Annotated in this window: 63 protein-coding genes (1 of these 63 running past the window's edge); 62 read left to right on the top strand and 1 reads right to left on the bottom strand. The window is 65.4% G+C overall.

Translation table 11 applies throughout. The annotated features are described in order from the left end of the window. The 62 genes from ACEN2M_RS06730 to map form a co-directional block, all read left to right on the top strand. On the top strand, positions 1–2,469 hold the 3' portion of the coding sequence (locus ACEN2M_RS06730) for a transglutaminase domain-containing protein (RefSeq protein WP_441647335.1). Its footprint begins 87 nt before the window's first position; only the last 2,469 of its 2,556 coding nucleotides appear in the window; its start codon lies beyond the left edge, outside the window; its stop codon occupies positions 2,467–2,469. Beyond that, a complete protein-coding gene (locus tag ACEN2M_RS06725) occupies positions 2,470–3,768 on the top strand; it encodes a DUF5684 domain-containing protein (RefSeq protein WP_441647334.1) in 1,299 nt (432 codons plus the stop codon). Beyond that, a complete protein-coding gene (locus ACEN2M_RS06720) occupies positions 3,765–4,640 on the top strand; it encodes a PP2C family protein-serine/threonine phosphatase (protein WP_441647333.1) in 876 nt (291 codons plus the stop codon). Before ACEN2M_RS06725 ends, ACEN2M_RS06720 begins: the two co-directional genes overlap by 4 nt. Further along, positions 4,630–5,238, top strand: coding sequence for a hypothetical protein (locus tag ACEN2M_RS06715; RefSeq protein ID WP_441647332.1), 609 nt, complete (start codon positions 4,630–4,632; stop codon positions 5,236–5,238). Before ACEN2M_RS06720 ends, ACEN2M_RS06715 begins: the two co-directional genes overlap by 11 nt. A 47-nt stretch (positions 5,239–5,285) precedes the next feature. Continuing rightward, entirely contained in the window at positions 5,286–5,978 is a 693-nt protein-coding gene (locus tag ACEN2M_RS06710) for a hypothetical protein (protein ID WP_441647331.1), read from the top strand. 75 nt (positions 5,979–6,053) lie between these two features. After that, the gene (locus ACEN2M_RS06705; protein ID WP_441647330.1) at positions 6,054–6,734 is read left to right on the top strand and encodes a hypothetical protein; all 681 of its coding nucleotides are present in this window, start codon (positions 6,054–6,056) and stop codon (positions 6,732–6,734) included. Between the two features lie 252 nt (positions 6,735–6,986). After that, entirely contained in the window at positions 6,987–8,663 is a 1,677-nt protein-coding gene (locus ACEN2M_RS06700) for a GspE/PulE family protein (RefSeq protein ID WP_441647329.1), read from the top strand. Positions 8,664–8,680: 17 nt separating this feature from the next. Continuing rightward, positions 8,681–10,186: a type IV pilus twitching motility protein PilT gene (locus tag ACEN2M_RS06695; RefSeq protein WP_441647328.1), complete on the top strand. Its 1,506-nt coding sequence runs from the start codon at positions 8,681–8,683 to the stop codon at positions 10,184–10,186. Continuing rightward, positions 10,186–11,415 (top strand): type II secretion system F family protein, encoded by a 1,230-nt coding sequence (locus tag ACEN2M_RS06690; RefSeq protein ID WP_441647327.1) that lies wholly within the window; start codon positions 10,186–10,188, stop codon positions 11,413–11,415. The genes ACEN2M_RS06695 and ACEN2M_RS06690 overlap by 1 nt, the downstream gene beginning before the upstream one ends. A gap of 134 nt (positions 11,416–11,549) precedes the next feature. Further along, positions 11,550–11,981, top strand: a complete 432-nt coding sequence (locus tag ACEN2M_RS06685; RefSeq protein WP_441647326.1) for a type IV pilin protein — start codon at positions 11,550–11,552, stop codon at positions 11,979–11,981. A gap of 84 nt (positions 11,982–12,065) precedes the next feature. Next, positions 12,066–12,509, top strand: a complete 444-nt coding sequence (locus ACEN2M_RS06680) for a type IV pilus modification PilV family protein (protein WP_441647409.1) — start codon at positions 12,066–12,068, stop codon at positions 12,507–12,509. Next, a complete protein-coding gene (locus ACEN2M_RS06675; RefSeq protein WP_441647325.1) occupies positions 12,506–13,099 on the top strand; it encodes a PilW family protein in 594 nt (197 codons plus the stop codon). Before ACEN2M_RS06680 ends, ACEN2M_RS06675 begins: the two co-directional genes overlap by 4 nt. 740 nt (positions 13,100–13,839) lie before the next feature. Next, a complete protein-coding gene (locus ACEN2M_RS06670; RefSeq protein ID WP_441647324.1) occupies positions 13,840–14,709 on the top strand; it encodes a hypothetical protein in 870 nt (289 codons plus the stop codon). Further along, a complete protein-coding gene (locus ACEN2M_RS06665; protein ID WP_441647408.1) occupies positions 14,702–15,538 on the top strand; it encodes a prepilin peptidase in 837 nt (278 codons plus the stop codon). The genes ACEN2M_RS06670 and ACEN2M_RS06665 overlap by 8 nt, the downstream gene beginning before the upstream one ends. 25 nt (positions 15,539–15,563) lie before the next feature. Beyond that, positions 15,564–16,616 (top strand): type IV pilus assembly protein PilM, encoded by a 1,053-nt coding sequence (gene pilM / locus ACEN2M_RS06660; RefSeq protein ID WP_441647323.1) that lies wholly within the window; start codon positions 15,564–15,566, stop codon positions 16,614–16,616. Then, positions 16,613–17,281 (top strand): hypothetical protein, encoded by a 669-nt coding sequence (locus ACEN2M_RS06655; protein ID WP_441647322.1) that lies wholly within the window; start codon positions 16,613–16,615, stop codon positions 17,279–17,281. The genes pilM and ACEN2M_RS06655 overlap by 4 nt, the downstream gene beginning before the upstream one ends. A 44-nt stretch (positions 17,282–17,325) precedes the next feature. Next, positions 17,326–18,036 carry a hypothetical protein gene (locus ACEN2M_RS06650; RefSeq protein ID WP_441647321.1) on the top strand — a complete coding sequence of 237 codons (711 nt, stop codon included), beginning with the start codon at positions 17,326–17,328 and terminating at the stop codon, positions 18,034–18,036. A gap of 94 nt (positions 18,037–18,130) precedes the next feature. Further along, entirely contained in the window at positions 18,131–19,126 is a 996-nt protein-coding gene (locus ACEN2M_RS06645; protein ID WP_441647320.1) for a hypothetical protein, read from the top strand. A gap of 30 nt (positions 19,127–19,156) precedes the next feature. Further along, entirely contained in the window at positions 19,157–19,645 is a 489-nt protein-coding gene (locus ACEN2M_RS06640; protein ID WP_441647319.1) for a DUF6121 family protein, read from the top strand. Positions 19,646–19,726: 81 nt separating this feature from the next. Next, positions 19,727–24,202, top strand: coding sequence for an FtsK/SpoIIIE domain-containing protein (locus tag ACEN2M_RS06635; protein WP_441647318.1), 4,476 nt, complete (start codon positions 19,727–19,729; stop codon positions 24,200–24,202). Positions 24,203–24,349: 147 nt separating this feature from the next. Further along, positions 24,350–24,664, top strand: coding sequence for a hypothetical protein (locus tag ACEN2M_RS06630; RefSeq protein WP_441647317.1), 315 nt, complete (start codon positions 24,350–24,352; stop codon positions 24,662–24,664). Positions 24,665–24,716: 52 nt separating this feature from the next. Next, a complete protein-coding gene (locus tag ACEN2M_RS06625) occupies positions 24,717–26,051 on the top strand; it encodes a putative T7SS-secreted protein (protein ID WP_441647316.1) in 1,335 nt (444 codons plus the stop codon). 4 nt (positions 26,052–26,055) lie between these two features. After that, a complete protein-coding gene (locus ACEN2M_RS06620; RefSeq protein WP_441647315.1) occupies positions 26,056–26,697 on the top strand; it encodes a hypothetical protein in 642 nt (213 codons plus the stop codon). Beyond that, a complete protein-coding gene (locus ACEN2M_RS06615; RefSeq protein WP_441647314.1) occupies positions 26,694–27,284 on the top strand; it encodes a hypothetical protein in 591 nt (196 codons plus the stop codon). The genes ACEN2M_RS06620 and ACEN2M_RS06615 overlap by 4 nt, the downstream gene beginning before the upstream one ends. Further along, a complete protein-coding gene (locus ACEN2M_RS06610; RefSeq protein WP_441647313.1) occupies positions 27,281–28,156 on the top strand; it encodes a hypothetical protein in 876 nt (291 codons plus the stop codon). Before ACEN2M_RS06615 ends, ACEN2M_RS06610 begins: the two co-directional genes overlap by 4 nt. A gap of 165 nt (positions 28,157–28,321) precedes the next feature. After that, positions 28,322–28,870: a hypothetical protein gene (locus tag ACEN2M_RS06605; protein ID WP_441647312.1), complete on the top strand. Its 549-nt coding sequence runs from the start codon at positions 28,322–28,324 to the stop codon at positions 28,868–28,870. A 186-nt stretch (positions 28,871–29,056) separates the two neighbouring features. Further along, complete coding sequence (locus ACEN2M_RS06600) at positions 29,057–29,353, top strand: WXG100 family type VII secretion target (RefSeq protein WP_441647311.1); 297 nt, start codon at positions 29,057–29,059, stop codon at positions 29,351–29,353. Between the two features lie 88 nt (positions 29,354–29,441). Beyond that, positions 29,442–29,930 carry a hypothetical protein gene (locus ACEN2M_RS06595; protein WP_441647310.1) on the top strand — a complete coding sequence of 163 codons (489 nt, stop codon included), beginning with the start codon at positions 29,442–29,444 and terminating at the stop codon, positions 29,928–29,930. A gap of 2 nt (positions 29,931–29,932) precedes the next feature. Further along, complete coding sequence (locus tag ACEN2M_RS06590) at positions 29,933–30,901, top strand: hypothetical protein (RefSeq protein ID WP_441647309.1); 969 nt, start codon at positions 29,933–29,935, stop codon at positions 30,899–30,901. Then, complete coding sequence (locus ACEN2M_RS06585; RefSeq protein WP_441647308.1) at positions 30,894–32,615, top strand: hypothetical protein; 1,722 nt, start codon at positions 30,894–30,896, stop codon at positions 32,613–32,615. The genes ACEN2M_RS06590 and ACEN2M_RS06585 overlap by 8 nt, the downstream gene beginning before the upstream one ends. After that, positions 32,612–33,142 (top strand): hypothetical protein, encoded by a 531-nt coding sequence (locus ACEN2M_RS06580; RefSeq protein ID WP_441647307.1) that lies wholly within the window; start codon positions 32,612–32,614, stop codon positions 33,140–33,142. Before ACEN2M_RS06585 ends, ACEN2M_RS06580 begins: the two co-directional genes overlap by 4 nt. Before the next feature lie 60 nt (positions 33,143–33,202). Further along, on the top strand, positions 33,203–33,844 hold the full coding sequence (locus ACEN2M_RS06575; RefSeq protein WP_441647306.1) for a YitT family protein: 642 nt from the start codon (positions 33,203–33,205) through the stop codon (positions 33,842–33,844). A gap of 73 nt (positions 33,845–33,917) precedes the next feature. Continuing rightward, positions 33,918–34,559 carry a spermidine/putrescine ABC transporter substrate-binding protein gene (locus ACEN2M_RS06570; RefSeq protein ID WP_441647305.1) on the top strand — a complete coding sequence of 214 codons (642 nt, stop codon included), beginning with the start codon at positions 33,918–33,920 and terminating at the stop codon, positions 34,557–34,559. A gap of 216 nt (positions 34,560–34,775) precedes the next feature. Continuing rightward, the gene (locus ACEN2M_RS06565; protein WP_441647304.1) at positions 34,776–35,624 is read left to right on the top strand and encodes an endonuclease domain-containing protein; all 849 of its coding nucleotides are present in this window, start codon (positions 34,776–34,778) and stop codon (positions 35,622–35,624) included. 404 nt (positions 35,625–36,028) lie between these two features. Beyond that, positions 36,029–36,403: a 30S ribosomal protein S12 gene (gene rpsL, locus ACEN2M_RS06560; protein ID WP_055811472.1), complete on the top strand. Its 375-nt coding sequence runs from the start codon at positions 36,029–36,031 to the stop codon at positions 36,401–36,403. After that, positions 36,403–36,873: a 30S ribosomal protein S7 gene (gene rpsG, locus ACEN2M_RS06555; protein ID WP_066597688.1), complete on the top strand. Its 471-nt coding sequence runs from the start codon at positions 36,403–36,405 to the stop codon at positions 36,871–36,873. Before rpsL ends, rpsG begins: the two co-directional genes overlap by 1 nt. Positions 36,874–36,993: 120 nt before the next feature. After that, positions 36,994–39,108: an elongation factor G gene (gene fusA, locus ACEN2M_RS06550; protein ID WP_441647303.1), complete on the top strand. Its 2,115-nt coding sequence runs from the start codon at positions 36,994–36,996 to the stop codon at positions 39,106–39,108. Between the two features lie 126 nt (positions 39,109–39,234). Beyond that, a complete protein-coding gene (gene tuf, locus ACEN2M_RS06545; RefSeq protein ID WP_134455197.1) occupies positions 39,235–40,428 on the top strand; it encodes an elongation factor Tu in 1,194 nt (397 codons plus the stop codon). 210 nt (positions 40,429–40,638) lie between these two features. Further along, on the top strand, positions 40,639–40,860 hold the full coding sequence (locus ACEN2M_RS06540) for an antitoxin (protein ID WP_441647302.1): 222 nt from the start codon (positions 40,639–40,641) through the stop codon (positions 40,858–40,860). 517 nt (positions 40,861–41,377) lie between these two features. After that, a complete protein-coding gene (gene rpsJ / locus ACEN2M_RS06535; protein ID WP_035834607.1) occupies positions 41,378–41,686 on the top strand; it encodes a 30S ribosomal protein S10 in 309 nt (102 codons plus the stop codon). Positions 41,687–41,694: 8 nt separating this feature from the next. Next, a complete protein-coding gene (gene rplC, locus ACEN2M_RS06530) occupies positions 41,695–42,354 on the top strand; it encodes a 50S ribosomal protein L3 (protein WP_088457178.1) in 660 nt (219 codons plus the stop codon). A 5-nt stretch (positions 42,355–42,359) separates the two neighbouring features. After that, complete coding sequence (gene rplD, locus ACEN2M_RS06525; protein WP_441647301.1) at positions 42,360–43,010, top strand: 50S ribosomal protein L4; 651 nt, start codon at positions 42,360–42,362, stop codon at positions 43,008–43,010. Then, positions 43,010–43,312 carry a 50S ribosomal protein L23 gene (gene rplW, locus ACEN2M_RS06520; RefSeq protein ID WP_088457176.1) on the top strand — a complete coding sequence of 101 codons (303 nt, stop codon included), beginning with the start codon at positions 43,010–43,012 and terminating at the stop codon, positions 43,310–43,312. Before rplD ends, rplW begins: the two co-directional genes overlap by 1 nt. Positions 43,313–43,337: 25 nt before the next feature. Beyond that, positions 43,338–44,177 carry a 50S ribosomal protein L2 gene (gene rplB / locus ACEN2M_RS06515; RefSeq protein WP_110128309.1) on the top strand — a complete coding sequence of 280 codons (840 nt, stop codon included), beginning with the start codon at positions 43,338–43,340 and terminating at the stop codon, positions 44,175–44,177. A 9-nt stretch (positions 44,178–44,186) separates the two neighbouring features. After that, positions 44,187–44,468: a 30S ribosomal protein S19 gene (gene rpsS / locus ACEN2M_RS06510; protein WP_066597628.1), complete on the top strand. Its 282-nt coding sequence runs from the start codon at positions 44,187–44,189 to the stop codon at positions 44,466–44,468. Positions 44,469–44,491: 23 nt separating this feature from the next. Beyond that, on the top strand, positions 44,492–44,857 hold the full coding sequence (gene rplV / locus ACEN2M_RS06505) for a 50S ribosomal protein L22 (RefSeq protein WP_066597626.1): 366 nt from the start codon (positions 44,492–44,494) through the stop codon (positions 44,855–44,857). After that, on the top strand, positions 44,857–45,621 hold the full coding sequence (gene rpsC / locus ACEN2M_RS06500) for a 30S ribosomal protein S3 (protein WP_066597624.1): 765 nt from the start codon (positions 44,857–44,859) through the stop codon (positions 45,619–45,621). Before rplV ends, rpsC begins: the two co-directional genes overlap by 1 nt. Beyond that, on the top strand, positions 45,621–46,040 hold the full coding sequence (rplP, locus tag ACEN2M_RS06495) for a 50S ribosomal protein L16 (RefSeq protein ID WP_066597622.1): 420 nt from the start codon (positions 45,621–45,623) through the stop codon (positions 46,038–46,040). The genes rpsC and rplP overlap by 1 nt, the downstream gene beginning before the upstream one ends. Further along, entirely contained in the window at positions 46,040–46,378 is a 339-nt protein-coding gene (gene rpmC, locus ACEN2M_RS06490) for a 50S ribosomal protein L29 (RefSeq protein WP_066597620.1), read from the top strand. The genes rplP and rpmC overlap by 1 nt, the downstream gene beginning before the upstream one ends. Positions 46,379–46,380: 2 nt before the next feature. Next, positions 46,381–46,674, top strand: a complete 294-nt coding sequence (gene rpsQ, locus ACEN2M_RS06485; protein ID WP_134455236.1) for a 30S ribosomal protein S17 — start codon at positions 46,381–46,383, stop codon at positions 46,672–46,674. Between the two features lie 34 nt (positions 46,675–46,708). Beyond that, the gene (gene rplN / locus ACEN2M_RS06480) at positions 46,709–47,077 is read left to right on the top strand and encodes a 50S ribosomal protein L14 (protein ID WP_066597616.1); all 369 of its coding nucleotides are present in this window, start codon (positions 46,709–46,711) and stop codon (positions 47,075–47,077) included. A gap of 3 nt (positions 47,078–47,080) precedes the next feature. Then, entirely contained in the window at positions 47,081–47,440 is a 360-nt protein-coding gene (gene rplX / locus ACEN2M_RS06475) for a 50S ribosomal protein L24 (protein WP_441647300.1), read from the top strand. Then, a complete protein-coding gene (gene rplE, locus ACEN2M_RS06470) occupies positions 47,440–48,030 on the top strand; it encodes a 50S ribosomal protein L5 (RefSeq protein ID WP_441647299.1) in 591 nt (196 codons plus the stop codon). Before rplX ends, rplE begins: the two co-directional genes overlap by 1 nt. A gap of 106 nt (positions 48,031–48,136) precedes the next feature. Continuing rightward, a complete protein-coding gene (gene rpsH, locus ACEN2M_RS06465) occupies positions 48,137–48,535 on the top strand; it encodes a 30S ribosomal protein S8 (protein WP_066597609.1) in 399 nt (132 codons plus the stop codon). A 6-nt stretch (positions 48,536–48,541) separates the two neighbouring features. Continuing rightward, complete coding sequence (rplF, locus tag ACEN2M_RS06460; RefSeq protein WP_134640282.1) at positions 48,542–49,078, top strand: 50S ribosomal protein L6; 537 nt, start codon at positions 48,542–48,544, stop codon at positions 49,076–49,078. A 2-nt stretch (positions 49,079–49,080) separates the two neighbouring features. Further along, positions 49,081–49,452: a 50S ribosomal protein L18 gene (gene rplR, locus ACEN2M_RS06455; RefSeq protein ID WP_088457171.1), complete on the top strand. Its 372-nt coding sequence runs from the start codon at positions 49,081–49,083 to the stop codon at positions 49,450–49,452. Beyond that, on the top strand, positions 49,449–50,162 hold the full coding sequence (rpsE, locus tag ACEN2M_RS06450; protein ID WP_084021204.1) for a 30S ribosomal protein S5: 714 nt from the start codon (positions 49,449–49,451) through the stop codon (positions 50,160–50,162). The genes rplR and rpsE overlap by 4 nt, the downstream gene beginning before the upstream one ends. Then, complete coding sequence (rpmD, locus tag ACEN2M_RS06445) at positions 50,162–50,344, top strand: 50S ribosomal protein L30 (protein WP_066597599.1); 183 nt, start codon at positions 50,162–50,164, stop codon at positions 50,342–50,344. The genes rpsE and rpmD overlap by 1 nt, the downstream gene beginning before the upstream one ends. Then, the gene (gene rplO, locus ACEN2M_RS06440) at positions 50,344–50,946 is read left to right on the top strand and encodes a 50S ribosomal protein L15 (protein ID WP_441647298.1); all 603 of its coding nucleotides are present in this window, start codon (positions 50,344–50,346) and stop codon (positions 50,944–50,946) included. The genes rpmD and rplO overlap by 1 nt, the downstream gene beginning before the upstream one ends. A gap of 101 nt (positions 50,947–51,047) precedes the next feature. After that, positions 51,048–52,370 (top strand): preprotein translocase subunit SecY, encoded by a 1,323-nt coding sequence (gene secY, locus ACEN2M_RS06435; protein ID WP_130176628.1) that lies wholly within the window; start codon positions 51,048–51,050, stop codon positions 52,368–52,370. Further along, positions 52,367–52,981 carry an adenylate kinase gene (locus tag ACEN2M_RS06430; RefSeq protein WP_441647297.1) on the top strand — a complete coding sequence of 205 codons (615 nt, stop codon included), beginning with the start codon at positions 52,367–52,369 and terminating at the stop codon, positions 52,979–52,981. The genes secY and ACEN2M_RS06430 overlap by 4 nt, the downstream gene beginning before the upstream one ends. 68 nt (positions 52,982–53,049) lie before the next feature. Next, on the top strand, positions 53,050–53,886 hold the full coding sequence (gene map, locus ACEN2M_RS06425) for a type I methionyl aminopeptidase (protein ID WP_441647296.1): 837 nt from the start codon (positions 53,050–53,052) through the stop codon (positions 53,884–53,886). A 377-nt stretch (positions 53,887–54,263) separates the two neighbouring features. Here map and ACEN2M_RS06420 read toward each other — a convergent pair whose 3' ends face one another. Then, entirely contained in the window at positions 54,264–56,195 is a 1,932-nt protein-coding gene (locus tag ACEN2M_RS06420; protein WP_441647295.1) for a BglG family transcription antiterminator, read from the bottom strand. Positions 56,196–56,338: the final 143 nt, after the last annotated feature.

Here is a 56,338-nt window from a genome sequence, read left to right as displayed (position 1 = left end):
GCCGTCGCGGCCTGGCCGATCTACCAATCGGGCGCCTTCGTCGTCATGGTGGCGGGGGCCCTGGGCGCCGCTTTCGTGATCGCGGCCATCGGTCTGGTGCGGGGCTGGTCCTGGTTCGCCCTGGTCCTCGCCACCCTGGCGGCGTACCTGATCCTCGGCGTGCCGCTGGCGATCCCGTCCGCGCTCGGCAGCCTGCCCGCCGCCGCGGCCGGGTGGCTGGACCTGGTGACCGCGACGGTCTTCAGTTGGAAGGAACTGATCACCATCCAGATTCCGGTGGGGCAGTACCAGAGCCTGCTGGTGCCGCCGTTCATCCTCTTCCTCGGCGGCACGACCGCGGCCCTCACCCTGGCCGCCCGGGCCCGCCGGCTCTACGTTCTCGCCGTGCCGGTGCTGTTCCTCCTGCAGCTCTTCGGACTGGTCTTCGGATCGACCGCGGTCAGCTCGACAGTCTCCATCGGTGGTGTGGCCCTGCCCGCTCCCAGGGAAAGTGCAATCGGTCTGGCCGGCTTTCTGCTCGGGTTCGGGTTTCTGGCCTGGCGCACCCGACAGGCCCGCAGCCTTGCGTTGAGCATGGCCTCCACATCGTCCGGCGTGCGGCCCGGCTCCGGCGTCGTGCTCCGACGGGCCCGGCGCGCCGCCCTCGCCGTCGGTGTGCTCCTGCTGGCTCTGGTTGCCGCCGTTCCCACCGCTATCGCCGCGAATCCGGCCGAGCGGGAGGTGCTGCGCAGCGCCATCGATCCCGGGCTCGAACTGCACCAGTACGTCAGCCCGCTCAGTCAATACCGCAGCTACTTCGACGCCGACCACTACGACAGCACGCTGTTCGAGGTAACGGGGCCAGGTGCCGCATCGGCGGCATCCCGGGTGCGGTTGGCCGTGCTCAGCTACTACGACGGTCAGGTCTTCCGCGTCGTCGACCCCGCCACCGGCACAGCCAACCAGGCCACCGCATTCGCGCGCCTGCCATCGACCGCGGATCCGGCTGATTCCGAGTCCCTGACGATCACCATCGACGCCTACCGCGGACCGTGGCTGCCTGGCGCGACCGCCCTCACCGGCGTCGCTTTCACCGGCGAGCGCAGTCAGGCCCTCACCGACGGGTTCTTCTACAGCGCCACAGCCGAGGCCGGGGTGGAACTGAACGGCGTCACAACGGGAGACAGCTACACCGTGAGCTTCGACCCGGCAGCGGAACCGGAAGCCGCGACGCAGACCCTCACGGCGCCGGCCTCTCCGGCCGGTCTGACCGATCCGGACCTCCTCCCGGCGAGCCTGACCACCTGGGTGCAGGCGCAACAGGTGGGCTCGGACGGCGCCGGGCTGGTGGAGCTGGTGACCCGGCTGCGCGAACGCGGCTATCTCAGTCACGGGATCACCGCGCCGAGCGAAGCGGGACCGACCAACTGGGCCGGCGGCCTGGGCGATTACGTGTTCGAACCCAGCCTGGCCGGCCACTCGTCGGACCGGATCGACGCTCTCTTCTCCGCCCTGCTCGACAAACAGAACAGCACCCAGAGCACCGACAACTCTCAACTGGTCGCCGGGGTCGGTGACGATGAGCAGTTCGCGGTTGCCGCGGCGCTGCTCGCGCAGACCCTCGGCTTCCCGTCCCGGGTGGTGCTCGGCTTCGCGCTGGCCGACTCGTCGGCCGGCGCAGCGGCGATTCCGGCATGCGCCGACGGCGTGTGCCGGGGAGGCAACCTGTCGTCCTGGATCGAGGTGCAGGGGGCAGACGGGGCGTGGACGACCATCGAGACCACCCCGCAGCACACCGATCCGTTGTCTCCGCTGAACGACTCCACCCGCGACCCCGAGATCGCCACGGAGGTTGTGCAGCAGCCGGCCACCGAACAGTTGCCGCCGGCGGCCAATCCGGCCAGCGGCGACGACCAGGCGCCGGCCGACGAGGCTGAGGGTCCCGACCTGCGCTGGTTGACCAACCTCCTCAAGGTGGTCGGAACCGTGCTGCTGGTTCTTCTGGTGCTCGCCACGCCGTTCCTCGCCGTGCTCGGCGCCAAGATCTCCCGGCGTCGGGAACGTCGGCGCACCGTCGACCTGGCCGGGCGTTTCGCCGGCGGCTGGGACGAGTACGTGGACGCCGCGGTGGACCGCGGGTTCGGCGGCGAGGGTAGCCAGACGCGGTCGGAGACGGCCGCGCAGTTCGGCAGCGCCGGCGGCGCCCGGCTGGCGACGCTGGCCGACCAAGCCGTCTTCGGGCCGGTACCGCCGGCGGCCGAAGACAGCGAGGCGTACTGGGCGCTCGTGGATCTGGAACGGGCCGAGCTGCTCAAAGACGCCGACCTGCGCCACAGGATGCGCGCGGCTCTGTCCATGCGTTCATTCGCCCGCCACCTGGGCCCCGCGCGAACACGCGGGACTGGCATGATCGATCACGGCTGGCGTCTGCTCCGACGCACCGACCACAGAATGGAGGAGCGCCCGCCGACCAGCAGGCGCGCACACTAAATGGACGCTAATTCGGGAGCGACCGCGGGGATCATCCTCGCCGTCGCGGCGGTGCTCGGCATCGGCTGCTACGTGTGGGTGTCGTTGGCCCTGGCGCGAGTCTTCGAGAAACTCGGTGAGCAGGGCTGGAAGGCCTGGGTGCCGGTCTTCAACATCATCACCCTGCTGAAAGAGGGCGGCTATTCCCCGTTGTGGGTGATCGCCTTCTTCGTGCCCGTGGTGAATGTGGCCGGGGCGGTCATCGCCGTGCTCGCGATGCATGGCATCAACCGCCGCCTGGGCAAGGGCACCGGATTCACCGTTCTGGCCGCCCTGGCCTACCCGGTCTGGGTGAGCATTCTCGGGTTCGACAAGAGCGCAACAACCGGGTTGGAGCCGCTGGCCGCCGTGCTCGGCGCATCCCAGGCCTCTGTTCAGTCGCTCCTCCCACCGGCCACCGCCGGCGACGGCGCCTGGTTCCCACCGCCTGCTGCCGCGCAGGCCGCGCCGATCCGCGAATCGGTGTTCTCGGCCCCGCCGCCTCCCGCACCCCCTTTTCCGGCAGCCTCAGCGCCCCCAGTTCCGGCAGCCTCGGCGCCCCCGGTGTCGTCTCCGCCCTTCGCCACGCCGAACCCGTTCGTGGCGCCTCAATCGCCAGTCGTCGACCACCCGCCCGCGCGCCCGACGGCGCCGGAGGTGGCCCCGAGCCCCTGGGCGCCACCGCCCGCCGTGGCCCTGGCGGCCCCGCCCGCTACGGCCCCGCCCGCCGCGGCGTTCATCGGGCTCCCTCCGCAGTCGGTGCCTCCGGTCGGGGTGCCGCCCGTGGGGCCGCCGCCGGTCGGGGTGCCGACCGTTGCGAGCGCCCCACCGATGGCGCCCGCACCCCCGATGCCTGACTTCGGCGTCGGCGTGACCCCCGACACCGATGACACCTTCTACGCCGACGAGGACGTGGAAAAAACCATGATCTCCAGCCGCAGGCTGAAGCCCTGGATTCTGCAGACCGAGGACGGACAGCGGGTGCAGCTCAGCGCCCCCGTCGTGCTGGTGGGCAGAAACCCGTCTCCAAGTCGCACGCATCCGGAAGCCCAGCTGGTCTCGGTGACCGACCCGGGCAAGACGGTGTCGAAGCTGCACGCCCGGCTGGAACTCGCCGACGGCGCCTGGACCATCGTCGACCTGAACTCCACCAACGGTGTGGTCTTGATCGACGAAGCCGGCACCGAGAACGAACTCACTGAGGGGATCAGCACTCCGCTGACCGAACGATTCCTCCTGGGCGAACTGCCCTGTCAGATCCAGCTGGAAGCCTCACGATGACGCAGGGCACTGCGGTGGTGGACGCCGGGGCTGAGGTGAGCCTCCGTTTCGGATCCCGCACCGATGTCGGCCGCAAGCGTGCCGTCAACGAGGATTCGATCCTCGCGGACTCGCCGGTCTTCATCGTTGCCGACGGCATGGGCGGACACGAAGCGGGCGACCGTGCCAGTGCTGCCGTTGTCGCGGAGTTCGTTCTGCTCGCCGGACGGTCTGAGCTTCGGCCGGAGGACGTGGCCGCCGCCGTGGAACGTGCACACGTCGCGGTGCGCACCGTCGCCGACGGCACCACCAAGGGAGCAGGCAGCACCCTGACCGGGGTCGTGCTCGTGCACCATCTCGACCGGCCGCACTGGCTGGTGCTCAACGTGGGTGATTCGCGGGTATACCGAATGCTCAACAGTGAAATGAGCCAACTCACCGTTGATCATTCCATTGCCCAGGAACTCATCGACAACGGCACCATGCAACAGTCCGAGGTGGCGACCTTCGCACGGCGCAATGTGATCACCCGGGCGGTGGGCGCCGCCGACAGCCCAGCGGACTACTGGCTGTTGCCGGTGCTCACCGGGGAGCGCCTGCTGGTCTGCTCCGATGGCCTGACCGGGGAGCTCAGCGACGAAACCATCAGGGCGGGCCTGACCTTGAACGGTGAGACCCAGCAGACGGCCGACATTCTGCTCGGTCAGGCGCTGACCCGCGGCGGACGGGACAACATCTCGGTGATCGTGGTCGACGTTGTGGCCGGCGGCACCACGGTGAGCGAGGACCCGTCGACGTCATCGCGCGTTGACACCAGCGACGACACGGTGGATGTGCGGTGTGACGAAACCGCGGAGGTTCCGGGCCGAAAGGGGCGCGCCGATGACCGATGACAACACCCGGTCGGAGCGGCCAGACGACGACGATGACGAGGTGTCCGACGACGCCGATGAGAAGACCCGAGTCGTCGACCGGAACTCGGACGACGACCACACCCGCATCGTGTCCAGGGCGCAGGCAGAGGAGCGCACCCGCGTCGTGGAGCGGAAGTCGCCTGCCGCGCCTGTCGCAGCCGCGCATGCCAGCGCTGCCGCTGCCGCTGCCGCTGCCGACGACGCCGATGACGCTGCCGAGGACATCGACGAAACCCGGATCGCTGCGAGCCCCGCCCGCCGCACAGATTCCGGCCGCAACGCCGGTACCCCCGCGGAGTCCGGCATGCCGGGCCGGTTCCAGCCGCCGAAGGTGCAGAGCGGAGCGACGGAGTCGTACGGAATCCGCCACGTTCCGCCGGCCGCCGCACCATCGAGTCGGCCTGGGCTGACTCCAGTGCCCACTGTGACGCTGCCGGCCAGCCCGGCCGAGCTCCGTGAGGCCGCGGCGGCCCGCCGGCGTCGCCGCCGCTGGCGCACCCTGGCTGTGGCTGTCGCGAGCACGCTTCTGGTGGCCGCCGCAGCCATCCTGGGCATCGTTGTCCTGATCGGTGTGTAGCCGGTCGGCCACTAGGCTGGGGGAAATTCTCTGAGGGGGTCTCCGCCATGGGTGCTGCAACGTCGCCGACAGGTTCACCGTCCCGCCGTCCACTCTGGTTCGCTCTCGGCGCCGTCGGCGTTGTCCTGGTCGTGGCCCTGATTGTGGTGCTCGTCGTCTGGCGCGGGGGAGCGGGCACCCCCACAAGCTCCGACACCCTGCCTGGCACCCGACCCACCCCATCCTCGACCGCCGAACCGCTGGCCGTGGCCACCCCCGCCCCCGCGGCGGCGGCCGGTCCGCGTCCCACCACCTGTGACGCCATCTACAGCCCGACCATGCTGGCCACGCTCACCGATACGAGCGCCCTGAACCCCGACTGGACCGAGTCCGACCCCTCAGGTGTGCTGTTCGGCACCAGTGACGCCGAGCTCACCACTCTCATCGAGAGTGTGGAGCACCTCACCTGTGTGTGGGCGGATCCCAATGGCGGCTCCGGCAGCGGCCTCACCTCCAACGTGGTCTTCGTCTCCGCCGACCAGTTGGAGGCGGCGCACCAGCGCCTGCTCGGCCTCGGCGAGAACTGCTACGAGGAGCTCGGCGGCATCCGTTGCGTGGCCGAGACGCCTCAGGGCGATGAAGGCATCGCCGGCGAATCGCACTTCCTGCGCGACGGCATCTGGTTGGCCACCCGCTACGTGAACGCGGGTCCGGATGGCTACACCCACGACATGGTGGCCACCATCTGGGCTGGCGCCTAAGCAGCACCCTCCTCGCCCGGTCCGGGCTATGCTGGGCGCAAAATCCTCCGGGAGGACCGCGCTCAGGGAGGTCGCATGCCCGCTCACGGAACACAAACGATCACGACGGGTCGTCAATGGGTGCTGCTGATCCTGGGCGGCATCGTGACGGTGGTCGTGGTCCTGGCCGCAGTGTGGGTCATCTTCACGCCCCGGCCCGCCAACACTCCCGAGGAGAACGCGGGCGGGCGGCCGGCGCCCGCCGCGGCACCGTCACCCGTGCCGGTCACCGCGCCCACCGCGGTGGTCGCCCCTGGCACGCCCAAACCCGCATCCTGTAACGAGATCTACAGCCCCGACATGGTCGCCGCATTCGGTGACCTGGTGTTGAATCCAGCCTGGACAACCGAACCCGGCGCCGATGTGCGCGTCGGCGCCGACGACCCGGAGCTGCGCGCCATAATCAACGCCAGCGAGCACCTCAGCTGCCGGTGGGTCAGCCCGGCCGGGGCGTCCGGCAGCGGCGTCTCCACCAGCGTCGTCTGGGTGACCGCGGAGCAGACCGCGGCTGTCGAGGCCCGGCTGCGCGCGCTGGGCATGGAGTGCTACGAAGAGCTCGGGGGGCTCCGGTGCATCACCGAAACCTCAGCGGGCGCCGACAGCATCGGGCAGTCGCACTTTCTGCGCGGCGGCATCTGGCTGGCCACCCAATACGTGAACGCCGGTCCGGATGGCTACACCCACGACATGGTCAACAGCATCTGGGCAGGGGCCTGAACCGAGCAATTGCCCGCGTGCGACTCCCGCACGCCTCCAGCGGTGGAACCACCCGATAGGGTACAGATAAAGCATCGACTTGACTGGACCAAACCAGATCAGCCGAGCCAATTCCCAGGCCCCTGAACGTGGGACTCACCGTCTCATCAGGCCTGGGGCACTCCGCAATTCGTCATCTTATTCGGGCGCTGGTTTGCCAGCTGCGTGCGCTCCGTCTCCCAGCAGCCACGGCCCGTAGGGGGATGTTCTCTCATGGCGACGCTCACCGAGATCCTGATCCTGCACGGCCTGTTGCCCATCGAAGTATTGGACACCCTGCTGGAGGGTGACCCGGCGGACGAAACCGCCGTGCGTGCCCTCGTCGCAAAGGGCGCGATCACCGAGGTACAGTTCGCGAAAGCCCGGGCCGCTCAAGCAAACCTGCCGTTCGTGGAACTGGCCGAATACCCGGTCGATCGCCTCGCCGTTGCGCTGGTGCCCGTAGCGGTGTGCCGCCGGCACGAGGTACTGCCTGTGCTCATCGACGGTAACCGCCTGGTGCTTGCCATGGTCGACCCTGGCAACGTCTTTGCCGTCGACGATGTGCGGGAGGCATCCGGGATGCGTGTCACCCAGGTCGTCGCCGAGCGGGCGGACCTCTTGGCCGCCATCGGCCGCTACCATCGGGCCGACGGCGAACTGAGCGACCTGACATCCACGCTTCAGGAAGAGAATGCGGCGGCCGCTGTCGAATCCGCCTCCTTCGGTGTCTCCGACGCCGGGGAGGACGACGCCCCGATCGTGCGGTTCGTGAACCTGCTGGTCAGCCAGGCCATTCAGGATCTTGCCTCGGACATCCACATCGAGCCCGGCGAACATAGTCTGCGGGTGCGCTACCGCATCGATGGGGTGCTGCACGAGATGCAGACTGCGCCCAAGAGCATCCAGAACGGTGTTATTTCCCGGCTCAAAATCATGAGCGATATCGACATTGCCGAACGCCGCAAACCCCAGGACGGCCGCATGACGGTGCGACACGCTGGTCGACAGATCGACCTGCGCGTGGCGACGCTGCCCACGGTATGGGGCGAAAAGGTGGTCATGCGGATCCTCGATAACTCCAGCACCACCCTGGATGTGCGCGCGTTGGCCTTGCTCGAGCACAACTTCGAGGCCTATAAAGCCTCGTATTCCAAGCCCTACGGCATGATCCTGATAACCGGGCCTACCGGTTCGGGCAAGTCCACCACGTTGTACACCACCCTGGGTGCAGTTGCTCGCCCGGAGGTCAACGTGATCACGGTTGAGGACCCGGTGGAGTACCGCATGGCGGGCATCAATCAGGTGCAGGTCAACGTAAAGGCCGGCCTCACCTTCGCCAGTGCGCTGCGTTCCATCCTCCGCAGCGACCCTGATGTGGTGCTGCTCGGAGAGATCCGCGACCACGAGACCGCACAGATCGCTATCGAGGCTTCACTAACCGGCCACCTTGTGCTCTCAACGCTCCACACTAACGACGCACCGAGTGCCATTACTCGACTCACCGAGATGGGCATCGAGCCTTTTTTGGTTGGCTCCGCTCTGGACTGTGTCGTCGCTCAGCGGCTCGCTCGTCGTCTGTGCGACAAGTGCAAGTCGCCGTCGGTGCTGACTGCGGCGGACCTCACGCGGTTACGTTTCGCATTTGACCCGGCGCTGCCGTTACCGACGATTTACGAGCCCGTCGGCTGCACACAGTGTTCCAAGACCGGCTACCGGGGCCGTCTTGCAGTACATGAAGTGATGACGGTCACCGAAGAGATCGAGCGGCTCGCTGTCGCTCGAGCGTCCAGCGCCGATATCGCTCGAGTCGCGCGCGACCAGGGAATGATCACCCTCCGCGAAGACGGCTGGGCGAAAGCCCGCTTGGGATTGACATCGATCGAAGAGATTTTGCGCGTGGTCGCGTAATGCAAGGGGAGACCAACATGAGCCAGCCCATCTATGACATTCCTGTGACGCCACCGCAGCGTCCCGACGGCGAAGAGGAGATCAAAGCCGAACCGGCAGATCAAGTCACCGAGCCAGTGCCGTGGTACCTCCTCGACCCGGCCGATTCGCCGGCCGCCGAAACTGTGCCGTTCAAGTCGAAATACGATCAGGTCACCGAAGCCGTGACGGTGTCTCGGACCCATGCCGAAGCGTCCCGGCCGAGTGAGGAAATTGCGCCCGACCTCACGCGGTCAGCACTTGAAGGGGCGACCTCCGGCCAGGTGCTCCGCCCACGGGCGGAGACTGCCGAAGGCGGCCGGCCGCGGCGTGCCGCGCGCACAGATTCGACTCTGGGTGCTGACCAAGATCTTCTGAACGCCCTGCAAGAGGTGCTCGACCTCAACGGCTCGGACCTGCACATCACGGTCGGTGCGCCGCCAAGCCTTCGGGTCAATGGTCATCTGCGCCCGTTCGATAACGCGAGCCCGTGGATGTTCGACAAAGTGTCGGACGCCTTGCTCAGCATCCTCACACCAGCGCAGCGCATGGAGTTCGAGCGCGAACTGGAACTGGACTTCGCTTACACGGCCAACGGCGCCCGATTCCGCGTGAACTATTACCAGCAGAGGGGCTCGATTGGTGGTGCTTTCCGGCTTATCCCGCGCGAAATCAAGCCGCTCAAGGAACTCGGCATGCCCGACTCGGTGGCCCGCTTCGCCGCGATGCCGCGAGGACTTGTCCTTGTCACCGGGCCCACCGGTTCCGGTAAATCCACCACACTCGCTGCCCTCGTCGACGAGGTCAACCGCACCCGCGCCGACCACATCGTCACTGTGGAGGACCCGATCGAGTTCCTGCACAAGCACCGTAAATCCCTGGTGAACCAGCGTGAGGTCGGCAGCGATACGAAGAGCTTCGCGTCAGCCCTTAAACACGTTCTGCGTCAGGACCCGGATGTCATTCTCATTGGGGAGCTGCGGGACCTGGAAACCATCTCTGTCGCGATCACCGCGGCGGAGACGGGCCACCTTGTCTTCGCAACACTGCACACCCAGAGCGCTCCTCAGACCATCGATCGAATGATTGACGTTTTCCCGCCGCACCAGCAGGCACAGGTGCGTTCCCAATTGGCGGCGACGCTTCAGGGCGTCGTTTGCCAGACCCTGGTCAAGCGAGTTGATGATGGACGTGTCGTGGCCACCGAGGTGATGTTCGCCTCCCCCGCCATTGCCAACCTCATCCGCGAGGGGAAGACCTATCAAATCCCGTCAGTGATGCAGGCCGGCCGCGGCCTTGGAATGCACACCATGGACCAGCATCTGGCCGAACTGGTGGACGCCGGCCTCATCAGCCGCACGTCGGCGGAGGAGAAGGCGCAAGACCTGGAAGGCCTTGCCCAGCTCATCCGTCGCGTGGACCCCGCGGCTACGGGCACGGCTACTTCTCCGATGTCCAGTGACGGCATTGACTACGACGCGTACTCAGGCGGGAGTGGGGTCTAATGCCTACTACTGTCGCCTTCGCTTACAAGGGACGCAATGCGGCCGGCAAGATCGTCAAGGGCCGACTAGACGCCTCGTCAGAGGGTGCTGCGATGACTCGAATGCGCACTATGGGACTGGCGCCGATTTCGGCGACGGAAGTCGCCGTCGGTACCGGACTGAACATGGACATCACGATTCCGGGGTTCAGTAAGTCCATTAGCTTGAAAGACCTGGCCATTATGAGTCGCCAGATGGCAACGATGACCGCGGCCGGTCTTTCTCTGTTGCGAACATTGAACATCCTGTCGGAACAAACCGAGAACAAAGAACTCTCCAAAATTCTCACGTCGATCAAGAGCGAAGTCGAAACCGGAGTCTCACTTTCCGAGGCGCTGGACAAACACTCAAAAGTGTTCCCACCCATCATGATCAATCTGATCAGGGCAGGAGAGACCGGTGGCTTCCTGGAAAGCTCCCTCAACTCGGTGGCCCAGAATTTTGAGTCAGAGACGAAGCTGAAAGACACGATCAAGTCTGCGATGGCGTATCCCACGATCGTTCTGATCATGGCGGTGCTGGCCGTAATCGGCATGTTGACCTTCATAGTCCCGGTGTTTGAGAAGATGTTCGCCGGCCTCGGCGGGGAATTGCCGCTGCCGACCATGGTGCTGGTGGTGCTATCGAAAGCCATGGTCTGGCTCTTACCCGTGATCATCGTTGGTGGTATCGCCTTTACTGTGTGGTGGCGCCGGAACAAAAACACCGAGCAAGTACGTAAAGTTGTCGACCCGTTGAAGTTGCGACTCCCCGTGTTCGGCCCGCTCATGACCAAGCTGGCAATCGCGCGGTTTAGCCGCAACTTTTCGACGATGATCGGCGCTGGAGTTCCAATTCTTCAATCGCTGAACATTGTCGGGGAGACCTCTGGTAACTGGGTAGTCGAGTCCGCGTTGCGCAAGGTTCAGGACTCCGTGAGGCAAGGGAAATCCATCGCGGAGCCACTCAGCCTTGAGCCGGTATTTCCGGCGATGGTTGTGCAGATGATCGCGGTTGGCGAAGACGCCGGAGCCCTGCAGCAGATGCTGGGAAAGATCGCAGATTTCTACGACCAGGAGGTCCAATCGACGGCGGAACAGCTGACAGCCCTGATTGAACCGCTGATGATCGCATTCATCGGCGTCATCGTCGGTGGGATGATCGTCGCCCTGTATATGCCGATGTTCAGTATTTTCGAGTACATCAACTAGACCCCCCGAACTGGGGTCATGACGCGCCCCTGTTACCCCTCTTTGTGGCTCAGCGCAAGGCCCGCGAGACCATATGCTCAGATCAGGCAGCACAATCGCTTTTCCCAGTTCTCACACAGCAAAGGACCCTCCCCATGATCCGTAGAATCTCGGCAGCGCTTGTCAGCAAGCGTTCAGCACTCGGCCAGAAGGAGAAGGGCTTCACGCTCATTGAGCTCCTTGTTGTGGTCCTCATCATTGGCATCCTCGCTGCCGTGGCTATCCCGATCTTCCTAGGTCAGCAGGAGTCTGCCAAGGACAGTTCAGTTGAGGCGGCAATCACCAACGCCAAGACGGCAGTCGTTGCTGCGATCGTCGAAGGCGATACCGTTGCAGAGGCGATCGCATCTCTCAACTCGGCAGCTGGTCTTGAAGGCTACACGCAGAGTGGTGACATCGATGTGCGAGGGACAGCATCTTCTGTGACCGCATTCACCATCACGGGAGCCTATGGCGACGGCCACACCAACATCCACCACATCACCGACGCTTCTCCAGCTGTAGCTGGCGGAACCTGGACGCCGTAGCCCCGTAGGCTTCGAGTGAACTCTGAGCGGGGTGCCCTTGCAGGGTATCCCGCTCGCAGTTTCTGTATCGATTCCATCAACGGAATGGGCCCAAAGTTGGATGAATTGGCTAGGTCGGTGCGTCCTCAGCGCAACGCAGGATTCGGAATGATTGAGGTGGTTATTTCGATGTTCCTTCTCGGCCTCTTAGCGGTCGCGTTCCTACCCTTGCTCATCGGCTCCTTAAGGGTCTCGGCTGCAAACTCCACGCTGGCCGTCGCGGCGCAATTGGCCAGCAAGCAGCTGGAGGAAGCACGTGCCCAGGGACCGGTGTGCAGTGCCATTACCATTCCAGTGGGCTCAAGCGTCGTGCCCGGGCCCACAGATTCTGATGGCGTTGCCTTCGAAATTCGGCGTACTAGAGACGCCTGTCCCACTTCCGCTGCGAGTTTTCCTACAACTGTGTCCCTAACCGTTGCGGTTTGGAAGATCGGTGCATCGGAAGCGAGCGTTAAGGCAAAAACGCGCATACTTGTGACCGGGCCGTGAGAATGTTCTGGTCCAGAGAAACGAAGCGCGATGTCAAGGGCGAGTCGGGCTTCACTCTTGTCGAGTTGTTGATCTATTCGGCGATGGCTACCGTCATTCTGGTGATTATCAGCTCGTTCCTAATCAATGCCGTGCGTGGTGAGCGCGATGTCCGTTCGGTGGCTGAAGCTACTACGCTCGGTCAGCTCCTCTCAAACTCGGTGCAAAAAGGTGTCCGCAACGCCTCAGGTCTGCAATTGACGAACGGTGTTGACGGCAGCATCCTGCTTATCGCGCGAACGGCGAACTCTGCTGTTCCGCTCACCTGGTCGTGTCAAGCATGGTTCTTCGACCCCATCGACGGGGCGGTTTACACAACTAAGCATGCAGACACAGCCCCTATCTCCGTGCCGTCGGGAGGGCCCCAGGGCTCTTGGACGGTCTTGGGCAACGGAATTTCAGCAGTGGCGGGTGCCGCAGTATTTGCCACCCGCCCCAACGGGATTGACATGGATTTCTACGTCGCGGCGGGTGACAACCGGGATCCGGTGCACCTGCAGACGTCGGCCATCCAGCGAAACCCAGAATCGGTGGGTACGCCATGCTTCTGAGCTCTGTTGTGTCGCGCCTAAGACGTGGTGAAGAAGGTAGCGCGCTTATCGCCGTAATCGGCGTTTTCGGCGTTGTCGCCATCGTGGGAATCATGGTGGCCGCAGCGACCGTCAACGCGGTTGGGTACACCTCGGGGACTCGCGCTGCCGTGCAGGCGCAGGCCAATGCGGAGGCGGGGATCGCCACAGCAACTGCGGACCTTATGCGAGGAGCGTGCCCAACCCCATCAGGCGGTGTGGCGGGCTTTACCTTGGCCGTTTCCTACTCCACCCAACTAACCGGTGACTCGTGGACGCCCGGATGCCCAGGCGCCACTGCAAAGAGGGTACTGATCATTGCGACGGGAGCAGCCTCCGCGGTCGGTGTCGCAGGGAACTCCGCCGGAGACACCCGTCGTATCGAGGCAATATACGCCGCTCCTGTTTCCAGTACGGAAATCGTGGCATCTGGAGCGGCCATCTATGCCTACTCATCGACGGGGTTCTCCGGATCCGGCAGTCTCGTTGCTACCGCTGCTGGTTCTACACCCGCCGTTCAGGTGAAGACGGGACCTGTTGTTTGCAGCGGCGCGAGCAAGATTCCGAATGATCTGGTTGTGGCCAACGGGACCTTGGAAGTCCAAGCATCATGTGCAGTGAGTGGGAACGTGTGGTCAACCGGCAAAGCGACTCTCACGGGGGACGTTACCGTCGGGGGGAATGTCACGTCAGGTGGGTTAACCATCACCGGGAGCTCTCGTGTGAAGGGCAGCGCGTGGTCTTCCGGCCCCACGACAATGTCGGGCACCGCGCAAATCGTGGGTAATTTGAGCGGGACCGCGCTGACCATGACCGGCGGGACGATCAAGGGAAACGCATGGCTCTCTGATGCTGTGAGCCTGGCGTCCGGAAGCCGAATTGATGGGCTGCTGACCGCTAAGTCCCTCTCTGGTCCAGGAGCCACCAACGGCGGGAAGGTCCTTGTGCCGGCTGGCCCGGGACCCGGACCGGCGCCGGCGCCGGCGCCGGTCGTACCGAGTTGGATCGATTTCAATTACCTCAAATCAGATTGGGTAGGATTTAGCGAGAAAATTGTAAGCGGTTACTGCGATTTTGCGGTGCTCCAAGCCGCAGCAGACCAGCTGGCATCTGGCCCTGGCATCATTGATGCGCGTACCTGCACCAATGCGATCACCGTTTCGGATTATCAGAAGTTAGCCCTGGGCAACGACTTGGTCATAGTCGCTAAGAACTTTCAGCTGGGTAGCGGCGGCGGGTTCAGTGCCGCATCGCCACGGAAGCTCTGGCTGATCACAGAGGACACGAATAAGAACCTCCTCCCGACCTGCCCCGCTGGCGCGGGGTTCAAGATTGACGGTGGGTTCACCCTCGGTGCGAATATCACAACAATGGTCTACACCCCCTGCGCCTTCAAGCTGCTGGCAGGCGTTACTTGGCGAGGTCAGGTATTTGCTGGCGGTGCGACGGTGGACGGCGGGGCAACAATGCAATACGCGCCGCTCGGGCTCCCCCGTGTGAACCTGACCACCGGCGCGGACGCGGATGACGCCGGCGCAGTCAGTTCCAGCATGCTCGGGCAGAGGCTTTCGATCCGTGACATCGATGATTAGCGCGACCGCTCTCATTGCACTGTTCGGCGCTCTGATCGGGTCATTTCTGAACGTTGTTGCCTACCGTGTTCCCAAGAGGATTTCCGTCGTGTCGCCACCCAGCGCCTGCACGCAGTGCGGAGTCCGCATCAAGGGATATGACAATATTCCTGTCCTGTCTTGGTGCCTGCTCCGGGGTAAGTGCCGTAATTGTAAGAGCGCCATCTCGGTGCGGTACCCGCTCATCGAACTCGGAACCGCGATTTTCTTCGCACTCGTCGCGTCCTGGGTCTTTTCAGGCGGAATCTCGATGCGGTGGCGAGAGACACTAACGGTCGGCATTGTTGCGACTGCGGCAGTACTGTTGGCCTATCTTTATCTGGCCGCGATCAGTGTCGCGCTCACAGTGATCGACATCGAGACTCATACGCTTCCAAACAGCATTGTGGTGCCTGCATACCCGGTGTCTGTTGTCCTGCTGACCGCCGCGGGGTTTCTGGGCGGAGAACCCGGAAGGGTACTCGGCGCACTGGTTGGTGGCATCGCGATGTTCGGCATGTACCTTTTGTTAGCCCTCGCATCTCGCGGAGGGATGGGGCTCGGTGATGTGAAACTTGCCGGCGTGCTCGGTCTGTACCTTGGTTGGCTCGGTTGGGGGCCGCTTGCCGTCGGTGCGTTTGGCGCGTTCCTGCTCGGGGGACTGTTTAGTGTGATGCTTATCATCACACGCAGGGCGAATCGGAAATCCGGCATTCCATTCGGGCCATGGATGCTTGCCGGTGCATGGCTAGGCATTCTCGGCGGTCGAGATATCGCCAACTGGTATTTGGCGCTCTTCGGTTTGGCATGACGGCAGGGCTAGCAGGAGAGAAACAGTGAAATCAAACGTCGTAGGAATAGACATCGGCAGCACGGGCGTGCGTGCCGTCGAACTGAGCGACTCGGGCAAGGCGCGGCCCACGGTGGTCAAGTATCACGCAATTCCATTACCTGAGGGGTCGGTGGTGCGAGGTGAGGTTCAGGAAATCAACACTGTGGCTGAGGTCCTAAAGCGGCTCTGGTCCGCTGGAGGGTTTGGCAGTAAGAACGTGGTGATGGGGATGGGCAACCATCGGGTGCTTGTTCGGGATTTGACTGTGCCGTCTGGGTCGATGGTACGGATCAGGGAGTCTCTCCCCTTTCACGTTCAGGACATGCTGCCAGTGCCTGTGGCCGACGCCTTGCTCGATTTTTACCCCATATCCGAGGAGGACGACGCTGTTGCCGGGCCTCAGGTTCACGGCCTCCTCGTGGCCGCCGTGAAACAATCGGTGCAGGCTAATGTGAAGGCCGTTCAGCTAGCCGGGCTTATCCCAGTTGAGGTGGACTTGATTCCCTTTGCGCTCAGTCGTGTGGTGTACCGCGGTCAGCCCGACCCCGGGGTCGTGGTGCAGATCGATGTGGGTGCTCGCACCACGAGCGTGGTCGTTACTTCTCTTGGTAGCCCGTTATTTGTTCGGATCATCCCCACTGGTGGAGACGACCTCACCCAGGCACTTGTGGACCGGCTGCCCGCCGAGGCGGACGTCGCTGACGCGGTGAAACGCTCGCGGGGGCTCGCGCCCGGCGGCGTCGCCGCCGGCGACGAAAGAGCTGTGGGCATCATCCGTGAGGTGACCACCGAGTTGCTCAGCAGCCTTCGCAATACCATTACTTACTTCGCCAGCACCCGACCGTCTCTATCTATCGATCGCATCGTGCTTGCCGGGGGTGGGAGTTCCCTAATCGGTTTCGGGCAGGCACTGTCAGAACTCACGCGTCTGAATGTCGTATTCCCTGAGCCGCTGGGCGCCGTGACGTTCGCGAGTGGTGTCAGTGTGGATGATTTCCAGCGCGCAGGAGGAGAATTCTACGTGGCGCTGGGCCTGGCAATCGGGAGCGCCGCGTGAGCCGGGCAACGCACGACGATGGTCTGACCCTCGGTGGCGAACCACGGGTCAACCTGCTGCCACCCGAAGTCGCGGCGCAGGCCTCGGACCGCGTCCTGCGCAAGAGGCTGATTCTGGCGACGGCTGGCGTTCTTGTGCTCGTATTGTTTGGCGTCGGGGGAGCTTTTCTGCACGCAACTTCAAGCGCTCTTCGTTTCGTTGCCGTTCAGGCGGACACCACCGATCTCCTCGCCGAGCAAGGCAAATATGTGGCCGTGCGTCAGGTCGAGGAGCAGGTGGAGACGGCACTCGCAGCACGGGCCGTGGGCGGATGGACCGAAGTGGACTGGAAGACCTACCTGCAGGGAATGCGTGCGGTACTGCCTGCCGATGTCGGAATCGAGGCGGTCATCGTTGACTCCACGTCTCCGCTTGCCGCCTATGCCCAGCCCACCGGGCCACTGCAAGAACCGCGAGTGGCGACGCTCACGGTCACGATGGTGAGCCCAGGGTTGCCTACGGTGCCGCAGTGGCTGGATGCCCTGCACACGCTGCCTGGAATGGCTGACGCAGTTGCTGGGTCAATCACGGCCGTCGAGAACGTCGGGTACACCGTCATCGTCACCATGCACATTGATTCTGACGCGTTCTCCGGGCGTCTCACCGACACCACCGGGGGTAACTGACCATGTCAACTCGACGCATATGGGCCATCGGCTGTGCGCTGGTCATGACGGCGTCCATCGCGCTGGGCTGGCTGCTGGGGGCCTCCCCGTTGCTCGCGGCGGCCAAGGTCGCCGATGAAGCACGCGAGGCTGCAGAAGCGCAAAACGCTACCTACAGCCAGGAACTGGTGATCCTCAAAGACCAGTTTGCGGGTATCGAGAAGCTCGAAGCCCAGCTCGGCGACCTCCGCGCTGAACTGCCCTCTGGTGCGGCACTGCCCGCCTACCTCAACCAGCTGTCCACTGAAGCCCAAAAGCACTCCGTCACCCTCACGACAATCACAACGGCAGATGCGGTGGCGTACGCACCGACAGCCGCCGAGGCCCCCATCGCGGAGACACCCCCTGCCGACGCAGAGGCACCTGCTGACGCCGATGCTGCCGCACCGGCAGCCGAGGCCGTACCGGCCGCACCTGCGGAGGGTGCCGGCGTGCCCGTTACCAGTCCGCTCGTGACCGCAGAGAACTTCATCGCGATACCCATCACGCTTGCGTTCGACGGCGGCTACGACAATGTACTCGCCTTCGTCGAGAGCTTGCAGAAGGGAACCAGACTCACGGCTGTTACGGCCTTCAGCACAACGAAGGAAGATGCAGCAGCCGCTGCGCCCAGCGAAGACGGAGCCGCCAAAGCAGCCCCGGCAGCCACCGACGCAGTCACGGGAACGATGTCCTTGCTGATCTACGTGCTCCTGGACCCTACCGCGGAAGGTTAACCGCCGCGCGCCCCGCGCTTCCGCCGAGTTGACCCCCCAAATTGCTACAGTGGCAGCACAGAGCTATGGCCACGAGGCTCACGAGGAGTGCAGCATGACCGACACCACGCCCCCCGAGGGACACAAGAACGACAACCCGGATGCGCCCACCGCGCAGATCCACGACGAGCAGAGTCCCGAGCCCACCACTGTCGCCGACCCGAGCGCGACCGTCGACGAACCGGTGCGCGAGCCCCTCATCGAGCCGCCGGCGCCGGAGCACACTGCCGCCTACGTTCCCGGTGAGCCGATCGACTACGAACCGGCTACCCCGGTGACGGTCAACGCGTCGGAGGCGCCGACCGAGAAGGTCGAACGCCTCACCGCCGAGCCCACCCCGGCCGAGCTCGCCCGCGACGAGGCCGTCGCCGAGCAGAAGGACTACACGCCCGCCTACGTGCCCACGCAGGCCGGCGCAACGCCCGAGGTCGCGCGCCCCACCGAGCAGCAGCCCGTGCAGCAGCCGACCCAGCAGTTCTCGCAGAGCCCGGTTTACGTCACCGCGCCCACCCCGCCCAAGACCTTGGGCAACCGGGCCGCCGGCATCCTCATCGGCCTCATCGCCACCGCGGTGTTCGCCGGGGTGTACGCGCTCATCGCGTTCTTCATCTCAGCGGCCGGCGCGGCCACCGTCGCCGACGCCACCACCCGGTTCACCGACTTCCTGGTGCTGCCGGTCTTCTACGTGCCGGTGATCTTCTTCTTCCTCGCCTTCGCCCTCCTGGTCGCCGTGCTCAACCGGGCGGGCTGGTGGGCGTACGTGCTCGGCGGCTTCCTGGTCGCCGTGGTCGTCTACTTCTCCTACATCGGCGGCGCCCTGCTCGCCGTGCAGGCGTGGAACCTGACGCCCGCCGAAGCCGCCCGCTTCGTGAGCACCCAGTGGCTGAACCCCGGCGCGATCGCCGCGGCCATCGTGGCCCGCGAGGTGCCGATCTGGTTCGGTGCCTGGATCTCCCGGCGTGGCCGCAGCGTCACGGCGAAGAACATCGCCGCCAAGGCCGACTACGAGCGTCAGCTCGCCGAGGGACCGCAGCTCGCTCGTCCGGCCTAACCACCGGCAGGGCAGTGCGGGGGGAGCACAATGCGCGATTACCAGAAATACGCGACCATCGTCGCTGTTTTCGCGACCGTGCTCTACGCCGCACTGCTCGTGGCCGCGTTCGGCCTGATCAGCCTGGCCACCAACCTCGAGGTAATCGCCGACCGTTCGGCCGGCCCGCTGGTGGGCCCCACCATGACGGCCGTGGCCGTGCTGCTGGTGCTCCTCATGCTGATCACCCTCGGCGTCAACACCCCACCCGACAAACAACGTGTCGTGGTGGGGTTTGCCGTTGCCACCGGCATCGCCGCGTACGGCCTGTACATCGCCGCCGGCGCCATCCTCGTGGCCGCCGGCAACGGCGACCCGTTCGCGGTGCTGCTGTTCGCCGGCAGCATGCTCGCCAGCCCCTTCGCCCTCACCGTGGGGGTGCTGGCGTTCGTCGTCGCGCTCGTCTACTCGATCCTGCTGGCCTCCCACTACGGCGAGCACGGCCGGCCGCTCTGGCCGTGGGAGCGCAAAGGCGAGTAGCCCCGTACCCATCAGTCCCGGCTTCAAAAGCACCATCAGCACGTGATCCAGCACCGCCCAGAGTACTGAAATAGGGACTGAATGCGCCTCAAGCTCACCCTGGTTCGCCCCAACGGGGCCGCCAGCGACATCATCGTCACCGCGGATGCAGCGGCCACGATCTCCGAAATCGCCGGCACCATCAGCCGGGTCGACGCGCAGACCGCGCACACGCCCGAGCGGTTCCTCACCCTGCGGGCCACGCTGCCCGGGCAGAGCGTGCCGCTCACCCTGCCGCCGGACGGCCCGGTGGGGGAGGCCTGGATCGGCTCCGGCGCATCCGTGAGCCTCGCCGACGCCGGCGTGCTCTACCAGGCCCCGTCAACGTTGACGGCACCGCCGGTCGCGCAGCTCAAGGTGCTCACCGGCCCCGATGCGGGCCGCGAGTTCCCCCTCGCCCCCGGCAGCGTGCTGGTCGGTCGCGACGATTCCTGCGACATCGTGCTGCACGACAGCCTGGTGTCGAAGAAGCACGTGCGGCTGGAGATCGGCGAGGCCGTGGAGGTCATCGACCTCGGCAGCGCAAACGGCGTCGTCGTCGACGGTGGCATCGTGGGCCGGCTGCGTATCACCAAGACCGAACGGATGCTGCTCGGCGACTCCGAGGTGGAGATCAGCCTGGTCGTCGGCGCCGCCCCCGAGAGCGCGCCCAAGCCGGGCCCGATCTTCTTCAACCGGTCGCCCAAGGTGGAGAAGCGCTACCTCGGCCAGGAGTTCGTCTCCCCTGAGGTACCCACCGAGAAGGAAGACCCGCCCTTCCCGCTGCTGGCGATGATCACCCCCCTGCTGCTCGGTGGGGCAATGTTCGCCCTCACCAAGAGCCCCACCACCCTGCTGTTCTGCTTCCTCTCCCCGGTCATGCTGATCGGCAACTTCCTCACCACCAAGACCCGCGACAAGCGCCGGATGGCCAAGGCCGTCGCGAAGTTCAGCTCCAGGCTCGAGGTGCTCACGGGGCGACTGGCCACCGAACGGGTGATCGAGCACGAACTGCGGCTCAAGGAATCGCCCTCCACCCTGGAGGCGCACGAGCACGCCATGAACCGCGGGCCGATGCTCTGGACCCGGCGCCCCGAACACTGGTCGTTCCTGAATGTGCGGCTCGGCTGCGGCACCATGAACTCCCGCAACACCATCTCCGATTCCAGCCGCGGCGACATGCTGCCGGAATTCGAGGAGAAGCTCACCGAGGTCGTCGACGCCAACCGCACCCTCGACGGACTGCCACTGATCGACAACCTCTACGACTCCGGTGCGCTCGGCATCGCCGGCTCACCCGCCCAGGCGATGGGGTCGATCAACTCGATCCTGGTTCAGCTCACCGCGCTGCACTCGCCGGCCGAACTCGTGGTCGCGTCTCTCGTCACGCCCCGCTGGTCCCGTGAGCTGGAATGGCTCAAGTGGATCCCGCACACCTCCTCCCCGCACAGCCCCATCGAAGGCAGCCACCTCGCCGACAGCGCCGCCAGCGCCAGCGCGGTGCTGTCAGGCATCGAGGGTGTCGTCGAGGCCCGTCTGGCCCAGGGCAAGGGCAGCCGCCGCGGCGCCATGGTGCAAACGGATGCCGCGCTCGAGCGCGGCGGTGACGTCGGCACCACCGGCACCGGCGAGGGCACCAAATCGGCCATCCCCGCCATCGTGCTGCTCATCTCCGACGACGTCGCCATCGACCGGGCCCGCCTGGTGCAACTCGCCGAGATCGCCGCAGACGCCGGGGTGTACCCCATCTGGATCGGTCCGACCGTGGCCGCACTGCCCGCCGTCTGCCGCACCTACCTGCACCTCGGCGACGAACCCGGCATCGCCACCGTGGGCTTCGTGCGCCTCGGCGAGACCATCGAGAACGTCGTCACCGAGCAGGTCGACTCGGCCAGCGCCCTCGAATTCGCCAAGCGGATGGCCCCGGTCATTGACGCCGGCGCCCTCGTGGCCGACTCCAGCGACCTGCCCCGCACCGTGTCCCTGGTCACCCTGCTCGGCCACGACATGGTCGAGACCAGTGCCGCCGTGATCGACCGGTGGCAGCAGAACACCTCCATCCACGACCGCAGCGGCGGCACCCCCAAGCCGCGCCGGGCAGGCAAGCTGCGCGCCATCATCGGCTCCGCCGGCGTCGACGCGATGCACCTGGACCTCCGCACCCAGGGCCCGCACGCCCTGGTCGGCGGCACCACCGGCGCCGGCAAGAGCGAGTTCCTGCAGGCCTGGGTGCTCGGCATGGCCGCCGAGTACAGCCCCGACCGGGTCACCTTCCTCTTCGTGGACTACAAGGGCGGCTCGGCGTTCGCCGACTGCGTCACCCTGCCGCACTGCGTGGGCCTGGTCACCGACCTCAGCCCGCACCTCGTGCGCCGTGCGCTCACCAGCCTGCGCGCCGAACTGCACCACCGTGAGCACCTGCTCAACCGCAAGAAGGCCAAGGACCTGCTCGAGCTGGAGAAGCGCGGCGACCCCGACAGCCCACCGGCCCTGGTGCTGGTCATCGACGAGTTCGCCGCGCTGGCCACCGAGGTGCCCGAGTTCGTCGACGGCGTCGTCGACATCGCGCAGCGTGGCCGGTCGCTCGGCATCCACCTGATCATGGCCACCCAGCGCCCTGCCGGCGTGATCAAAGACAACCTGCGCGCCAACACCCCGCTGCGGATCGCCCTGCGCATGGCCGATGAATCCGACAGCACCGACGTGATCGGCACCAAGGAATCCGCCCACTTCGACCCGTCCATCCCCGGCCGCGGCGTCGCCAAGACCGGCCCGGGCCGGCTGGCCCAGTTCCAGTCCGCCTATGCCGGCGGCTGGACCAGCCGCGAACCCGAACGCGCCGGCATCGACGTCGCCGAGCTGCGCTTCGGCGCCGAGAGCCGCTGGGAGGAACCCCGCGAAGTCGGCTACGTCGACGAAGACCGCGACCTCGGCCCCACCGACCAGCAACGCCTGGTCACCACCATCGTCGGCGCCAACGCCGGGGCCGGCATCCCCGCTCCCCGGCGGCCCTGGCTCGACGAACTCGCCGACGCCTACGACCTCAGCCTGCTGCGGCAACGCACGGATGCCGAACTCCTGCTCGGTGTCTCCGACATCGCCGAGCAGCAGCAACAGGTCTCCGCCTACTTCCGGCCCGACATCGACGGCCACATCTCCATCTTCGGCACCGGCGGGTCCGGCAAGTCAGCGGTGCTGCGCACCCTGGCCTGCGCGGCCGCGATCACCCCGCGCGGCGGTCCGGTGCACGTGTACGGCCTCGACTTCGGCGCCGGCAGCCTGCGCATGCTCGAACAGCTGCCGCACGTGGGCTCGATCATCATGGGCGACGACACCGAACGCATCGTGCGTTTGTTCCGCACCCTGCAGGCCGAGCTCGACCGCCGCAAGGCGCTCTACGCCGAGGCGAACGCGTCCAACATCAGCGAGTACCGCCAGCTGGCCAACCAGCCGGGCGAACCGCGCATTCTGCTACTCATCGACGGGTTTCCCAACTTCCGCAACGACTTCGAGATCATGTCCGGCCGGGCCCAGTGGTTCGACGTTTTCAAAGACATCCTCTCCGACGGCCGCCAGCTGGGCCTGCACGTGGCGCTCACCGCCGACCGTGCCGGCGCGGTGCCCGCGTCGATCTCCTCGTCGATTCAGCGCAAGGTAGTGCTGCGCCTGGCCGACGACGGCTACGGCATGCTCGACGTGCCCGGCGACATCCTCAGCCTCAAGTCGCCGGCCGGTCGCGCCATCGTGGACGGCTTCGAAACCCAGATTGCCATCCTCGGCGGGCTGTCGGCCCAGTCCGCGCAGTCCGCCGCCACCAAGCGGCTGGCCGACGCCATGCGCCGGGCCGGCGTGGCCGAAGCGCCCGGCATCGGGGCGCTGCCCAAGGAGTTCCCGCAGGCGCAGCTGCCCGACCGCGTGGGCGACCGCGTGGTGCTGGGGCTCGGCGACATCGACCTGGGTCCGGCCGGCTTCGAGGCCTCCGGAACCCTGCTGCTCGCCGGTCCGCCGGCCAGCGGCCGCAGCACCGCAATCGAATCGATCGCGCTGTCGTACAAGCGGTTCGAACCGGATGCCCGGCTCTACTACTTCGGCAACGCCCGTTCGCCGATCTCCAGGCTGGGCCTGTGGACCGAGGCGGCGACCACGGTCGACACCATCGCGGCCCTGGCCAGGGACCTCGCGGCGGCCGTGGCCGATCCCGACACCGAGGGTCGCATCGCGGTGTTCGTCGAGAGTCTGGGTGACTTCCTGCAGACCCCGGCCGACGCCGGCATCCTCGAACTCACCCGGGCGGTCAAGCGCAGCGACCACTTCCTGCTCGCCGAGTCCGAGACCAGCGTCTGGAATTCGTCCTGGCCGCTGTTCGGCGAGATCAAGAACTCCCGCCGCGGCCTGCTGCTGCAGCCCGAATCGGTGGAGGGGGACATCCTGCTGAAGACCGCGCTGCCGCGGCTCAACCGGGCGGAGTTCCCGCCCGGCCGAGGCGTGCTCGTGGCCAAGGGCAACTTCGTGCGGGTGCAGCTCCCGTTGCTTGCATGACTCTGGCGACGGGCCCCGTGAACGCGCCGATGGGGACCGCTGCCCATCGAACCGGTTCGCGGGGTTCGATACAGTGCTAACAGGCAACCGGTACCGCGCATCCGCGGCGGCACCACCGGTCACGCCGACCACTTAGGGGGAACCGTTGTGAGTGATCTCATCATCAACCTGCAGCTGCTGCACCGGCTGCGGGACGACCTGGACGCCGTCGTGTCCGAATTCACCAACGCCGACGACTTCAGCGACGACGTGGCCACGGCCACCGGTCACGAGAACCTCGGCGACCACGTGGAGGACTTCGCCCACAAGTGGAACGACAAGCGCAAGGCCATGACCGAGGCCGTCGAGGCGCTGCGCAAGAAGATCGAGGGCATCACCGACGGGTTCACCCAGGTGGATGACGGCCTCGCGAAGGCCCTCACCGACTCGGCCCCGCCGCTCCAGACCGCCACTCCGCTGTGATTCACAAGTCCGTGACCCCGAGATCTTCCCGTAGCCTGCCGAAGGAATCATCATGACCGACAGCGAATTCCGTGCCCTCGAGGGCGACCCCGACCTGCTGCGCACCAAGGCGCAGCACTACGCCGAGATCGCCAACGCCATTTCCCGCTCGGTGAACACCCTCAACACGATCAAATCCGTGGAGGGCATGACGTCCAAGGCCATCGACGCGATTCGTGAGGAAGCGGGCAAGGTCGCCGACGACATCAGCAAGGCGAAGGACCGTTACTCAGGCACAGCGTCGGCCCTGATCACCTACTCCGCGCAGCTGCGCATTGCGCAGGACTCGGCGAAGACCGCCATCGCGCACATCGGCGACAAGGAAACCGCCTCGGAAACCGCCGGTCGCACCGCGACCCGCACCGCCGCCACCGCCGAGAGTGCCACCCCCGAAAACAGCGCCACCGACACCGCGGCCGCCGAGAAGGCCGAGGAGGCCGCTCAGGCCGCCGGTCAGGCACTGCAGGCGGCGCAGGCGGAATGGCACTCCGCCCTCGATGTGAAGAACCAGGCGGCCGAGACGGCCATCACGGCCATCCTCGAGGTCGTCGAGGGCAAGAAGAGCCAGGACCTCAACGACACCTGGTGGGACGACTGGGGCGCCAAGGCGCTCGACATCCTCAAGGTCATCTGCGACTGGGCCGGAGTCCTCGCGATCTTCCTGGCCTGGGTGCCCATTCTCGGGCAGGTGCTGCTGGTGCTCGCCGCGGTCGGCGCCGTGCTCACCCTCATCGAGGCCACGGTCAAGGCCATCAACGGCGACGGCAGCTGGTGGGCCGTTGCCGGTGCCGCCGTCGGTGCCGTGCTGTCGGTCTTCGGCGGCAAGATCTTCGCCATCGGCGCCAAGACCCTGCGCGCATCGATGATCACCAAGGCGGCCACCCGCCTGGACGGCGCCCCCGCCCTGACCCGCCAGCTCAGTGGTGTCGGCCGGCACAGCTCGACGTACATGAGCATCGACGACGCGGCCGCCGCCGTGGCGAAGCCGTTCAAGGAATCGCTCGGCGAGGCCTTCAAGAAATCGTTCAGGCCCGAATTCACCGAGGGTGCCAAGCCCCTGCAGCTGTTGCGTGAGGCGGCCGAGAAGGCGCTGCCCACGCTCGACAACTTCACTCCGAGCAGTCTGCTGAAGCTCAACACCGACCTGGTCGATTTCTACCGGATGGCGGGAAGCGCGCGGCACCTGCTCGACACACCCATGGTCGTGCAGGGTGTCATTCTGTCGACCTACCAGGTGCACACCAGCTACAACGCCGTCACCAACCTGATGGAGAACCCGTCGGCACCGTTCCTCGGCGACTACGCGGATGTCGTGGACCTGGGGCAGAAGACATTCGGGAGAGACTAGACCGATGACCTCCCGCACCCCCCTTCCCACCAGGGACATCGTTGACCTCAACATCAACCCTGAGCCCACCTGGTACCCCATCCCGCTCGGGGGCGCCGAGACGGCCCTGTGGGGAGAGACCCTGGCCGCCGAAGTGGTGACGGATGCTCTGAGCCGCCGCACGCTCGGCGCTCAGCTCACGGCACTGCAGGTTCGCCTCGCCGGTATCGGCAACCCGCGCGTCAGCTGCGCCGTTTGGGTGCCGTACCCCGAGTCCGGCCGTGCCTCCTGCGCTCTGGGTTTCGAGCTCACCGACATCGGCGCCGGCCTCTCCAGCGCGGACGCCGCGGCGCAGCAGCTGGCCGAGATGCAGGCCGACGAGGGCCGGCGCTTCCCGGGCACTGAGTACCTGGGCGTCACCACGTGGGAGGGGGAGGTCGAGGCCGGACCGTTCGTTGCCGCCCACAACTTCATCTCCCGCCGGGACCCGGGCGATGCCGAAGCCACCATCGAGGAGCGCACAGTCTTCGCCGTCTTCCCGACCGGCGCCGCCCAGTTCGTGCAGCTGGTCTTCTCCGCCGAGGGCGTGGGCGCCTTCGTGAACATGCCCCGCCAGACCGAAGAGGTTGTGGCCACCCTGCGCGTTGAACTCGAGGAGACCGCGTGACCCGCGAGGTAGTCAGCCCGGATCAGACCTATTCGATCATCCTGCCCGGCACCTGGGCGGTCATCCCGTTGCAGGACGAAGCCGCGATGACCAAGCGCATCGTCGCCATGGTGAAGAAGCAGGTCGGCGGCGGCGACCGTGCGGCGCGACTGCGCCGCCAGACCCGCGACGAATTCGTGAAGACCGCGAAGCAGGCCAGGGATGCCGGCGCCACGTCGTTCGCGCTGTCGCTGGAACTGATGCCCGGCATTCCGTTCCCTGCCGCCATGCTCTCCACCACCGAGACCTGGCCGGTGCTCGCATCCGCCGAGTTGAGCCCGGCCGACCGCCTGCGAGCCGCCCTGCCCGGCGCGGTGCTGCTCGACCAACAGAGCGGGCCGGTGGCCAGGGAGTCCGAATCCGCCCAGCAACGGGTGGGTAGTGAAAAGGTGCCCTCCCTGCGGGTGGTCTATTGGATCCCGCGCCCGCACGCCGACGACCTGTTGCGCATCACAATCTCAGCGCCCATGGTGGAAAGCCCCGAGCTCTTCACCGAACTGTTCGACGCGATCGTCGATTCGATCACCTGGAAGGCCGACTCGGTATGAGCCACAGCACCACCCCCACCGCAACGCCCGAAGCCACGGCAGGTCGCAACTCCCGCGGCCTGATCCTGCTCTCGATCGGGGTGGTGCTCACCCTCGCGGCGGTCGCGCTGCTCGTCGTCACCATCGCGGGGATCTCATCGCTGCAGGCCGACGCCCTGGCCCGTATCAACGAGGAAAACCTGTCATACCGGGCGGAGTTCGGCTTCGTCGAACGGGAGCTCTCATCGCTGTCGGCCATGACCGCGATCCCGGCCGGCATCCTGCTGGCCGCCGCATGCTTCCTGATCCCTGGGTATCTGCGCCGGCGCGGTGTGATGGCCGCCCGCGACACCACGTTCCTGCGCGGCGGATCCACCACTGCCCGATTCAAGCCGCTGCCGCTCGGGCTGCACGCCGTCTGGCTGCTGGTGCCCCTGGCGGCCTGGGTATTCCTGGTGCTGATTCCGTTGCAGAACCTCATCGGCGGCACCGCTTGGCCGGCGGGTCTCAAAGACGAAAACGCCACCGCGGTGTGGATGCTGCTGGCCTCTTACGGCGGACTGGCCGCGGCTTTGTTCGTGGTGATCCTGGTGTCGCTGGTGAAGAAGGCCGCCTATCTGCAGCGGATCAAGGCGCATCCGGAGGCCGTCGACGGCGGCGCCGGCAAGGGCACTTGGCGCTGGGTCACCTTCCGCTGGCGCTTCGACCTGTGGATCGCCGGCCTCGGCGGCGGGTTCCTCGGCCTGTGCTGGATCGCGCTCGGCTTCGAGGACACCCCGTTCTTCGTCACCACATTGTGCATCGGCCTGGTCCTCGTGGCCGGTGGCCTGCTGCTGGCCGTGAACTACTGGCGTGCCGGCGAGCCCCTCGGCACGGCCGACTCCTACTCCTAACCGTTGCCCGCGTCTCGTCAGCGGCCCGGAACGCGACCCTGTCGGCGGCAGCGACCGAGCGCGGCGGAGCGCCGCAAGGCCGAGATCGCCGGTCGCTCCCGCACGGCGGGCTCGCGCGGCCTACCGAGCCAACCCACCCCGTTCAACGCACCCCTCCTGTACCTGGTGGGCGGTGCGCTGTGCGCCGCGGCCGTCGTGCTGCTGGCCCTGCTGGTGCTGCCCACCGCCGGCGGCGACGACCTGCACGATTTCTCCGGCGGCGAGAGGTGGGGCGACAACCTCATCACCGCGCCGTTCGTCATCCTGATGGTCGCCGCGGCGCCGCTGTTCCTGGCCGAATACCACCGTCGCGGCCTGTGGTTCACCCGCGAGCGCGGCTTCTTCCAGGACGGCTCGAACGTGATCGTGCTGCGACCCGCCCGGCTCTGGTCCCGGGCGCTCTGGCTGCTGGTCAGCATCCTGGCCTGGGGCGCGCTGATCGCGGTGCCGGTGCACTACGACATCACGACCGACGTTTTCGACCGTGGTTCGCCTTCGGCTGCGGTGCGGCCCTCGGCACGATTCCGCTCGTCTATCAAGCGGCCGCGCACGCCCTACACACCCAGCTGTGTTCCGGTGCCCGATCCGGGCTGGCTGGCCTGGATCGTGTGGATAGCCGTGGGATGCGCCCTCCTGGCCCTGCTCGGCTGCCTGAAACGCCTGGCGGAGCGGTAAGTCCCTCTACAGCGCCGAGTCAGTCTCCTGACCCCACCTCCCGGCGCTCCCCACCCGGAGCGCTCCCCATTTCGGGCATGGGGAGTGCTGCCCATTCCTTAACGTCACCAGGGTTCGTTAGGTTGTACATAGTCGGTCGGCCTGAGGGGGTTGGCCCCGAACTACTAATAAGAGGAGCAGTAACTCATGGCGAATATGAACGTAACTTACGGCGAGATGACCGATGCTTCGCGCAGCTTGATCGCTGGCAAGGACGACGTCACCGCCAAGCTGTCCCAGCTGCAGAGCCTGGTCAACAACCTCGTTGCCGGCGGCTTTGTCACCGACGCCGCGTCGGGCGCATTCCACACCTCGTACGAGCAGTTCACCAAGGGCACCACCGAGGCCGTCAACGGCCTCCAGGGCATGTCGGAGTTCCTCACCCGGGCGGCCACCGCCCTGGAGAACGTCGACAACGAGCTCGCCCGCGGCATCGGCGGCTAATTCAACATCGTGTGACCCAGAGGCGTGACCGGTTTCCGGTCACGCCTTTGGTCACTCCGAAGCATCAACGTCAACCCAGGGAGAGCGCATGTACGGCGATATGGCGGCACTAGGCCGGCGCTCCGCCGAGCTGCGCACCCTCGCCGTCGACACCCGCACCCGCGCCACCACGCTGCGATCCGCCGTGGGCACGACCTGGGTCTCGGCCGCCGCGGCCACCTTCATCGAGCAGCTCGGTCAGCGTGCCGGCAACCTCGACGCCTCCGCCAGCTCGCTCGACGAGGCAGCGGATGCCATCGACGCCCACATCCGCTCGGTCGAAGCCGTCAAACAGGCCATCGTCGAAGCCGAACAGTGGATCTCGGACCGCTGGAACGACGCCGCCCGCCTGGTGGGCAACACCGTTGAGGTGATCACCGAGGGTGCAGAGAACGTCTTCGAGTTCTTCGGCACCGAGGTGCCCCGCGCGCTGGTCAGCGAAGCCGACGAGCTCATCCGCACGGTGCGGGCACTGCCAACCCCGGGCTCGCCCGAGTGGCTCGACCTGGCTGACACCTTCCACCGACGGGGCTGGTAACCATGGCATTCTCCACCGCGGCACCCCCCGCCGCTCCGGCCAAGCCGGCCCGGTTCGGTCTCACCGCCGACCAACTGCACCTGCTGCAGAGTCGCTGCCCGGGTCTCACCCTCCCGGCCGAGTTCCGCTCCGCCTGGGGCGATGACGTGCCCGAGAGCGAACGTGACGAACGGATGCTCGTGGCCGAGCTGGGCCTGATCGACCAGGGCCTGCTGCGGCCGGCGCCGGCCGACGCCACGGCCGTCCCCGCCGGAGACGCTCACGTACCCGACGCCACCGAAGCCTTCCCCGCCAGAGTCCACCCCGCAGTCCTCGGCTTTCTCGGCCTGTTCACCGAACCGGCCCTGCACCTCACCGTGCATTCCTGGGGCGGCGGCCGCACCATCCTGCAGGCCGTCGCCGTGCGCGCCGGCTTCGCCGCGTCGCTGGTGCGGGGCCAACGCCTCGACGACCACGGCAGCCACCCCGCCAACGAGGACGCCGTCGAACTCTCCGCGTTCCCCGTCACCGCCCTGATCGGCGAGACCCTGCGCTCCCTGGTGCGCCTCGAACCCAAAAACACCCCCACGGCACCGCAGGCCCGGCCCGCCGCGGTGGTGCTGCCGCTGACCCTGGCGCAGGGCCTGATCGGGGCCATTCGCACCGGCAGCCCCGAGATCATCCACGCCGCCGCCCTCGAGGTGGGCCGGCCGCAGGCCGAGCAGGTGCTCGAGGGCCCCGCGTTCGGCATCAACGCCGGCTACAGCGTCTGCGCCACCTCGCTCACCGGCGATACCCTCGCCGTGCACTGGTTCCGCAGCGCCGCCGGCTGGTTCCAGATGAGCGCCGACACCCCGCTGGTGGGCCGCATCGAATCCACGGTCGATTTTGTCGACTCCAGCCGGGTGCGCATCCAGACCACCGGCCCGGCCGCGATCACCGGCCAGGTCACCACCGCCGTCGGCTCGCTGCTCGGGGTGCTCCGTGGCTGAGCCCGGCTTCACCGTCTCCGGGGGAGCCGGCGGCATCGGCGCCAACCTCGATGACATGCGCACCGAGTCCGGGTACCTCGCCGCCATGGCTCAGCAGCTCGTTGACCAATCCCTGGCCGCCGCGGGTATCGCCCTCGACGCCGACCTGCTGGCCTCCGCCATCCTCTCGCCGATCACCGCGGCCGCCGCCGAACAGCAGATCGTGTTCGCCACCGGCCAGATGCTGCTCTTCGCCACCGACGCCGGCGTCACCGCGGTGTTCCTGGCCGGCGCCGTGGATGCCTACGAGGCGGTCGACCGCGGCCTGGCGCTGCTCGCCGACGTGGCCGTGAACACCGGCACCTTCGTTCTCGGCGTCATGGCCGTGCCGCTGGCCGTGGGCCTGGGCCTGGTCGCGGCCGCGGATGTGGCCCTGGTCTACATCGCCGGGTACGGCGGCGAAGCGCTGGAATCGCTCGGCGAGGGCATCGAGAACGTGCTCGCCCACCCCGGCACGCTCGCCAATCCCGCCCTTGCGCTCGGACTGGTCCTGGCCGGCGCGGCCGCGACCTACGACGGCGACGAGGCGCAGGAAACCGTGGACGGCACGCTCGCCGACCAGCTGGCCCTGCTCAACGAGCTGGCGGGCGAGAACGCCTGGGCCGTCGACCTGATCGCCCAAGGCGCCCCGGGGCTGCTCTCCGGTCTCACCCTGCCGCTGACGATGCTGCTGGGCCCGGCCGCCAGCAACGCGCTGCTGGCCAAGCTCACCGGGGTGCCGTGGCCGCCCACCAGCTACGAGCAGGCGCTGCAGGCCATCATCGGGGCGGGCAACCAGGGCGGCTACTTCGACGACGGCCCGCTGCTCACCGGCGAGAACCTGATCAACCCGCCCGAAATCGTCGGTGCCGACGTCGCCACCCCCACCAGCCTCGAGGGCCTGTTCGCCGGGTCGGCACAGATCGACAAGTACGACACTTCCGCCGCGGGCGACGAAGACGCGCTGGCACGCATCCGCATCACCGAGGTGCCCGGCGACCCGCCGAGTTTCATCGTGCAGGTGCCCAGCACCCAGGTGTGGGACCCGGCCGCCGGCAGCACGCCGAACGACGTCACCGGCGACACCCATGCCATGTTGGCCCAGCAGACGGCGCTGTCCAGCGCCGTGGATGCGGCTATGCAGGAGGCCGGCATCACCAAGGACAACCCGGTGATGATCCAGGGCTTCAGCCTGGGCGGCATCGTCGCCGGGCAGATGGCGGCCGACCCGAGCCTGAACTACAACTTCACCCACGTCGTCACCGGCGGATCGCCCGTGGCCAACTTCGACATCCCCAGCGACGTGCAGGTGCTCTCCCTCGAGTTCGACGAAGACCCGGTGGCCAAGCTCGACGGCCACAACAACCCCGACGCCGCGAACTGGACCACCGTGCAGGCGTCGGCCCCGTCGTTGCCGGGCGACAACGGCGTGCCGGTCGGCATCGCCGGCGAGCAGGGCGCGCACAACGCCGAACGGTACGCCATCACGGCCGGCGAGGTTTCGGCGTCGTCGGACCCGAGCGTCACCGCGTTCACCGAGTCCGCGGGGGAGTACTTCCCGGACGCGGATGCTGAGTTGGCCGTGACCATGGTCACCGACGACCAGACCCACATCACCACGACCACCACGACCAACACGGAAACCGGCGCGGTCGTGTCCACGACCACCGACTACGGAGCGCAACGCAACCCATGAACCGCCAGCACCGAGTCTTGACGATCCGCCGAACAGCTCTGCTCGTCGCGGCGACCCTGACTGCCGCGCTCGCGCTGGGGGGATGCGCCGGTTTCGGCCGGTCCGGCCAGCCCACCACCTCGAACTCCTCGGCGACCGCCACTCGCACCACGGCGCAGGTCACCGAGGAGCTCAGTCAGCTGCCCGGCGTGAGCGCGGCGTTCGTGTCGACCGGGCCGGTGGGGCTGCCCAACCAACTGGAGCTGACCGTCGGGCTGAACCTCGAGGCCGGCTACCCGGGCGATGTGCCCGCGCTGCTGGACTACACGCTCGCCATGGCCTGGTCCGCGACCGCGGAGGAGCCCACCACCACGGCGGCCGTGGCGTTCCGGGACGGCGACTCGGCCCTCGACCTGGCACCGGCCGCAGCCGCCCTCGGCTGGACCGAGATGACCGGCCCCACCCTCGCCGTGTCCATGGACGAGATGGTGGAGCGGTACGGCCCCTGGCCCGGCCCGGTGCCGGAGAAGCCGGCGGCGCTGGGCTGAGCTCCCGGCTCGATACCATGGCGTAATGACCTGCGCCATTCATACCCCGGAGCCCCGCGCGTGACGCGCACCGGATCCGCCCCGATCGTCGACCCGTCCGAGCGCCCGCAGCGGGTGCCGCACTCCAGGTTCGAGAATGTGGTGGCGCTGTTCATCGGCACCTTTGCCGTCTCCTTCGGACTCTATCTGCTCAAAGAGGTCGGCGTGGCCACCGGCGGCACCGCCGGCATCGCCCTGCTCGCCAGTTACGCCACCAGCTGGTCGTTCGGGGTGTGGTTCGTACTGGTCAACCTGCCGTTCTTCGCCCTGGCGATCTGGCGGATGGGCTGGCGTTTCACCGTGAAGACCCTCGTCGCCGTGGTGCTCGTCTCACTGTTCTCCGAGGTGCACCCGCTCCTTTTGGAGATTCGGCACATCGACCCGATCTACGCCACCCTGCTCGGCAGCCTGCTGGCCGGTATCGGCCTGATCGTGCTGTTCCGGCACCAGGCCAGTCTCGGCGGGGTCAACATCCTGGCGCTCTACCTGCAGAAGAGCCGCGGCTGGCGCGCCGGCTACGTGCAGCTCGTGGTGGACGTGCTCATTGTGCTTGCCGCCTTCGCGACGCTGCCGCTGCCGATGGTGCTGCTGTCGGTGGTCGGTGCGGTCATCCTGAACATGATCATCGCCATGAACCACCGCCCCGACCGATACTTCGGCTGAGCCTGCCCTTCCGCTGGTTGAGGTTGTCGAAACCTGGTGACTGGCGGGCCCGCACCGACTAAACTTGACAGCCATGGATGCATCCATCGAGTCGCGGGTCGACCGCGAGGTCGAGGCCTGGTTGCGTTGGGTTCCCCGCTGGCGGCCCGGCACACACCGGGCTCGCTCCAGACTCTGCCAGCAGTGCTTCGGCTCCCCGGTGCTGCGCGCCGCCGGACTCGACACCGATGTGCCGCACGCCGTGCAGCATCCGCTCTCGATGCGCATCAAGACTGTCGTCGAAGACGAGGTCGAGACCTACACCGCGCAGAACCTGCCCCTGCTCAACCGTGAGCTGGGCCTGATCGAACTGCGCCGTGCCGCGCAGGCCTACCGGCCGCTCGAGGGCCTCGAGCCGGAGTTCGACGGCCTCGACCTCGACCCACCCGCCGAACCGGACTCCCCATACCTGTTCACCTTCGAGGAGTTCGTGCAGCCGCTCAGCGCCGACGACCCCGAACTGGTGCCGCCGCCGTTGACCATCGAGGAGAAAGCGGCTTTGCGGGTGGAGATGCGGCTCGCCGACGACTACGCCGCCCTGGTGGGCAAGCGGGTCTGCGCCGACCTGCGCGAGCACCGCACGGCGCTGCAGCACGCCATCGCCATGTTCGTGGAACCGCAGGTGCAGGCGCTGCTGGCCGACCTGGGCAGCACCCTCGACCCGCACGGCACCTGACCGTTGGCATCCGACTAAGCGGCGCACGTTTATGAGGAAAACGGCCGATTAAGAGGATGCCGCCACCGATTGCATCCTTGGAATCTCACTTTCTCCTCCTAATCGTGCCCACGCCACAGGGCCGGGGCGCGTTGTGCACAGGGGCGAGCCTGGGGGAGTTTGCACAGCCGAGAATGCCGGGGTCGATGAGCGGATGCCGGCGGCGACACTGGGCGCATGGAACTCGGCAGCTGGCTCAACCAGCAGGGCGGCATCGCGCACTCCCAGCAGGCTCTCCGTGCGGGCTTCACGCGCTTCGCGATCAGGCGGAACGTTGCAGAAGGTGTGTGCACCCGCATCCGGCGCGATTGGCTGGCCTTGCCGACGGCCCCGCTGGACCTGAGCGCTGCGGCGGCGCTCGGCGGGCGGGTAGCGTGCCTCAGCGTGGCCCGGCGACTCGAGCTGTGGTACCTCCCTGACGGGATGAACCACGTCAGCATGCCGAGGAACGGGGCGGTTCCGGCATCCGACACCCTGCGGGTGCATTGGAGCGCCGGACCGGTGCCGGTTGCCCGGTTCGCCCTGGTGGAACCGATCGAGAACGCCCTCGTGCACGTCGCCGCATGCCAACCCTTCGAAAACGCTCTCGTCGTGTGGGACTCCGCCCTCAACAAGAACCTGGTCACGCAGCAGTCGCTCGCACGCTTGCCCGTGCGCGGCGCCGCGGCCCGCGCCGTGCGCGACGTCGCGTCGGGATTGTCCGACTCGGGTCTGGAGACGCTACCGGTGGCACGGCTGGCGGCGACGGGCATCCGGGTCAGCCAGCAGGTCATGCTCGACGGGCACAAAGTGGATGGGCTCATCGGCGACCGGCTTGTGCTGCAGAGCGACGGGTTCAGCTTCCACTCCTCGGCCGAGCAACGGCGGGCAGACATCGCGCACGATCGACGGCTGGCGCTGCTGGGCTACACGGTCCTGCGCTACGACTACCGGCAGATTCTGTTCGACTGGGCCCGGATCGAGAGCGAGATCCTCCGGGCCATGGCCCAAGGTCTGCACCTGTCGCGAGCGGAACATAGGAGATAGTGAGATTCCAAGGATGCTTTCGCCGATTTCGTCCTACCAATCTCACTTTTTCCTTTCAAAACGACCAGGGCCTCGGGCCCGTCCATACGGGGGAGTAGCGGGGAACTCGGGCGCGCTTGACCCGCACCCCCGGCGGGGTTAGCATTGACCGGTGTGCGCTTTGTCGTGCGCTTCAGTTATGCCGCTTCGTTGTCTGACATCGGGTTGCACTTCAGACGCCCCGACACTCCACGCAAACAGGGTTTGCTCTCCGAGCGGCCCCCACGGCATACCCACCAGAACGACCGGAAGCAATTCCGTGATGTCCGGCGGGTCCAGATGAACTCGATGAGCACCGAGAGGTGCGATTCGAATGCTTTGACATCAGTCAGCTGTCACCGTGCAGCAAAAACAAGGAGTTATTAGTGCCCACCATTCAGCAGTTGGTGCGAAAGGGACGCAGCCCCAAGGTCACCAAGACCAAGGCTCCCGCCCTGAAGTCCAACCCCCAGCAGCGCGGCGTTTGCACGCGCGTGTACACGACCACCCCGAAGAAGCCGAACTCGGCTCTCCGCAAGGTTGCTCGCGTCAAGCTGTCCAACGGTACCGAGGTCACCGCCTACATCCCCGGTGAAGGCCACAACCTGCAGGAGCACTCGATGGTGCTCGTTCGCGGTGGTCGTGTTAAGGACCTCCCCGGTGTTCGTTACAAGATCGTTCGTGGCGCCCTGGACACCCAGGCAGTCAAGAACCGCAAGCAGGCTCGTAGCCGCTACGGCGCCAAGATGGAGAAGAAGTAATGCCTCGTAAAGGCCCAGCGCCCAAGCGTCCCGTTATCGCTGACCCGGTATACGGCGCCCCCATTGTTAGCCAGCTGGTCAACAAGATCCTCCTCGACGGCAAAAAGGGCCTCGCCGAGCGCATCGTTTACGATGCCCTCGAAGGCGTCGTTGCCAAGAACGGTGCGGATGCTGTTGTCACGCTGAAGAAGGCACTCGACAACGTGCGCCCGACCCTCGAGGTGCGTTCGCGCCGCGTCGGTGGTTCCACCTACCAGGTGCCCGTCGAAGTCAAGCCGCACCGTGCGAACACCCTCGCGCTGCGTTGGTTGACCAGCTACGCCAAGGCGCGTCGCGAGAAGACCATGACCGAGCGTCTCACCAACGAGATCCTCGACGCGTCCAACGGCCTCGGCGCCGCTGTGAAGCGTCGTGAGGACACTCACAAGATGGCTGAAGCGAACAAGGCTTTCGCTCACTACCGCTGGTAGTCGTCCGCCGTTGGTCGAGCGGGTTGAGGCTTTGGTCTCGGCAAGCTCGACCGGCGGTGCAGGCTCGTCCTGCAAACGCCTGTTCAACCTCATCTTTATCAACACTTCCGGAGGACACCCGTGGCACTTGACGTGCTCACCGACCTGAGCAAGGTCCGCAACATCGGCATCATGGCCCACATTGATGCCGGCAAGACCACCACGACCGAGCGCATCCTGTTTTACACGGGTGTGAACCACAAGATCGGTGAGACGCACGATGGCGCCTCGACGATGGACTGGATGGCACAGGAGCAGGAACGTGGCATCACGATCACGTCCGCTGCAACCACGTGCTTCTGGGCCGGCAACCAGATCAACATCATCGACACCCCCGGTCACGTCGACTTCACCGTCGAGGTGGAGCGTTCGCTCCGCGTGCTCGATGGCGCTGTCGCCGTGTTCGACGGCAAGGAGGGCGTTGAGCCCCAGTCCGAGACCGTCTGGCGTCAGGCCGACAAGTACGACGTGCCCCGCATCTGCTTCGTCAACAAGATGGACAAGCTCGGCGCCGACTTCTACTACACCGTCGACACCATCGTGAAGCGCCTCGGCGCCAAGCCGCTGGTCATCCAGCTGCCGATCGGTGAAGAGTCGAACTTCGAAGGGGTCGTTGACCTCGTCGAGATGCGTGCGCTGACCTGGCGCGGCGACTCCAAGGGTGACGTTGAGATGGGCGCCAAGTACGCCATCGAAGAGATCCCCGAAGACCTCGTCGAGAAGGCTGCGGAATACCGCAAGCTGCTCCTCGAGACCGTCGCCGAGACCGATGACGACCTCATGGAGAAGTACTTCTCCGGCGAGGACCTCACCGTGTCCGAGATCAAGCATGCGATCCGCAAGCTTACCGTCGCCAGCGAGATCTACCCGGTCCTCTGCGGTTCCGCGTTCAAGAACCGTGGTGTGCAGCCGATGCTGGATGCCGTTGTCGACTACCTGCCGACCCCGCTCGACGTTCCCGCCATCGAGGCTCTCGATGCGCGTGACGAAGAGAAGACGATCATGCTGCACCCCAACGCCGACGAGCCGTTCGCGGCTCTGGCGTTCAAGGTTGCCGTGCACCCGTTCTTCGGTCGTCTCACCTACGTCCGGGTTTACTCCGGCCGTATCGATTCCGGTGCCCAGATCATCAACTCCACCAAGGGCAAGAAGGAGCGCATCGGGAAGATCTTCCAGATGCACGCCAACAAGGAAAACCCGGTCGGTTTCGTTACCGCTGGTCACATCTACGCGGTCATCGGCCTCAAGGACACGACCACCGGCGACACCCTGTGCGACCCGCAGCAGCAGGTCGTCCTCGAGTCGATGACGTTCCCTGACCCGGTTATCGAAGTTGCCATCGAGCCGAAGACCAAGCAGGACCAGGAAAAGCTGGGTCTCGCGATCCAGAAGCTGGCCGAAGAAGACCCCACTTTCCGTACCGAGCAGAACCAGGAAACTGGTCAGACGGTCATCAAGGGAATGGGCGAGCTTCACCTGGACATCCTCGTCGACCGCATGAAGCGTGAATTCAACGTTGAGGCGAACGTCGGCAAGCCCCAGGTTGCTTACCGCGAGACGATCAAGAAGGCCGTCGAGCGTCACGACTACACGCACAAGAAGCAGACCGGTGGATCCGGCCAGTTCGCGAAGATTCAGTTCGCGATCGAGCCGCTTGAAATCACTGCAGACAAGTCGTACGAGTTCGTGAACAAGGTCACCGGTGGACGTATCCCGCGTGAGTACATCCCTTCGGTTGACGCCGGAATCCAGGATGCACTCCACGTGGGTGTGCTCGCCGGGTACCCGATGGTCGGCGTCAAGGCAAGCCTGCTTGACGGTGCCGCTCACGACGTCGACTCCTCGGAGATGGCGTTCAAGATTGCCGGCTCGATGGGCTTCAAGGAAGCCGTTCGGAAGGCAAACCCGGTTCTTCTCGAGCCGTTGATGGCTGTCGAGGTGCGCACCCCTGAGGAATACATGGGTGACGTCATCGGTGACCTCAACTCTCGCCGTGGCCAGATCCAGACCATGGAGGACGCACAGGGCGTGAAGGTTATCCGCGCACACGTTCCGCTGTCGGAGATGTTCGGTTACATCGGCGACCTGAGGTCCAAGACCTCTGGCCGTGCGGTGTACTCGATGACCTTCGAGAGCTACCAGGAGGTCCCGAAGGCTGTTGCCGACGAGATCATCCAGAAGAACAAGGGCGAATAACCCACCGGCCTTCGGGCCGAATCGCTTAGGCCTCCTGGCCCGAGTAACATAAGTACACAAATCCAGCAGTTCCACCGGGCGTAAACCAACGTCCGGTGGAGCCGAGAGTCCTGAGGAGGACCCACAGTGGCCAAGGCCAAGTTCGAGCGGACCAAGCCGCACGTAAACATCGGAACGATCGGTCACGTTGACCACGGAAAGACCACGCTGACGGCAGCGATCTCGAAGGTCCTCGCCGACACGTTCCCTTCCAAGACCAACGTTCAGCGCGACTTCGCGTCGATCGACTCCGCCCCCGAAGAGCGCCAGCGCGGCATCACGATCAACATCTCGCATGTTGAGTACGAGACCGAGAAGCGTCACTACGCACACGTTGACGCTCCGGGCCACGCTGACTACATCAAGAACATGATCACCGGTGCTGCTCAGATGGACGGCGCGATCCTCGTGGTTGCCGCTACTGACGGCCCGATGGCTCAGACCCGTGAGCACGTTCTTCTCGCCAAGCAGGTCGGCGTGCCGTCCCTGCTCGTCGCGCTGAACAAGTCCGACGCGGTCGACGACGAAGAGATCCTTGAGCTCGTTGAGCTCGAGGTTCGTGAACTGCTCTCCAGCCAGGGCTTCGATGGCGACAACGCCCCCGTCGTTCAGGTTTCCGCCCTCAAGGCGCTCGAGGGTGACCCCAAGTGGGTTGCAAAGATCCTCGAGCTCATGCAGGCAGTGGATGACTACTTCCCGGAGCCCGTCCGCGACAAGGACAAGCCCTTCCTGATGCCGATCGAGGACGTCTTCACGATCACCGGTCGTGGAACCGTCGTCACCGGCCGCGCCGAGCGTGGAACCCTCAAGCTGAACTCCGAGGTCGAGGTTGTCGGCATCCGCCCGACGATCAAGACCACGGTCACCGGTATCGAGATGTTCCACAAGCAGCTCGACGAGGCATGGGCCGGCGAGAACTGTGGTCTTCTTCTTCGTGGCACCAAGCGCGAAGACGTTGAGCGCGGCCAGGTTGTCGTCAAGCCGGGTTCGGTTACGCCGCACACCGACTTCGAGGGCACCGCGTACATCCTGTCAAAGGATGAGGGTGGGCGTCACAACCCGTTCTACGCGAACTACCGCCCGCAGTTCTACTTCCGCACCACCGACGTCACCGGCGTCATCACGCTGCCCGAGGGCACCGAGATGGTCATGCCTGGCGACACCGTGGAAATGACTGTCGCGCTGATCCAGCCGATCGCCATGGAAGAGGGCCTCGGCTTTGCTATTCGTGAAGGTGGCCGCACCGTCGGCGCCGGAACCGTCATCAAGGTTCTCAAGTAATTCAGTAGGCCTGCTCACTCGCTGAGCTCGTCGACAACAACAGGGTCGGTCCTTCGGGACCGGCCCTTTTGTCGTTCCCGGGCCGCGGGATTCGCGGGTCATGCCACATCTGCCAACCCGCCGCGACTCGCTCCCAATCCGCTGGTCGAGCTTGTCGCGACCCCGCGACCCGAACTACCCTCGTAACCACCCCCGAGAACGGAGACCCCCATGAACCTCAACGACATCACCCGTAAAGCTCAGGACTTCCTCAAGACCGACAAGGGCGAGGAGATCTCCGACAAGGTCATCGACGGCGCTGCGGCGGCGGCCAACAAGGTCACCGGCAACAAGCACGCCGACAAGATCCAGAACGCCCGCGACACCGCCGACAAGCACGTGGGCCGCAACGACGGCACCACCGGCCGCGACAACGCTGCAGACCCCGAGTAGCAGCCCGCGGCCCGACCGGACCGCGGTCTCGACAGGCTCGATCCACGGGCGGGACCTGGGCCTGTCGAGGGGCTCGACCAGCGGACGAATTCGGCGTCGCAGACTGGTGGGGGAGACACCGAACTGGCCCGGAATGACGCGGATCTCGGCGACACGCCCAACGCGACACGCCCGGGTTGCACAATGACCCTTTCCTGTGGCAGACTCTTCTAGTTCAACACTTTCGGATCGCGCTGCTCGCGAGACCGGAATCACTACCAGGCAGTGCATAGCTCGCCCCTTGAGGGTCGGAGCTAGGCCGCGGGTAGCAGAACGAAGCTTAAATCAACTTCTTGGATGCGTGGGTAAAACCATGTCACCCGTCAGGCCCCGGCCTGGGGGAGTTGGCTCGAGAAGGTCGGATCCCCGGCCGGATCGAAATTGACAGATGAACAGTGGTGCGATAGCAGCAGTGCTACTACGGCGTCCAATGCAGCCCTCGGGATGTAAGAAGCCTTGACAAGAAAGAGAGTTCGACATGGCGGGACAGAAGATCCGCATTCGACTTAAGTCGTATGACCACGAGGTCATCGACATCTCGGCGCGCAAGATCGTCGACACCGTGACCCGTGCGGGCGCGACCGTCGTCGGCCCCGTGCCGCTTCCGACCGAGAAGAACGTGGTGTGTGTCATCCGTTCCCCTCACAAGTACAAGGACAGCCGGGAGCACTTTGAAATGCGCACCCACAAGCGTCTGATCGACATCATTGACCCGACGCCGAAGGCCGTCGACTCGCTTATGCGTCTCGACCTCCCGGCCGACGTCAACATCGAGATCAAGCTCTAGGGCCCGCGATGTCGTACGCAGATACCAAGACCACCAAGGGCCTCCTCGGCAAGAAGCTCGGCATGACGCAGGTGTGGGACGAGAACAACAAGCTCGTTCCCGTTACCGTCATCGAGATCTCGCCGAACGTTGTGACCCAGATCCGCACGAAGGACATCGACGGCTACGCCGGCGTCCAGATTGCCTCTGGCGCCATCGACCCCCGCAAGGTGAACAAGCCGTCCGCAGGACACTTCGAGAAGGCCGGCGTCACGCCGCGCCGCCACGTTACCGAGCTCCGCACCGCGGATGCCGCTGACTACACCCTGGGCCAGGAACTCACCGTTGACGGTGTCTTCGTTGCCGGCACCAAGGTCGACGTCATGGGCACCTCCAAGGGCAAGGGTTTCGCCGGTGTTATGAAGCGTCACAACTTCAAGGGTGTTTCCGCTTCGCACGGTTCGCACCGCAACCACCGCAAGCCCGGTTCCATCGGTGCCTCCTCGACCCCCAGCCGTGTCTTCAAGGGCATGCGCATGGCCGGTCGTATGGGTGGCGAGCGCGTGACCGTGCTGAACCTCAAGGTTCACGCGATCGACGCCGACAAGGGCCTCATCCTGGTCAAGGGTGCCGTTCCCGGCGCCAAGGGCCGCCTCGTATTCGTCCGCACCGCAGTGAAGGGAGCGTAGTTCTTATGGCTACCGCACTCGACCTCATCGACGCCAACGGCAAGAAGGCCGGCTCCGTTGAGCTGCCCGCCGAAATCTTCGACGTCCAGACCAACATCCCGCTGATCCACCAGGTCGTTGTCGCGCAGCTCGCTGCCGCACGTCAGGGTACTCACAAGGTGAAGAGCCGCGGAGAAGTTTCCGGTGCCGGCCGCAAGCCGTTCAAGCAGAAGGGAACCGGTCGCGCTCGTCAGGGCTCGATCCGCGCCCCTCAGATGACCGGTGGTGGCATCGTCCACGGACCCACCCCGCGCAGCTACGACCAGCGCACCCCGAAGAAGATGATTGCCGCCGCGCTCAAGGGTTCACTCTCTGACCGCGCCCGTGGCGACCGTCTTCACGTGGTCACCGCACTGTTCTCGAACGAGACGCCCAGCACCAAGGGCGCCATCACGCTGCTCACCCAGATCGCCAGCAGCAAGCACGTGCTGGTTGTTCTCGAGCGCAGCGACGAGATGACCCTCCGCAGCATCCGCAACCTCCCGACGGTGCACGTGCTGTCCTGGGACCAGCTGAATGCCTATGACGTTCTCGTCTCTGACGACATCGTCTTCACCAAGGGCGCGTTTGACGCGTTCGTGGCGCACAAGACCAAGAAGGAAGAGGTGTCCGCATAATGGCTACCCCGATTCAAAAGGACCCCCGCGACGTCATCATCGCTCCGGTCGTCTCTGAAAAGAGCTACGGCCTGATCGACGAGGGCAAGTACACCTTCATCGTGGACCCGCGCTCGAACAAGACCGAAATCAAGCTGGCGATCGAGAAGATCTTCAAGGTTGAGGTTGCGTCGATCAACACCATGAACCGCATCGGCAAGACTCGCCGTACCAAGTTCGGCATGGGTAAGCGCAAGGACACCAAGCGTGCCATCGTCACGCTCAAGTCCGGTTCCATCGACATCTTCACGGCCGTCGGCTAAGCGGCCAGGACTAGAGGAATAAGAAATGGCTATTCGTAAGTACAAGCCCACGACCCCCGGTCGTCGCGGTTCTTCTGTTGCGGACTTCGCAGAGATCACCCGTTCGACGCCCGAGAAGTCGCTGCTTCGTCCGCTGTCCAAGACCGGTGGTCGTAACAACCAGGGTCGCATCACGACGCGTCACATCGGTGGTGGCCACAAGCGCCAGTACCGCGTGATCGACTTCCGTCGTAACGACAAAGACGGTGTCAACGCCAAGGTCGCTCACATCGAGTACGACCCCAACCGCACGGCGCGCATCGCGCTGCTGCACTTCCTGGACGGCTCCAAGCGCTACATCATTGCGCCGAACAAGCTGAACCAGGGCGACATCGTCGAGTCGGGTGCCGGTGCTGACATCAAGCCCGGCAACAACCTGCCCCTGAAGAACATCCCCACCGGTACCATCATTCACGCCATCGAGATCCGTCCGGGTGGTGGCGCCAAGCTGGCCCGCTCCGCCGGAGTGTCGGTTCGCCTGGTCGCGAAGGATGGCATCTACGCCCAGCTGCGCCTGCCGTCCGGAGAAATCCGTAACGTCGACGCCCGCTGCCGCGCCACGATCGGCGAGGTCGGCAACGCCGAGCAGTCGAACATCAACTGGGGCAAGGCCGGCCGGATGCGCTGGAAAGGCGTTCGCCCGACCGTTCGTGGTGTTGCCATGAACCCGGTCGACCACCCGCACGGTGGTGGTGAGGGTAAGACGTCCGGTGGACGTCACCCCGTCAGCCCCTGGGGCCAGAAGGAAGGGCGCACCCGCCACCCGAACAAGGAAAGCGACAAGCTCATTGTTCGTCGCCGTACCGTCGGCAAGAAGCGTAAGTAGGAGTAGACGATGCCAAGAAGTCTTAAGAAGGGCCCCTTCGTTGACGACCACCTGCTTCGCAAGGTTGTCAAGGCGAATGAAGCCTCAAGCAAGAACGTAATCAAGACCTGGTCGCGCCGTTCGATGATCATCCCCGACATGCTCGGGCACACCATCGCGGTTCACGACGGTCGCAAGCACATCCCGGTGTTCGTCACCGAGAGCATGGTTGGGCACAAACTCGGCGAGTTTGCTCCCACCCGCACCTTCCGTGGTCACGTGAAGGATGACAAGAAGGGTCGTCGCCGCTAACGCGGTGACGTGAAGGAGGAGAAATGGTGGAGTCGATCGCACGCGTGCGTCACATCCGCGTTACCGCCCAGAAGGCCCGTCGCGTTGTCAACCTGATTCGTGGCAAGCAGGCGCATGAAGCGCTGGGAATTCTCAAGTTCGCGCCGCAGGGCGCGTCCGACCCCGTGTACAAGCTGGTCGAATCGGCCATCGCGAACGCACGGGTCAAGGCCGATGCTGCGAACGAGTTCCTGGACGAACAGGATCTGTTCATCTCCCAGGCATTCGTCGACGAGGGCACGACGCTCAAGCGTTTCCAGGCCCGCGCACAGGGTCGCGCATTCCAGATCAAGAAGCGTACGAGCCACATCACTGTTGTGCTCGCCACTCCTGAGGAGGGTACGAAGTAATGGGTCAGAAAGTAAACCCGTATGGCTTCCGTCTGGGAATCACGACCGACCACGTGTCGCGTTGGTTCTCTGACAGCACGAAGCCGGGCCAGCGTTACAGCGACTTCGTCGCTGAAGACGTCAAGATCCGCCGCCTGTTGAGCACCAGCCTCGACCGCGCCGGCGTTTCCCGCATCGAGATCGAGCGCACCCGCGATCGTGTCCGTGTCGACATTCACACCGCCCGTCCGGGCATCGTGATCGGTCGTCGCGGCGCGGAAGCAGAGCGCATCCGGTCCGACCTTGAAAAGCTCACCGCCAAGCAGATCCAGCTGAACATCCTCGAGGTCAAGAACCCCGAGCAGGATGCACAGCTCGTCGCGCAGGGCATCGCAGAGCAGCTCTCCGCTCGTGTGGCTTTCCGCCGCGCGATGCGTAAGGGCCTGCAGGGCGCCCAGCGCGCCGGCGCCAAGGGTGTTCGCATCCAGGTGTCCGGTCGTCTCGGTGGCGCTGAGATGAGCCGTTCGGAGTTCTACCGCGAAGGCCGTGTGCCGCTGCACACCCTGCGCGCGAACATCGACTACGGCTTCTACGAAGCCAAGACCACCTTCGGCCGCATCGGCGTGAAGGTCTGGATCTACAAGGGCGACATCACCAATAAGGAACTCGCTCGCGAGCAGGCCAACGCTAAGTCGTCCCGCCCCGAGCGTCGTGACGACCGTCCCCGCCGTGCGCCTCGCGCAGAGGGCGCGGCTCCGGTTGCAGCAGGAGTTGAGGCTAAATAATGTTGATTCCCCGCAGAGTTAAGCACCGCAAGCAGCACCACCCGGGCCGTACCGGCCACGCAACCGGTGGTACTACTGTTTCGTTCGGCGAGTACGGCATTCAGGCCCTCACCCCCGCGTACGTGACCAACCGTCAGATCGAGTCCGCTCGTATCGCCATGACGCGTCACATCAAGCGTGGCGGCAAGGTCTGGATCAACATCTACCCGGACCGCCCGCTCACCAAGAAGCCTGCCGAAACCCGCATGGGTTCCGGTAAGGGTTCGGTCGAGTGGTGGGTCGCGAACGTCAAGCCGGGCCGCGTGCTCTTCGAGCTTTCCGGTGTCTCTGACACCGTTGCTCGCGAAGCGCTCACCCGCGCAATTCACAAGCTGCCCCTCAAGGCACGCATCATCAAGCGCGAGGAGGGCGACGCATAATGGCGATCGGATCCAAGGAGCTCGCCTCAGTCGAGCTCGACACTTTTGAAAACGAACGACTGTTCGACGAGCTGAAGAAGGCCAAGGAAGAGCTGTTCAACCTGCGCTTCCAGTCGGCCACCGGCCAGCTCGAAAGCCACGGCCGCCTTCGCGCGGTCAAGCGGGACATTGCACGCATCTACACGGTTCTCCGTGAGCGCGAGCTGGGCATTCGTGCCACTCCCGTCGCAGTCGAGGCCCCGGCCAAGGCTGAGAAGAAGACGACCAAGAAGGCCAAGGCCAAGGACGCATCCACGGATGCTCCCGAGGCTGACGCCGTCGAGACGAAGGAGGCCTAATCATGGCGAAGACTGATGAAACGGTCGTCCCCGCCGAGGCTCTCGTGCGCGGCTACCGCAAGACGATGCGTGGTTACGTGACCAGCGACAAGATGGATAAGACCATCGTTGTCGAGGTCGAAGACCGCGTGAAGCACCCCCTGTACGGCAAGGTCATCCGCCGTACGTCCAAGCTGAAGGTTCACGACGAGGCGAACTCCGCCGGAGTCGGCGACCTGGTCCTGATCAGCGAAACCCGTCCGCTGAGCGCCACCAAGCGCTTCCGCCTGGTCGAGATTCTCGAGAAGGCCAAGTAAGCGCTCGCGCTTACTTGATAGAAGGAGTTAGAAAGTGCTTCAGCAAGAATCACGACTCAAAGTTGCCGACAACACCGGTGCCAAGGTCCTGTTGACGATCCGTGTTCTCGGTGGCTCCGGCCGTCGTTACGCCGGACTGGGTGACGTTATCGTCGCCACCGTCAAGGACGCCATCCCGGGCGGCAACGTCAAGAAGGGTGACGTCGTCAAAGCCGTCATCGTTCGCGTCAAAAAGCAGACCCGTCGTCCAGACGGCTCGTACATCAAGTTCGATGAGAACGCCGCAGTGATCTTGAAGGCTGACGGAGACCCCCGTGGTACCCGTATCTTCGGACCGGTCGGTCGCGAACTCCGCGACAAGAAGTTCATGAAGATCATTTCGTTGGCACCGGAGGTTATCTAAATCATGGCCAGAATCAAGAAGGGTGACCTCGTAGAGGTCATCACCGGCCGCACCCAGGCTCGCGGCGGAGACCGTGGCAAGCAGGGGCGCGTGCTCGAGGTACAGGTTGAGAAGAACCGCGTACTCGTCGAGGGCATCAACTTCGTCAAGAAGCATGTCCGCGTCGGCCAGACCCAGCGCGGCTCCAAGACCGGCGGCATCGAGACTGTGGAAGCATCGATTCACGCTTCCAACGTCGCACTCGTCGACCCGGAGTCCAAGAAGCCGACCAAGGTCGGTTTCCGCCTCGAAGAGGTAACGAAGGACGGCGTCACCAAGACGGTCCGCGTTCGTTACGCCAAGAAGTCAGGTAAGGACCTCTAATGACTGACACCACCACCGAGGCCGCCAAGCCCGTCGTGCTGCCGCGTCTCAAGCAGAAGTATCGCGAAGAGATCTCCCTGCAGCTCGCCAAGGACCTGGGCTTCACCAACGTCCACCAGGTACCCAACCTGACGAAGATCATCGTCAACATGGGTGTCGGCGAGGCAGCACGCGACGGCAAGATCATGGATGGCGCCGTCGCCGACCTCACCAAGATCACCGGCCAGAAGCCGCAGGTCACCAAGGCACGCAAGTCCATCGCGCAGTTCAAACTGCGTGAAGGACAGCCCATTGGCACGCACGTCACACTTCGTGGCGACCGCATGTGGGAGTTCCTCGACCGGCTGCTCAGCCTCGCCCTGCCCCGTATCCGCGACTTCCGCGGCCTCTCGGACAAGCAGTTCGACGGCGCCGGCAACTACACGTTCGGTCTCACGGAGCAGGTTATGTTCCACGAGATCGACCAGGACCGGATCGACCGTATTCGCGGTATGGACATCACTGTTGTGACGACCGCCAAGAACAACGACGAGGGCCGCGCGCTGCTTAAGGCGCTTGGCTTCCCGTTCAAGACGGCCGAGAACTCCTAAACTAGCTTTACCCTCGGGGGCCGGACAGCCGTTCGGCCCCCTCCACCACCACAGGTCGTCATCCGTGTAACGGGTGAACGAAACCAGGCGAGAAAGGCACCACAAAATGACAATGACAGATCCGGTCGCAGATATGCTGACCAGACTGCGCAACGCTAACTCGGCGTACCACGACACAGTGTCGATGCCGCACAGCAAGCTCAAGGCGCACATCGCAGACATCCTCAAGGCACAGGGTTACATCTCTGCCTGGGATGTCAAGGATGCAGAGGTCGGAAAGACCCTCACGCTGAACCTCAAGTTCGGCCCCAACCGCGAGCGTTCCATCGTCGGCATCAAGCGGGTTTCCAAGCCCGGCCTGCGCGTGTACGCAAAGTCGACTGAGATCCCCACGGTTCTCGGCGGCCTCGGCGTTGCCATCCTGTCCACCTCCAGCGGTCTGCTCACCGACCGCCAGGCTGAGAAGAAGGGCGTAGGCGGAGAAGTTCTCGCCTACGTGTGGTAGCCGACAATGTCACGTATTGGAAGACTTCCGATCGAGATCCCCGCGGGTGTCACGGTCGAAGCTAACGGCCAGGCCGTCAGCGTCAAGGGTCCGAAGGGCGAGCTCGCGCTCACCGTCGCCAACCCCATCGAGGTCAAGGTCACCGATGGCCAGGTTCTGGTCACCCGTCCCGACGACGAGCGCGCTTCGCGTTCGCTGCACGGACTGACCCGCACCCTGATCGCCAACCAGATCATCGGCGTCACCGTGGGTTACACCAAGGGACTCGAGATCGTCGGTACCGGTTACCGCGTCGCACAGAAGGGCACCTCAGTTGAGTTCGCCCTCGGCTTCTCGCACCCGGTCCTCATCGAGCCGCCCGTTGGTATCTCCCTGACCGTCGAGGGCGTTAACAAGCTCACGGTCAGCGGTATCGACAAGCAGGCCGTCGGCGAGGTTGCCGCAAACATCCGTAAGATTCGCAAGCCTGAGCCCTACAAGGGTAAGGGTGTGCGTTACGCCGGCGAGATTGTTCGCCGCAAGGCCGGAAAGAGTGGTAAGTAACCATGGGTCTCGGAACTAGAGGAAAAAGCAAGTCGGCTGCCCGCGGACGCAGGCACGCACGTCTTCGCAAGAAGATCGAGGGGACCGCGCTTCGTCCGCGTCTCGTCGTCACCCGCTCGGCTCGCCACGTATTCGTGCAGGTCGTTGACGACAGCAAGGGTTTCACCCTCGCGTCGGCGTCGACTCTCGAAACCGGTCTGCGCACCTTCGATGGTGACAAGACCGCCAAGGCGCACAAGGTCGGCGAGCTCGTCGCCGAGCGCGCCAAAGCCGCCGGTATTGAAGCCGTCGTATTTGACCGTGGTGGCAGCAAGTACGCAGGACGCGTCGCAGCCATCGCCGAAGGAGCCCGAAAGGGAGGGTTGGACCTGTGAGCACTGAATCCAGTAGCACCGCAGCAGCGAAGGAAGCAGACGTCGTCACCGAGGTTCCGGTGGAAACCGCAGCTTCGACTACGCCGCCGCAGAACGAGCCTCGTGAGGCTCGTCGTGGTGGCCGTGAGCGCAGCCCGAACCGTGAGCGCGGAAGCCGTGACGCCGAGAAGAGCCAGTTCCTCGAGCGCGTCGTCACGATCAACCGTGTTTCCAAGGTGGTCAAGGGTGGTCGTCGCTTCAGCTTCACCGCTCTGGTCGTCGTCGGAGACGGTAACGGCCTGGTAGGCGTTGGTTACGGTAAGGCCCGCGAGGTCCCGACCGCAATCAGCAAGGGCGTCGAGGAAGCGAAGAAGAACTTCTTCCGCGTTCCCCGCGTCGGCCTGACCATCCCGCACCCCGTTCAGGGTGAAGCCGCTGCCGGAGTCGTTCTTCTCCGTCCGGCCGCAGCAGGTACCGGCGTTATCGCCGGTGGCCCGGTGCGCGCCGTACTCGAATGCGCCGGCATCCACGACGTTCTGAGCAAGTCGCTCGGTTCGTCGAACACCATCAACATCGTGCACGCCACGGTGGAGGCCCTGCACCAGCTCGAAGAGCCTCGTGCAGTCGCGGCTCGCCGTGGCCTCTCCTACGAAGACGTGGCTCCGGCCCGTTTTCTGCGTGCCGACGCGGCTGCAGCTGCAGCCGCCGCAAGCGCGAAGGCAGGTGCCTAATGGCTCAGCTGAAGATTACGCAGATCAAGTCCAAAATTAGTGAGAAGCAGAACCAGCGCGACACGCTTCGCAGCCTGGGCCTGCGTCGCATTGGCGCCGTCACGATCCGCGAGGACAACTCGCAGAACCGTGGCTACGTCAACACCGTTGCTCACCTTGTGAAGGTCGAGGAGATTGACTAATGGCTGACGAGAAGGAAGCTACCGCCAAGGCAGCAACCAAGCCCGCCGCTAAGAAGGCCGCCGCTCCCAAGGCGACGACCACGAAGGCTGCTGCAGCCAAGGCTCCGGCCAAGACTGTTGCCGCCAAGAAGGCCGCCGCGCCGACCGTCCCCACTGAGGCCCGTCCGCAGGTTCTGAAGGTTCACCACCTTCGTCCCGCGCCCGGATCGAAGAAGGACAAGCAGCGCGTTGGCCGTGGTGAAGGATCCAAGGGTAAGACCGCGGGTCGTGGAACCAAGGGCACCAAGGCGCGCTACACAGTGCGTATCGGCTTCGAGGGTGGGCAGATGCCTCTGCACATGCGCACCCCGAAGCTGCGCGGGTTCAAGAACCCGTTCCGCGTCGAGTACCAGGTTGTAAACCTGGAGCGCCTCGCCGAGCTGTACCCGACCGGAGGCGATGTAACCATCGCTTCGCTGGTCGCCAAGGGTGCCGTTCGCGACAACGAGAAGGTCAAGGTTCTCGGCAATGGTGACATTGCGGTTAAGCTGACTGTTGCAGTCGATAAGGTCTCCCGCTCAGCTGAGCAGAAGATCGTCGCAGCAGGTGGCTCGATCAAGTAGTAAGACCGTAGACGAGATCGAGCTTGTCGAGCCTGCTCAGCGACTAATGCGCTGGTGCTGTCTTGGCAAGCTCGTTCTTTGTTACTAACTGGAGGCCTTTTTTGTTTAGCGCCATTGCGCGGATATTCCGCACGCCGGACCTTCGTAAGAAGATCGGGTTCACCCTGGGCATCGTCGCCCTGTTCCGTCTGGGCTCGTTCATCCCCGCCCCATTCGTGGACTTCGGCAACGTGCAAGCCTGTCTTGCAGCGAACCAGGGAACGAGCGGCCTCTACGAGCTCGTGAACCTGTTCAGCGGTGGCGCCCTGCTGCAGCTCTCAGTCTTCGCGCTGGGGATCATGCCGTACATCACGGCCTCCATCATCGTGCAGCTGCTGCGCGTTGTGATCCCCCACTTCGAGACCCTCTACAAAGAGGGTGCGGCGGGCCAGTCCAAGCTCACGCAGTACACCCGTTACCTCACCATCGCCCTGGGCATCCTGCAGTCGACCACGCTGATCACGGTGGCCCGCAGCGGCGCCTTGTTCGGCACCTCGGCCTCGTCCGAGTGCTCGCAGCTGCTCACCAACGACGCCTGGTACGCCATCATGCTGATGGTCATCACCATGACCGCCGGTACCGGCGTCATCATGTGGATGGGTGAGATGATCACCGAGCGCGGCATCGGCAACGGCATGTCGCTGCTGATCTTCACGTCGATCGCAGCGCAGTTCCCCAACTCCCTCATCTCCATCGCCCAGCAGCGCGGCATCGACGTGTTCCTCATCGTCCTGGTGATCGGCCTGATCGTGGTCGCCGGTGTGGTGTTCGTGGAACAGTCGCAGCGTCGCATCCCGGTGCAATACGCCAAGCGCATGGTGGGCCGTCGCACCTATGGCGGCAACAACACCTACATTCCGATCAAGGTGAACATGGCCGGCGTTGTGCCCGTCATCTTCGCGTCGTCGCTGCTGTACCTGCCGGCGCTGATCGCCCAGTTCAACCAGCCCGCCGCCGGCGAGACGCCGCAGGCCTGGGTCACCTGGGTCACCAACAACCTCACGCAGGGCAGCCACCCGCTCTATATGGCGTTCTACTTCCTGCTCATCGTGGGCTTCACCTACTTCTACGTCGCGATCACCTTCAACCCCGAAGAGGTCGCAGACAACATGAAGAAGTACGGCGGATTCATCCCCGGCATCCGTGCCGGCCGGCCCACCGCCGAGTACCTCGACTACGTGCTGACCCGGGTGACGCTGCCCGGCGCCCTGTACCTCGGTCTGATCGCACTGATCCCGCTGATCGCGTTCTCGCTGATCGGTGCCGACCAGAACTTCCCGTTCGGTGGCGCCAGCATCCTGATCATCGTGGGTGTCGGCCTGGAGACGGTCAAGCAGATCGACTCCCAGCTGCAGCAGCGTCACTACGAAGGGCTTCTGCGATGACCCGCCTCCTCGTGATCGGTCCCCCCGGGGCCGGCAAGGGCACCCAGGCCGTGCGCCTGGCCGAAGCCTTCGGCATTCCCGCCATCTCCACCGGTGACATCTTCCGCCACAACGTGAAGACCGAAACCGAGTTGGGCCTGCAGGTCAAGGCGTTCATCGAGGCCGGCCAGTACGTGCCGGACTCGCTGACCAACGCCATCGTCGCCGACCGGCTCAAGGAGCCGGATGCCGTCAACGGCTTCCTGCTCGACGGCTACCCGCGCACGACCGACCAGGTGCTCGAACTCGACCGCCTGCTCGACGCCGCCGGCACCTCGCTCGACGCCGTCGTGCAGATCGTCGCCGACACCGACGAGGTCGTGGCCCGGCTGCTCAAGCGCGCTGCGGAGCAGGGCCGCGCCGACGACACCGCCGAGGTCATCCGGCACCGGCTCGACGTCTACGAAGAGCAGACGGCGCCCCTGATCGACCTGTACGACAAGCGCGACGTCGTGGTCACCATCGACGGCCTCGGCGCCGTCGACCAGGTCACCGACCGCATTGTGGCGGCCCTGGCCGAACGTGGCCTGCACGCGGTGGGTCCCACCGACAGCGTGGCGGCATCCGTCTAATCGCTTCACCCTGGGCGCCGGCACCTGCCGGCGCCCACACGTGTTTCATGATCACTTAGTTTGCAGGTATGACCGTGGCCCTTCGCCGCTCCATCTACAAGACCCCGGCGCAGATGCGCCTGATGCTGGCCCCCGGCCTGGCGACCGCTGCGTCGCTCGTGGCGGCCCGCAACGCGATGCGGGTGGGCGCCACCACCCTCGAGCTGGATGCGGCCGCTGAGGCCGCGATTGTGGCCCACGGCGGCAAGCCCAACTTCAAGCTCGAACAGGGCTACTTCCACACCGTGTGCGCCTCGGTGAACGACGACGTGGTGCACGGCATCCCGAACGGGCGTGTGCTGGGCGCCGGTGACATCGTCTCCATCGACAGCGGCGCCATCCTCGATGGCTGGAACGGTGACGCGGCGTTCACCTTCGTGCTGCCCGACCCGTCGCGGCCCGAGCTCGTCGCCGAACGCGAGGAGCTCTCCCGGGTGACCGAGCAGTCGCTCTGGCACGGCATCGCCCGGCTGAATGTGGCCAGGCACCTCAACGAGGTGGGCGATGCGATCGAGGACTACATCGAGTCGCAGGGCACCTACGGCATCCTCACCGACTACGTGGGCCACGGCATCGGCAAGTCGATGCACGAGGCGCCACCGGTGTTCAACTACCGGGTGCGCCAGAAGGGCCCGGACGTGAAGCCCGGCCTGGTCGTGGCGATCGAGCCGATGGTGGTGCTCGGCGACATCGAGACTTACACCCGCGACGACGACTGGACCGTCGCCACCAGCGACGGCAAGGCCGCCGCGCACTGGGAACACAGCGTCGCAGTGCACAAGGACGGCATCTGGGTGCTCACCGCCGAAGACGGCGGCGCCGCGGGCCTCGCCCAGTTCGGCATCACCCCCGTGCCACCGGCCTAAGCCGCGCCCGGCCGCGCGTCGCGGCCCGTCCGACCGGAACTGTTCCCCGTGCGGACATTTGCACCCGGTGTGCCGGGACCATTCGTCCGCAGCGGGACCAGTTGGCCCGTTGACCGGCGCGGATGCGATCCGGCGACCGCGCGCATCCTCGCGCATCCGCTCGCTCGGTGGCGCCCAGTTGCTCGTTCGCCTGGGTCCAATTACTCGCTCGGTGGCGCCCGTTCGCCCGTAACTGTTCCCCGTGCGGACATTTGCACCCGGTGTGGCGGGACCATTTGTCCGCAGCGGGACCAGTTGGGCGTCTGGTGACCCGTGGCCGATGAGGGCAGGGAGGTGCGGGGCGGCGGTGGGCAGCGCAGGGCGGGGGAGCTGGGGAGCTAGGCGTCCATGACGTGCACGAGCTCGTCGATGAACGAGGCGAAGTCGACCGAGCGCTTGATCAGGCGTTGCACCTCGGCGCGGTCGGAGAAGACCTCGACGAACTGGTCGAAAACCGCCTGGAAGGTGCTGCGGCCGGCGGCGCTGAACGCGATCAGGGCGACGACGTTCACCCGGTTGTCGCCCCAGTCCATCGGGGAGTCGTTGATCACGATGGCGATGGAGGTCTGCTTGGCGCTCATCGACATGGCGTGCGGCACGGCCAGGTTGTCGGTGAAGGCCGTGGACGACATCAGCTCGCGTTCGATGGCGCCGTCGACGTAGGTCTGGTCGATCAGCCCGCGGGCCATCATCCGCTCGCCCAACGCTGTGATCATCGCCGTCTCGTCGCGGGCGTAGAAGTTGCGGGAGAACAACGACTCGTCGAAGAACTGCAGCAGGTCGTCTTTCAGACGTGCGCGGCGGCGCATCCGGCGCACCCGGCTGGCGTGCTGGCGGATGCGGTCCACGTCGTTCTGGGTGAGGAACGGCTGAATGACGATGACCCCGTCGGCATGCAGCTGGGGGTCGATGGTGGTGAGCACCAGATCGGCGTCGAGCTCGTGCCAGGCCACATCGGAGCGGGTGATCACCGCGACGACCTCGAGGTCGTCGCCGAGCACCCGTTCGATGCGCTCCCGCAGCAGCACGTGCATGTCGTAGTAGTTGGGGCAGACGATCGCGCAGGTGACCAGCTCCACCCGGCGCACCTGCTGCTCAAGGTGCGCGCCGACGTGCATGGCGATGTAGGCGATCTCGTCGTCGTTGATCACGATCTGCTCGGCGCGTTGCAACTCGCTGGCAATGTAGACGGCCAGCTCGTATATCAGCGGGTACGAGGTCTTGATCGACCGGGTGAGCGGATTGCGGGAGTAGGACTTGTCGTGCGCACGGTTGATCAGGTTGCGCACGTGCAGGGTCAACCGCACGATGAAGTCGTCATCGTCGAGGTCGACGAGGTAGACCTGGCTGGCCCGGTCCACGATGGCGCGCATCGTCGCCAGCTCCTCCGGCCGCACGTAGCTCTCGATCAGGGTTTCGGGGGGCTGGTCGTGCCCGGGGGTGATCACCCGGGTGGTGAGCAGGAACGCCAGGTAGGCGAGGTCGCCGCTGCCCAGGCACACGTCGAAGTGCTTCATGATCAGGCCCGACAGTGACGTGGCCAGTTCCGACGGCGGCTCGGCCACGGCCGGAGCGGGGGAGAGGTGCTTGGTGACCCTGTCGATCGCGATGGCCACGTGCAGCAGCACATTGTTGATGCCGTACTCGTTGACGAAGTAACCCTGGCTGTCGAGCAGCTCGATGAGGTCGGTCTTGAATGCGCCCAGGCTGTCGGCGCCGGCCTGGCCGGAGGTGAACTCGCGCTGGATCGTCTCCAGGTCGATCATGCCGCGGGCGCTCTCCTCGCGGAACATCCGGCTGAGCAGCCGGCGCCGGTCGGTCTCCGAGCCGGTGAGCGTGACGACGCTGCCGTGCCGCACCAGGGTCAGGCCACTGTCGGGCAGCATCACCCGCACCCGGGCCAGGTCGGCTTCCACGGTGGAGTCGCTGACGAAATACTCGGCGGCCAGCTCGTAGACGTCGAGCCCGTCGGGCGATTCGGTGAGGCGCCGCACCAGGCTGGACAGCCGCTGCTGCGGGGTGTCGGCATCCGCTTCACGCACCTTGGACCGGTTCCGGGCGCTGAAGCTGGCGAATTCCTCGCGGTTGAGCCTGTAGCCGGCCGTGCCCGATTCGATCACGGTGAGCGGATGCGCGGCGGCCTTCACCGCGGTGACATAACTGCGCACACTGCGCGGGGTCACCCCCAAGCGGTCAGCAAGTTCGCCTGCCGTGATCCAGCTGGATGTCTGGGACAGGAGGTCCAGCAACCGCGTCTGTTTATCACTCATCGTGCGCAACTCCATTGTCTCAAGAGTAGTCAAGCAGAGTGCGGCCCCGGCACGGTAAGACTCCGGTGTGTTTCCGCACCCTGCGGAAAAGGCTCTGGTGGCGCAGCACACGACGGAAGAGGACAGTAGGTGTTGCATTCAAA

Source organism: Cryobacterium sp. W22_MBD10_FK3, from assembly GCF_052113745.1.
Lineage (GTDB): Bacteria > Actinomycetota > Actinomycetes > Actinomycetales > Microbacteriaceae > Cryobacterium.
Note: the sequence above shows the minus strand (reverse complement) of the source record. Positions and strands in the feature narration are given on the sequence as shown.

Excerpts from the sequence above, each read along its gene's own strand:
- ACEN2M_RS06570 (WP_441647305.1), top strand. The coding sequence starts at position 33,918 with ATGGATGCATCCATCGAGTCGCGGGTCGACCGCGAGGTCGAGGCCTGG.
- map (WP_441647296.1), top strand. The coding sequence starts at position 53,050 with ATGACCGTGGCCCTTCGCCGCTCCATCTACAAGACCCCGGCGCAGATG.
- ACEN2M_RS06710 (WP_441647331.1), top strand. The coding sequence starts at position 5,286 with ATGGGTGCTGCAACGTCGCCGACAGGTTCACCGTCCCGCCGTCCACTC.
- rpsS (WP_066597628.1), top strand. The coding sequence starts at position 44,187 with ATGCCAAGAAGTCTTAAGAAGGGCCCCTTCGTTGACGACCACCTGCTT.
- rpsH (WP_066597609.1), top strand. The coding sequence starts at position 48,137 with ATGACAATGACAGATCCGGTCGCAGATATGCTGACCAGACTGCGCAAC.
- rpmC (WP_066597620.1), top strand. The coding sequence starts at position 46,040 with ATGGCGATCGGATCCAAGGAGCTCGCCTCAGTCGAGCTCGACACTTTT.
- ACEN2M_RS06540 (WP_441647302.1), top strand. The coding sequence starts at position 40,639 with ATGAACCTCAACGACATCACCCGTAAAGCTCAGGACTTCCTCAAGACC.
- rplO (WP_441647298.1), top strand. The coding sequence starts at position 50,344 with ATGGCTGACGAGAAGGAAGCTACCGCCAAGGCAGCAACCAAGCCCGCC.
- ACEN2M_RS06685 (WP_441647326.1), top strand. The coding sequence starts at position 11,550 with ATGATCCGTAGAATCTCGGCAGCGCTTGTCAGCAAGCGTTCAGCACTC.
- ACEN2M_RS06430 (WP_441647297.1), top strand. The coding sequence starts at position 52,367 with ATGACCCGCCTCCTCGTGATCGGTCCCCCCGGGGCCGGCAAGGGCACC.
- rplR (WP_088457171.1), top strand. The coding sequence starts at position 49,081 with ATGGGTCTCGGAACTAGAGGAAAAAGCAAGTCGGCTGCCCGCGGACGC.
- ACEN2M_RS06625 (WP_441647316.1), top strand. The coding sequence starts at position 24,717 with ATGACCGACAGCGAATTCCGTGCCCTCGAGGGCGACCCCGACCTGCTG.
- rpmD (WP_066597599.1), top strand. The coding sequence starts at position 50,162 with ATGGCTCAGCTGAAGATTACGCAGATCAAGTCCAAAATTAGTGAGAAG.
- ACEN2M_RS06620 (WP_441647315.1), top strand. The coding sequence starts at position 26,056 with ATGACCTCCCGCACCCCCCTTCCCACCAGGGACATCGTTGACCTCAAC.
- ACEN2M_RS06680 (WP_441647409.1), top strand. The coding sequence starts at position 12,066 with ATGGGCCCAAAGTTGGATGAATTGGCTAGGTCGGTGCGTCCTCAGCGC.
- rplC (WP_088457178.1), top strand. The coding sequence starts at position 41,695 with ATGTCGTACGCAGATACCAAGACCACCAAGGGCCTCCTCGGCAAGAAG.
- rplX (WP_441647300.1), top strand. The coding sequence starts at position 47,081 with ATGGCCAGAATCAAGAAGGGTGACCTCGTAGAGGTCATCACCGGCCGC.
- ACEN2M_RS06645 (WP_441647320.1), top strand. The coding sequence starts at position 18,131 with ATGACCGACACCACGCCCCCCGAGGGACACAAGAACGACAACCCGGAT.
- ACEN2M_RS06610 (WP_441647313.1), top strand. The coding sequence starts at position 27,281 with ATGAGCCACAGCACCACCCCCACCGCAACGCCCGAAGCCACGGCAGGT.
- ACEN2M_RS06590 (WP_441647309.1), top strand. The coding sequence starts at position 29,933 with ATGGCATTCTCCACCGCGGCACCCCCCGCCGCTCCGGCCAAGCCGGCC.
- ACEN2M_RS06600 (WP_441647311.1), top strand. The coding sequence starts at position 29,057 with ATGGCGAATATGAACGTAACTTACGGCGAGATGACCGATGCTTCGCGC.
- ACEN2M_RS06720 (WP_441647333.1), top strand. The coding sequence starts at position 3,765 with ATGACGCAGGGCACTGCGGTGGTGGACGCCGGGGCTGAGGTGAGCCTC.
- ACEN2M_RS06700 (WP_441647329.1), top strand. The coding sequence starts at position 6,987 with ATGGCGACGCTCACCGAGATCCTGATCCTGCACGGCCTGTTGCCCATC.
- ACEN2M_RS06420 (WP_441647295.1), bottom strand. The coding sequence starts at position 56,195 with ATGAGTGATAAACAGACGCGGTTGCTGGACCTCCTGTCCCAGACATCC.
- ACEN2M_RS06725 (WP_441647334.1), top strand. The coding sequence starts at position 2,470 with ATGGACGCTAATTCGGGAGCGACCGCGGGGATCATCCTCGCCGTCGCG.
- rplF (WP_134640282.1), top strand. The coding sequence starts at position 48,542 with ATGTCACGTATTGGAAGACTTCCGATCGAGATCCCCGCGGGTGTCACG.
- rpsQ (WP_134455236.1), top strand. The coding sequence starts at position 46,381 with ATGGCGAAGACTGATGAAACGGTCGTCCCCGCCGAGGCTCTCGTGCGC.
- rplV (WP_066597626.1), top strand. The coding sequence starts at position 44,492 with ATGGTGGAGTCGATCGCACGCGTGCGTCACATCCGCGTTACCGCCCAG.
- ACEN2M_RS06705 (WP_441647330.1), top strand. The coding sequence starts at position 6,054 with ATGCCCGCTCACGGAACACAAACGATCACGACGGGTCGTCAATGGGTG.
- ACEN2M_RS06640 (WP_441647319.1), top strand. The coding sequence starts at position 19,157 with ATGCGCGATTACCAGAAATACGCGACCATCGTCGCTGTTTTCGCGACC.
- rplW (WP_088457176.1), top strand. The coding sequence starts at position 43,010 with ATGGCTACCCCGATTCAAAAGGACCCCCGCGACGTCATCATCGCTCCG.
- ACEN2M_RS06650 (WP_441647321.1), top strand. The coding sequence starts at position 17,326 with ATGACGGCGTCCATCGCGCTGGGCTGGCTGCTGGGGGCCTCCCCGTTG.
- ACEN2M_RS06715 (WP_441647332.1), top strand. The coding sequence starts at position 4,630 with ATGACCGATGACAACACCCGGTCGGAGCGGCCAGACGACGACGATGAC.
- rplP (WP_066597622.1), top strand. The coding sequence starts at position 45,621 with ATGTTGATTCCCCGCAGAGTTAAGCACCGCAAGCAGCACCACCCGGGC.
- ACEN2M_RS06595 (WP_441647310.1), top strand. The coding sequence starts at position 29,442 with ATGTACGGCGATATGGCGGCACTAGGCCGGCGCTCCGCCGAGCTGCGC.
- rplD (WP_441647301.1), top strand. The coding sequence starts at position 42,360 with ATGGCTACCGCACTCGACCTCATCGACGCCAACGGCAAGAAGGCCGGC.
- rpsG (WP_066597688.1), top strand. The coding sequence starts at position 36,403 with ATGCCTCGTAAAGGCCCAGCGCCCAAGCGTCCCGTTATCGCTGACCCG.
- rplB (WP_110128309.1), top strand. The coding sequence starts at position 43,338 with ATGGCTATTCGTAAGTACAAGCCCACGACCCCCGGTCGTCGCGGTTCT.
- ACEN2M_RS06665 (WP_441647408.1), top strand. The coding sequence starts at position 14,702 with ATGATTAGCGCGACCGCTCTCATTGCACTGTTCGGCGCTCTGATCGGG.
- rpsC (WP_066597624.1), top strand. The coding sequence starts at position 44,857 with ATGGGTCAGAAAGTAAACCCGTATGGCTTCCGTCTGGGAATCACGACC.
- rplE (WP_441647299.1), top strand. The coding sequence starts at position 47,440 with ATGACTGACACCACCACCGAGGCCGCCAAGCCCGTCGTGCTGCCGCGT.
- ACEN2M_RS06635 (WP_441647318.1), top strand. The coding sequence starts at position 19,727 with ATGCGCCTCAAGCTCACCCTGGTTCGCCCCAACGGGGCCGCCAGCGAC.
- ACEN2M_RS06565 (WP_441647304.1), top strand. The coding sequence starts at position 34,776 with ATGGAACTCGGCAGCTGGCTCAACCAGCAGGGCGGCATCGCGCACTCC.
- ACEN2M_RS06690 (WP_441647327.1), top strand. The coding sequence starts at position 10,186 with ATGCCTACTACTGTCGCCTTCGCTTACAAGGGACGCAATGCGGCCGGC.
- ACEN2M_RS06580 (WP_441647307.1), top strand. The coding sequence starts at position 32,612 with ATGAACCGCCAGCACCGAGTCTTGACGATCCGCCGAACAGCTCTGCTC.
- ACEN2M_RS06695 (WP_441647328.1), top strand. The coding sequence starts at position 8,681 with ATGAGCCAGCCCATCTATGACATTCCTGTGACGCCACCGCAGCGTCCC.
- rpsJ (WP_035834607.1), top strand. The coding sequence starts at position 41,378 with ATGGCGGGACAGAAGATCCGCATTCGACTTAAGTCGTATGACCACGAG.